This is a genomic window from Kitasatospora sp. NBC_00374, assembly GCF_041434935.1.
Taxonomy (GTDB): Bacteria; Actinomycetota; Actinomycetes; order Streptomycetales; family Streptomycetaceae; genus Kitasatospora.
In genome coordinates this window covers 3,781,409-3,839,079 of sequence record NZ_CP107964.1, presented here as the reverse complement: position 1 = coordinate 3,839,079, position 57,671 = coordinate 3,781,409, and the positions used below count along the sequence as shown (strand labels likewise).

The 57,671-nt window shown below is 71.8% G+C and carries 47 protein-coding genes, 2 tRNA genes and 2 pseudogenes (2 of these 51 running past the window's edge); 24 read left to right on the top strand and 27 right to left on the bottom strand.

Translation table 11 applies throughout. From position 1 onward, the window contains the following. The 20 genes from OG871_RS17125 to OG871_RS17030 all read right to left on the bottom strand — a co-directional run. Nucleotides 1–35: the beginning of a tyrosine-type recombinase/integrase gene (locus OG871_RS17125; protein ID WP_371497659.1), read on the bottom strand. It extends 1,333 nt beyond the left edge of the window; the window shows 35 of its 1,368 coding nt (coding positions 1–35); its start codon is at nt 33–35; its stop codon lies beyond the left edge, outside the window. Nucleotides 36–93: 58 nt separating this feature from the next. Next, on the bottom strand, nt 94–276 hold the full coding sequence (locus OG871_RS17120) for a helix-turn-helix transcriptional regulator (RefSeq protein WP_371497658.1): 183 nt from the start codon (nt 274–276) through the stop codon (nt 94–96). A gap of 127 nt (nt 277–403) precedes the next feature. Then, nucleotides 404–1,528, bottom strand: coding sequence for an AAA family ATPase (locus tag OG871_RS17115; RefSeq protein WP_371497657.1), 1,125 nt, complete (start codon nt 1,526–1,528; stop codon nt 404–406). Then, nucleotides 1,525–2,415 carry a bifunctional DNA primase/polymerase gene (locus OG871_RS17110; protein ID WP_371497656.1) on the bottom strand — a complete coding sequence of 297 codons (891 nt, stop codon included), beginning with the start codon at nt 2,413–2,415 and terminating at the stop codon, nt 1,525–1,527. The genes OG871_RS17115 and OG871_RS17110 overlap by 4 nt, the downstream gene beginning before the upstream one ends. A gap of 59 nt (nt 2,416–2,474) precedes the next feature. Beyond that, a complete protein-coding gene (locus OG871_RS17105) occupies nt 2,475–2,741 on the bottom strand; it encodes a hypothetical protein (protein ID WP_371497655.1) in 267 nt (88 codons plus the stop codon). Between the two features lie 9 nt (nt 2,742–2,750). Beyond that, the gene (locus OG871_RS17100; RefSeq protein ID WP_371497654.1) at nt 2,751–3,452 is read right to left on the bottom strand and encodes a hypothetical protein; all 702 of its coding nucleotides are present in this window, start codon (nt 3,450–3,452) and stop codon (nt 2,751–2,753) included. Between the two features lie 16 nt (nt 3,453–3,468). Continuing rightward, a complete protein-coding gene (locus OG871_RS17095) occupies nt 3,469–3,828 on the bottom strand; it encodes a hypothetical protein (RefSeq protein ID WP_371497653.1) in 360 nt (119 codons plus the stop codon). Further along, nucleotides 3,825–4,409, bottom strand: a complete 585-nt coding sequence (locus OG871_RS17090) for a hypothetical protein (RefSeq protein ID WP_371497652.1) — start codon at nt 4,407–4,409, stop codon at nt 3,825–3,827. Before OG871_RS17090 ends, OG871_RS17095 begins: the two co-directional genes overlap by 4 nt. Nucleotides 4,410–4,518: 109 nt before the next feature. Then, nucleotides 4,519–4,995 carry a single-stranded DNA-binding protein gene (locus OG871_RS17085; protein WP_371497651.1) on the bottom strand — a complete coding sequence of 159 codons (477 nt, stop codon included), beginning with the start codon at nt 4,993–4,995 and terminating at the stop codon, nt 4,519–4,521. A gap of 122 nt (nt 4,996–5,117) precedes the next feature. Continuing rightward, the gene (locus tag OG871_RS17080) at nt 5,118–5,642 is read right to left on the bottom strand and encodes a hypothetical protein (RefSeq protein ID WP_371497650.1); all 525 of its coding nucleotides are present in this window, start codon (nt 5,640–5,642) and stop codon (nt 5,118–5,120) included. A 20-nt stretch (nt 5,643–5,662) separates the two neighbouring features. Further along, entirely contained in the window at nt 5,663–6,202 is a 540-nt protein-coding gene (locus tag OG871_RS17075) for a hypothetical protein (RefSeq protein WP_371497649.1), read from the bottom strand. Between the two features lie 40 nt (nt 6,203–6,242). Next, on the bottom strand, nt 6,243–6,455 hold the full coding sequence (locus tag OG871_RS17070) for a hypothetical protein (protein WP_371497648.1): 213 nt from the start codon (nt 6,453–6,455) through the stop codon (nt 6,243–6,245). A 14-nt stretch (nt 6,456–6,469) separates the two neighbouring features. Then, nucleotides 6,470–6,661, bottom strand: a complete 192-nt coding sequence (locus OG871_RS17065) for a hypothetical protein (RefSeq protein WP_371497647.1) — start codon at nt 6,659–6,661, stop codon at nt 6,470–6,472. A 257-nt stretch (nt 6,662–6,918) separates the two neighbouring features. Next, nucleotides 6,919–9,249 (bottom strand): FtsK/SpoIIIE domain-containing protein, encoded by a 2,331-nt coding sequence (locus tag OG871_RS17060; RefSeq protein WP_371497645.1) that lies wholly within the window; start codon nt 9,247–9,249, stop codon nt 6,919–6,921. 108 nt (nt 9,250–9,357) lie between these two features. After that, nucleotides 9,358–9,648 carry a hypothetical protein gene (locus tag OG871_RS17055; protein WP_371497644.1) on the bottom strand — a complete coding sequence of 97 codons (291 nt, stop codon included), beginning with the start codon at nt 9,646–9,648 and terminating at the stop codon, nt 9,358–9,360. A 71-nt stretch (nt 9,649–9,719) separates the two neighbouring features. Then, on the bottom strand, nt 9,720–9,962 hold the full coding sequence (locus OG871_RS17050) for a hypothetical protein (protein ID WP_371497643.1): 243 nt from the start codon (nt 9,960–9,962) through the stop codon (nt 9,720–9,722). Nucleotides 9,963–10,056: 94 nt separating this feature from the next. Continuing rightward, nucleotides 10,057–11,217 (bottom strand): hypothetical protein, encoded by a 1,161-nt coding sequence (locus OG871_RS17045; protein ID WP_371497642.1) that lies wholly within the window; start codon nt 11,215–11,217, stop codon nt 10,057–10,059. Then, complete coding sequence (locus OG871_RS17040) at nt 11,214–11,489, bottom strand: hypothetical protein (protein ID WP_371497641.1); 276 nt, start codon at nt 11,487–11,489, stop codon at nt 11,214–11,216. The genes OG871_RS17045 and OG871_RS17040 overlap by 4 nt, the downstream gene beginning before the upstream one ends. Next, a complete protein-coding gene (locus OG871_RS17035) occupies nt 11,489–11,866 on the bottom strand; it encodes a WhiB family transcriptional regulator (protein WP_371497640.1) in 378 nt (125 codons plus the stop codon). The genes OG871_RS17040 and OG871_RS17035 overlap by 1 nt, the downstream gene beginning before the upstream one ends. After that, entirely contained in the window at nt 11,866–12,198 is a 333-nt protein-coding gene (locus tag OG871_RS17030) for a hypothetical protein (RefSeq protein WP_371497639.1), read from the bottom strand. The genes OG871_RS17035 and OG871_RS17030 overlap by 1 nt, the downstream gene beginning before the upstream one ends. A gap of 408 nt (nt 12,199–12,606) precedes the next feature. On the opposite strand from OG871_RS17030, the gene OG871_RS17025 reads away from it, so the two are divergent. Further along, on the top strand, nt 12,607–13,377 hold the full coding sequence (locus OG871_RS17025; protein WP_371497637.1) for a helix-turn-helix domain-containing protein: 771 nt from the start codon (nt 12,607–12,609) through the stop codon (nt 13,375–13,377). After that, nucleotides 13,374–13,847, top strand: coding sequence for an NUDIX domain-containing protein (locus OG871_RS17020; protein WP_371497636.1), 474 nt, complete (start codon nt 13,374–13,376; stop codon nt 13,845–13,847). The genes OG871_RS17025 and OG871_RS17020 overlap by 4 nt, the downstream gene beginning before the upstream one ends. Here OG871_RS17020 and OG871_RS17015 read toward each other — a convergent pair. Further along, the gene (locus OG871_RS17015) at nt 13,844–14,404 is read right to left on the bottom strand and encodes an HD domain-containing protein (RefSeq protein WP_371497635.1); all 561 of its coding nucleotides are present in this window, start codon (nt 14,402–14,404) and stop codon (nt 13,844–13,846) included. The two genes, OG871_RS17020 and OG871_RS17015, sit on opposite strands and share 4 nt — an antisense overlap. Before the next feature lie 2 nt (nt 14,405–14,406). Continuing rightward, a complete protein-coding gene (locus OG871_RS17010; protein ID WP_371497634.1) occupies nt 14,407–14,859 on the bottom strand; it encodes a GntR family transcriptional regulator in 453 nt (150 codons plus the stop codon). Between the two features lie 1,357 nt (nt 14,860–16,216). On the opposite strand from OG871_RS17010, the gene OG871_RS17005 reads away from it, so the two are divergent. After that, entirely contained in the window at nt 16,217–17,590 is a 1,374-nt protein-coding gene (locus tag OG871_RS17005) for a pentapeptide repeat-containing protein (RefSeq protein ID WP_371503335.1), read from the top strand. 361 nt (nt 17,591–17,951) lie between these two features. Here the strand turns inward: OG871_RS17005 and OG871_RS17000 are convergent, their stop codons facing one another. Continuing rightward, nucleotides 17,952–18,413, bottom strand: coding sequence for a hypothetical protein (locus tag OG871_RS17000; RefSeq protein ID WP_371497633.1), 462 nt, complete (start codon nt 18,411–18,413; stop codon nt 17,952–17,954). 334 nt (nt 18,414–18,747) lie between these two features. Between OG871_RS17000 and OG871_RS16995 the strand changes: the two are divergent. The 3 genes and pseudogenes from OG871_RS16995 to OG871_RS16985 all read left to right on the top strand — a co-directional run. After that, nucleotides 18,748–19,083, top strand: a pseudogene (locus tag OG871_RS16995) (DUF6009 family protein); the annotation flags it as partial. Nucleotides 19,084–19,203: 120 nt separating this feature from the next. Beyond that, a complete protein-coding gene (locus OG871_RS16990) occupies nt 19,204–19,428 on the top strand; it encodes a hypothetical protein (protein WP_371503533.1) in 225 nt (74 codons plus the stop codon). A 389-nt stretch (nt 19,429–19,817) separates the two neighbouring features. Continuing rightward, nucleotides 19,818–19,904 (top strand): annotated as a pseudogene (locus OG871_RS16985) (glutamine synthetase); the annotation flags it as partial. A gap of 405 nt (nt 19,905–20,309) precedes the next feature. Here OG871_RS16985 and OG871_RS16980 read toward each other — a convergent pair. From OG871_RS16980 to fxsT, 3 genes are all read right to left on the bottom strand, one after another. After that, a complete protein-coding gene (locus OG871_RS16980; RefSeq protein WP_371497632.1) occupies nt 20,310–23,291 on the bottom strand; it encodes a tetratricopeptide repeat protein in 2,982 nt (993 codons plus the stop codon). Nucleotides 23,292–23,539: 248 nt separating this feature from the next. Continuing rightward, nucleotides 23,540–23,965, bottom strand: coding sequence for a hypothetical protein (locus OG871_RS16975; protein ID WP_371497631.1), 426 nt, complete (start codon nt 23,963–23,965; stop codon nt 23,540–23,542). 222 nt (nt 23,966–24,187) lie between these two features. After that, nucleotides 24,188–26,776: an FxSxx-COOH system tetratricopeptide repeat protein gene (fxsT, locus tag OG871_RS16970; protein ID WP_371497630.1), complete on the bottom strand. Its 2,589-nt coding sequence runs from the start codon at nt 26,774–26,776 to the stop codon at nt 24,188–24,190. A gap of 1,111 nt (nt 26,777–27,887) precedes the next feature. Between fxsT and OG871_RS16965 the strand changes: the two genes are divergently transcribed. Both OG871_RS16965 and OG871_RS16960 read left to right on the top strand, forming a co-directional pair. Further along, the gene (locus OG871_RS16965) at nt 27,888–28,406 is read left to right on the top strand and encodes a hypothetical protein (protein WP_371497629.1); all 519 of its coding nucleotides are present in this window, start codon (nt 27,888–27,890) and stop codon (nt 28,404–28,406) included. Between the two features lie 282 nt (nt 28,407–28,688). Beyond that, on the top strand, nt 28,689–30,677 hold the full coding sequence (locus OG871_RS16960) for an APC family permease (protein ID WP_371503334.1): 1,989 nt from the start codon (nt 28,689–28,691) through the stop codon (nt 30,675–30,677). A 1-nt stretch (nt 30,678) separates the two neighbouring features. Here the strand turns inward: OG871_RS16960 and OG871_RS16955 are convergent, their stop codons facing one another. Beyond that, entirely contained in the window at nt 30,679–31,941 is a 1,263-nt protein-coding gene (locus OG871_RS16955) for a hydrolase (protein WP_371497628.1), read from the bottom strand. Between the two features lie 295 nt (nt 31,942–32,236). Here OG871_RS16955 and OG871_RS16950 point away from each other — a divergent pair. From OG871_RS16950 to OG871_RS16875, 16 genes are all read left to right on the top strand, one after another. Then, a tRNA-Thr gene (locus OG871_RS16950) sits at nt 32,237–32,309 on the top strand. Between the two features lie 44 nt (nt 32,310–32,353). Then, nucleotides 32,354–32,426: transfer RNA gene (locus tag OG871_RS16945), tRNA-Met, on the top strand. Nucleotides 32,427–32,508: 82 nt separating this feature from the next. After that, entirely contained in the window at nt 32,509–32,673 is a 165-nt protein-coding gene (rpmG, locus tag OG871_RS16940; RefSeq protein ID WP_004571794.1) for a 50S ribosomal protein L33, read from the top strand. A gap of 84 nt (nt 32,674–32,757) precedes the next feature. Next, nucleotides 32,758–33,216, top strand: a complete 459-nt coding sequence (locus OG871_RS16935; protein ID WP_371497627.1) for a MaoC family dehydratase N-terminal domain-containing protein — start codon at nt 32,758–32,760, stop codon at nt 33,214–33,216. 4 nt (nt 33,217–33,220) lie between these two features. Then, on the top strand, nt 33,221–33,643 hold the full coding sequence (locus tag OG871_RS16930) for a MaoC family dehydratase (protein ID WP_371497626.1): 423 nt from the start codon (nt 33,221–33,223) through the stop codon (nt 33,641–33,643). An 818-nt stretch (nt 33,644–34,461) separates the two neighbouring features. Further along, the gene (locus OG871_RS16925; RefSeq protein WP_371497624.1) at nt 34,462–34,743 is read left to right on the top strand and encodes an acyl carrier protein; all 282 of its coding nucleotides are present in this window, start codon (nt 34,462–34,464) and stop codon (nt 34,741–34,743) included. 25 nt (nt 34,744–34,768) lie between these two features. Further along, nucleotides 34,769–35,623, top strand: a complete 855-nt coding sequence (locus tag OG871_RS16920; protein ID WP_371497623.1) for an alpha/beta fold hydrolase — start codon at nt 34,769–34,771, stop codon at nt 35,621–35,623. Nucleotides 35,624–35,714: 91 nt separating this feature from the next. Further along, the gene (locus OG871_RS16915; protein ID WP_371497621.1) at nt 35,715–42,596 is read left to right on the top strand and encodes an SDR family NAD(P)-dependent oxidoreductase; all 6,882 of its coding nucleotides are present in this window, start codon (nt 35,715–35,717) and stop codon (nt 42,594–42,596) included. 79 nt (nt 42,597–42,675) lie between these two features. Further along, nucleotides 42,676–50,073 carry a beta-ketoacyl synthase N-terminal-like domain-containing protein gene (locus OG871_RS16910; RefSeq protein WP_371497620.1) on the top strand — a complete coding sequence of 2,466 codons (7,398 nt, stop codon included), beginning with the start codon at nt 42,676–42,678 and terminating at the stop codon, nt 50,071–50,073. Nucleotides 50,074–50,102: 29 nt separating this feature from the next. Next, nucleotides 50,103–51,731, top strand: coding sequence for a PfaD family polyunsaturated fatty acid/polyketide biosynthesis protein (locus OG871_RS16905; RefSeq protein ID WP_371497619.1), 1,629 nt, complete (start codon nt 50,103–50,105; stop codon nt 51,729–51,731). Then, the gene (locus tag OG871_RS16900; RefSeq protein ID WP_371497618.1) at nt 51,728–53,443 is read left to right on the top strand and encodes an acyl-CoA dehydrogenase family protein; all 1,716 of its coding nucleotides are present in this window, start codon (nt 51,728–51,730) and stop codon (nt 53,441–53,443) included. The genes OG871_RS16905 and OG871_RS16900 overlap by 4 nt, the downstream gene beginning before the upstream one ends. A 30-nt stretch (nt 53,444–53,473) precedes the next feature. Beyond that, complete coding sequence (locus tag OG871_RS16895; protein WP_371497617.1) at nt 53,474–55,267, top strand: acyl-CoA dehydrogenase family protein; 1,794 nt, start codon at nt 53,474–53,476, stop codon at nt 55,265–55,267. 25 nt (nt 55,268–55,292) lie between these two features. Continuing rightward, complete coding sequence (locus OG871_RS16890) at nt 55,293–55,529, top strand: hypothetical protein (RefSeq protein WP_371497616.1); 237 nt, start codon at nt 55,293–55,295, stop codon at nt 55,527–55,529. A gap of 9 nt (nt 55,530–55,538) precedes the next feature. Continuing rightward, entirely contained in the window at nt 55,539–56,846 is a 1,308-nt protein-coding gene (locus OG871_RS16885; protein WP_371497615.1) for an NAD(P)/FAD-dependent oxidoreductase, read from the top strand. A 179-nt stretch (nt 56,847–57,025) separates the two neighbouring features. After that, complete coding sequence (locus OG871_RS16880; protein WP_371497614.1) at nt 57,026–57,463, top strand: DUF3291 domain-containing protein; 438 nt, start codon at nt 57,026–57,028, stop codon at nt 57,461–57,463. Nucleotides 57,464–57,515: 52 nt separating this feature from the next. Next, on the top strand, nt 57,516–57,671 hold the beginning of the coding sequence (locus OG871_RS16875) for an MFS transporter (protein WP_371497613.1). Its footprint extends 1,317 nt past the window's final position; only the first 156 of its 1,473 coding nucleotides appear in the window; it begins with the start codon at nt 57,516–57,518; the stop codon falls past the right edge of the window.

Here is a 57,671-nt window from a genome sequence, read left to right as displayed (position 1 = left end):
GCCCAAACACGGGCCTTGAACGTGGGCTTGGGCATCTCTGGCTTCCTTTGGATGGGCGTCCCCGGACTAGTGCCCGGGGCCGGGCGAGCGTGGTCAGGCGGCGTCCTGGCTGTCCCACCAGGCGTCAAGGGCGGCGCGTGTGACGCGGATTTGCCCGTTGGGCAGCTTCTTCATCGCGGGTGCCTCGCCACGGGCCCGCATGCGGTAGAAGGCGGCGCGGGACATCCGGACCTCGGTGAGGACCTCGGCGAGCTTGAGCGTCTGGAGCCTTGCCATGGTGGGGTTCTCCTCAACTGCGTTGAGACGGATGGACAGGACAGTTGTGCGCACGTGTCCGGGACGCTGTCCGGCCTGACTGTGCTGGTCAGCGGATGTGACCGGACAGCCGGACAGGCCGGACAGTTCAGGGGATGGGGAGCGTGTCCGGCGGGGCAGGGGCGGTGTAGGCGCCCGTGGTGTCCCGGTTGAGTTGGCCGGCTTCGGCCATGCGGGAGCAGGTGCGGCGGGTCAGGTCGACGTCGAGTCCGGTGGCGGCGGCGATGTCCATGGGGCGGGCGCCGGGGTGGGTGCGGACGTGAGTGAGGATGGTGGCGCGGGTGTCGCCGATGGTGTGGTCACTGGCGGGGCCGTTGAGGAGGAGCCAGCTTCCGGTGTCGGGTTGGAAGCTGAGGGCATGTTCGTTCTCGTCGACGTCGCGGCCTGTGATGTGAAGGACTCCGTCTGCCTTGCCACGGGAGCGTTTGAGGACGAGGGTGGCGTCGGCGGCCCCGGCGAGGCCGTTGGTGCCGGAGACCTCGGCAAGGAAGTCGTCGGAGCCCATCTTGCGGACGTGGTGGACGAGGATGACGGCGACGGCGAAGTGGTCGGCGATGGCCTTGATATGGCCGATCGCGGCGTAGTCGGCGTCGTAGGCGGAGGCGCCCGGGGCGGAGATGCCGCGGACTTTGGCGAAGACGTCGATGACAACCAGGCGGGCGGTGGGATTGGCGCCGAGCCAGTTCGCCAGGAGCTGCGCGCCCTGGGGCATGGGCGGGCACTCGGTCATGAGGGTGAGGCCGTCGGGGGCGGGGCGGTGGGCGAGGAGCTTGCTCATGCGGTTTTGGAGGCGGCGGCCGGTGTCCTCCAGAGCGAGGTAGAGGACGGGGCCGGCGGTGACAGGGACCGTGCCGAAGACGGGCCGTCCGGCGGCGACGTCCAAGCCGAGGCCGAGAGACAGCCAAGACTTGCCGACCTTCGGCGGCCCGGCGAGGAGGCTGACGCCCTCGGCGAAGAACCCGGGGACGGCCCACTTCGGCTCGGGAAAGCGCGTGGCCATCAGCTCGGTGGCGGTCCACACGGTCTTCGGCCGGGCTGCCTGGTCAGCCGCCGGGAGAGCGGGCGCCACCGGTGTCAGGGGCGGGCCGGGGGTGGGCCAGGGGTCCGGCCATGGGTCGGGTTCGTCGGGCCAGGGGGCGGCAGGGTCGTCGTCGGTGACGATCCGCAGCCGGGGCGCCGGGGGCGTGGTGTCGGGGTCGGCGGGGCGGGTCATGCGGCGAGGGTTCGGGGTCGGCGGGCTCCGGCTTTGAGGCCGGAGGCGATGGTGCGGGCGATCTCGCCGGGCTTCTGGCCGACCTGGTGGGCGGCGGTGGTGAGGTGGGTGGTGACCTCGGCTTCGGTGAGTCCGCCGCCGGCGACGATCTGGCCGAGGGCGACGGCGGCCAGGTAGAGGGCTTTGTTGTGTCCGTCGGCGGGGGACGTGAGAACGCGCTGGATCTCGGCGTTGATGGCGACGTGCAGCCACTTGGAGCGGCGGTCGTCGCTGCGCAGCGGGACAGTGACGGGCTTCTGCGGGGGCAGCGGTGCGGGGGTGAGCAGGGTGGCGAGCCAGTCGGGGAGCGGGGCCACAGGGGCGTCTCGGACGGTGGTGTAGGGGCCCTTGGGGGTGAGGCTGCCCGCGGCGACGACCAGGCCGCCGCCCGCGCGGGTGTCGATCTTCCAGCCGAGTCCGCCTCGGTCGCGGCCCTGGGTGTTGCGCAGGCCGGCCCCGGGCAGGGCGGCGAAGTAGAGATGGGTGCTGCCGCCGGGGCTGCGGACGGTGTAGGTGTCGTCGGGCAGCGGCTGGCGGTGGCGTTCGCAGATCGCGGCGAAGACGTCATGGCCGTCGTGGATGCCGGGCAGCGCCCACGCCTCGGGTGGGGTGTCGTCGCTGTCCTTGGGGGTGTCAAGGTCGACCACCAGCAGGCCGGAGGGTCCGCAGGCGATGCCGACGTTGTACTGCCTGGTGCTCCAGCATCGGCGGATCCGGCTGGGGTCGAGGGTGGCGCGGCTTTCCCAGTTTTTGACGGCGGGGCGCTTGCCGTAGGGGATGAGCGGGAAGACGTGCCGGCCGCTCGCGGCGGCGGCGAGGGCGGCGGTCAGCAGCAGGTTTGCGGTCATGGGTCTCCTTCCGGCGGGGCCCCGGGGCGGGCCGGGTGGGTCACCCCGGGGCCGGCTGGTCAGGTGGTCGGGTCGGGGTTGAACGGCAGCTGGCCGTCGATCTCAATGTGGGGCTCGGGCGGCATGAGCTGGTCGAGGGCGGCGCGGTGCTGGTGGTCGTTGTCGGGGCAGATGGCGCGCCGGTCGGCGGTGAGGAGCCAGCCGCACCGGCGGGCGTTGTGGGCGGCGATCTCGGGGGTGTCGAAGAGGGGGAGGACTTCGTCGGCGTCCTCGTCGCCGCAGACGTCGCAGGTGACGATGTGAAAGGTGATGGCGCGGATCGGCACGGCGGCCTCCTACGCGGCCTGGAGGCGGCCGGTGGCCGGTGCGCTGAGGGTGTCGGTCCAGGTGGTGCGCAGGGCGGTGCGGTCGTGGCGCTCGCGGGCGGGGGCGTCGGGCTTGTGGTCGAGGCGTACGGGCATCTGGAGGCCGAGGAAGTCGTGGCCGACGGCGACGAGCAGGGGCTTGTCGGGTCCGGCGGACCAGGTGGTGATCGGCTGCCAGCGTTCGGCGGCGGTGGCCCAGCGGGCGAGGAACGCCGCGCTGTAGAGGGCCTCGGTGTTCTGGTGGGGCTCGGCGGCCAGGGCGGCGGAGAACAGCGGGCGCCACTTCGGGAAGCGGCGGGCGAGGGAGGCGCTGGCGGACAGCCGCAGGGTCCGGGTGCCGTCGCTGACGGTCAGGAAGCCGTCGGGGTGTCGGGTGCAGCCCCGGTCGTGGGTGAGGGTGAGGTCGGCGGGGCGGCGGCGGGTGGGGAACAGGGCGCGCAGGGCGGTGAGGTCGTGGCGGGTGATGAGCGCCCGCCACGGCTCGGACCGGTCGTTCTCGGCGGCCTCGCGGCGGGCGAGGGCGAAGGTGTAGCGGTCGGTGGCGGCGGCGAACAGGTGGGTGCCGGTGGCTTCCAGGTAGATGCCGTTGAGGATCGGCAGGGTGTCGTCGGTGCTGATGTGCGGGGTGAGCTGGCGGACGATGGCGGGCAGGTCGGTCAGGGTGAGGGACACGGCTTTCTCCCGGGTGTCAGAGGTCGAACAGGGAGTCCGGCGCGGTGGCCGGGGCGGTGGCGCGCTGGGTCTTGCGGGCGGTGGTTCGGGCGCCGTCGTGGCAGGTGGGGCACCAGGCGGCGAGGGCCTGTTTGGGCAGGGTCGCGGCGCGGTGCGGGGGTAGCAGCAGGGCTGCGGAGTCGGCGGGGGCGGCGATGAGGTGGACGGTGCCGCCGCCGTGGTGCTGCTGGTGGCCGCCGTGTTCGCGGGGGCAGCGTCCGCCGTCCTTGGTGTGGTTCTTGCCGCAGGTGCCGCGGCACTGGCAGCGGCCGGAGGCGGCGGCCATGACGGCCTGCCACAGGCCGGTGTCGGCCAGCGGCGGTACCCGGGGCGTCACCGCGTACCGCCGGTGAGGTCGGCGACCAGGTGGGCGTGCGCGTTGGCGTACCCGGCCAGTGCCCGGACGGCGGCCTTAGCTTCGCGCGTCATGACTGGGCCCGGCCGGGCCGCGGTGGGCGTGACGAGGATCCGCTCGGGCACCGGGAGGTGCAGGGTGGCGGTGGTCAGCAGTGCGGGCCGGTCGCCCTGTTCGGGTGCCTCCAGCGCCGTCCACCGCGCGTCGGACCAGGGGTCGTGCTGGGTCTGCCAGTCCAGGACGCGGGCGGGCCGGTGGGTGAGGGCGTGGTGGCGGAGCGGGATCGTGATCCGCAGGGCGAGCCGGTAGTCGTCCGTGATGACGGTGGTCAGGTCGGCGAGGTCGGGGCGGGTGCGGACGTAGCCGGGGTACATGATCGGGCTGGTGGCGGTCGTCCAGGCGGCGGACGCGAACTCGACCGGGGTCAGGGGCCGGTCGCCGTCGCGGAGCAGGTGGGCGCGCTGGGCGAGGTAGGCGCCGTAGCGGGAGTGGCCGTCGGAGGCGCGGGAGCGGTCGTAGTCGTCGTCGGTGACGGCGAGCGTGTTGGTGCCGAAGTCGGGCATGCTGGTCCTCTGGTCTCGTGAGAACGGGGCTGGATTGGCCCCGCAGCGGCCGGTGTTGCCCGGCAAGGTCGTCCGGCCGCTGCGGGGTTTCGTGCTGTCCGGGGGCCTTCTAGAACGGCGGTTCCTCGCTGTTCTGCGGCGCCGCCCCGACGGGTGCCGGCCCGGCGGGCGCGGCGGTGGACCACTGGTCAGCGGCGGGGGTCGTGGCGGCGCCGGGGCGCTGGGTCTTGGTGACCTTGGCGGTGGCGAACCTGAGGGACGGACCGATGTCGTCGAGGTCGAGGCCGAGCATGGAGCGGTTCTCGCCCTCGGGCGTCTGCCAGTTGTGCTGGACGAGTCGGCCGGTGGCGACCACGCGCATGCCCTTGGTCAGGGACTCGGTGGCGTGTTCGGCGATCTCGCGCCAGGCGGTGGCACGCAGGAACAGCGCGGTGCCGTCCTTCCACTGGCCGGTGGTCTTGTCGTAGGTGCGCGGGGTGGAGGCGATGGTGAAGCGGGCCATGGCCACGCCGTTGGGGGTGAAGCGCAGTTCGGGGTCGTCGGTCAGGTTGCCGACGACGGTGATCGGGGTTTCTCCGACGGACACGGGGTTTCCTCCTGGTGAGGTGCGCGGTGGCTTCGGGAGCGGGTCTGTCCGGTCCCCCGCACCGCCTACCAACCGCCTTCTGAGCGGGTGTTGGGCGGCACGGCCGGTCGGGCAGGCCGGCGTCAGGCGGCCGTGAGCAGGTGCTCGATGCGGTAGGCCTCTTCCTCATCGCGGGTGATTGCGGTGTCGTGGTCGGCGAGCCAGCGGCGGGAGCGGTGTTCGAGACCGAGATGGTGGCGGTTGCGGGCAAGGGCGTCGGCGGCGGTCGCGGGGCGACCCATCTGGACGACGTGGACCAACTCGTGCACGAGGGTGGGGAGGATCTCGTCCCGGTCGCGCATCGCGGCGGTGTGGAGCAGGACCAGCGCGCCGCCGTCCGCGGTGGGCACGGTCAGGCCCTGGGCGTCGCGGGCGGCCCGGCGGTGGTGCTCACGCTCGCGGGTGGCACGCCACCAGGTGGGGGCACCGCCGGTGGCTTCGGCGACGGCGGGGCCGAACGCGGACGGGTGGGCGAGGCGTACGAGGGTGGTCGGCATGGTCTCGCGCATGTGCCGTTGGACCAGGTGGACGGCGTCGGGCAGCAGGCGGGCGACGGTCCGGCGCAGGAAGTACGGGCCGTCGGGGTGCAGGGTGACGTTGCCGGTCAAGGGATGTGTCCTTTCGGGTGTCAGCCGTGGGCGCGGGCGGCGGCGATGTCGAGCTGGCGGTGGACCTGGGCGGCGGTGCGGCCCTCGGTGTCGTTCCACTGGTCGACGGAGTGGATGGTGGGGTCCTGGGTGGTGAATTGCTCCATGAGGAAGCGGCGGGCGCGCATGGCGGTGGCCTCGGTGCCGTATCCGGCGGCGAGGACGGCGAGTTGGGCGCCGAGCAGGCAGCGGCGGCCCTGCTCGTCCCACAGCCGGCCCTGGCACCAGCCGTGGACGGTCAGGTAGCGGGACAGGAGCCGCAGGTGGGTGGCGGTGTCGATCGGCGTCGGGGCCGGCGGGCGGCGCCGCAGCCGGTCCAGGCGGGTCGGCTGCGGGCGGGTCAGGCCCAGATCCCAGGCCACCGGGGCCCGGCCGTGGACGCAGACGGCCGGGGCGGCGGGGTGCAGGGGTGCGGGCCGGGTGGCGAGGTAGGCCTCGATCTCGCGGACCAGGGCGCCGCCGTCGGCGACGAACGCGAGGTCCGGCAGGCCGAGTACGGCGGCGGTGCGGGTGGCGGGCATGGGTGGTTCCTCCGTTCGTATGGCCGTGGGCGGCGTGTGGTCAGCGGGTCTGGTGGATGAGTGCGCCGAGGAGTTCGGGGCGGTTGGCGGAGCCGAGGTAGCGGCCGTCGCGGGTCCACAGGTGCCACCACTGGCCCGGGTGGGTGGTGCTGGCGGTGTGGGCGCCGGTGAGGTCGGCGTGCGCGAAGACGTCGAGGACGATGTCCTGCCCGGGCTCGGGCTGGGGCTCGATGGTCTGGCGGGTGGTGGTCATGGCGGGTTCTCCGTTCAGTGGAGGTTGGCGAGGGCGTGGATGAGGCCGGTGATGGCGTGGTTGACGGCCGGGGCGATGCCGGTGGAGGCGAGGTAGAAGCCGAACAGTGCGGCGACGACGGCGCCGCTGACGGTGACGGCCTTGGAGCGGAGCATCAGGGCGAGCGCGACGCCGAACAGCAGCGCGGCGGACACGGTGAACAGCACGAGCGGGCTCCCTTCCCGGGAGGCTGGTTTGGGTGGATTTGGGTGCGGCATGGTGCCCTGACGGGCCCCTGCCGGGCCGGGATCGCCGCAGGTCGGCGGGGTGACGGATCGGGCCGAACCCCTGACGCACCCTGCCGCAGCACGCTTCCGGAGGCAGGGCGCGTCAGGGCAGCCGACATGGGCTGCAGGGCTGTGACCTGCGGCGTTGCGGAAGGGTCAGGCGTCCGTCAGGGTGGCGAATCGGGGCAATCCGGTCACTAGGCGGCGTTGCCGAGCGCGGCGGCTGCGTCCTGGAGGGCCTGGAGGGTGTAGCCGTTGGGGCGGCTGCCGTTCGGCTCGGTGAGGCGGCCCTGCGCGAGGTCGGTGCCGAGGCCGGCCAGCTCGGTGCGCAGGGTCTTGCCGGTGCGCGAGAGCCACACCGACTCGCTCTCGTGGTCCTGGCGGCCGAACCGGGCGGGGTCGATCCCGGCCAGGTGGGTGATGGCTTCGGCGTTAGTGATCTGCCCGCGGCCGGTGCGCTCGGCGGCGGTCAGCAGGTGGTCCAGGACGGTGCGGCGCACGACGGAGCCGAGGCCGTCAGCGCCGCCGGCGGCGGCGCTGACCCCGGTCTCCCGGGCCATGGCGGCCTCGATCGGGTCGGTGTAGTGGCCGGGCAGGCACCCGGCCTCGGTCCGCAGCTCCACGCCCCGCTCGATCAGCGGCAGGATCTCGCCGGCGTTCTCGTCGATGAACAGGGAGCGGACCTCGATGACGCCGGTGTCGGGGGTGGTCAGCCAGGCCCGGCCGCGGCTGGTCTTCTCGATCGGGATCTTGGAGGCGTCGTAGCCCTGGCCGACCATGCCGTCGCCGAGGACGACGTTGGAGGCGCCGGGGGACTCGACGCGCATGGCCATGCGGGCGGAGAGGTTGCCGCGCAGCCGGGGGGTGACGATCTCGGCCTCGGGGTACTGGGTGGCGAGCGCGAGGACGATGCCGACGGCGGCGCCGACGGCGGCGATCTGGGCGAGGAGTTCGGTGATCTCCTCCGCGTACTTGCCGGACGGGCCGTTCTTGGCGGTGTAGGTGGCGAGTTCGTCGATGATGACCAGCTCGATGCCGCCGAGCTTGTCGATCAGCTTCTCGTTCGCCTTGGACAGCCCGGCCTCGACCAGGATCTCGGTGCGGCGGTTCATCTCCTCCACCATGAGGCGCAGGAACTTGACCAGCCGGGCGGGGTTGCGGCGCACGAAGGTGGCCAGGGCGCGGGCGTGGGGGACGTACTCGCCGGCGCCCTTGCCGTCGAACAGCCGGATCCGCACCCGCGGGTCGAGCATGGCGGCGGCCAGGAGGTTGGCCAGCCCCATGCCCTTGCCGGAGCGGGTGGCGCCGGCGAACAGGAACGAGTAGTCCGACAGGGTCGGGCGCAGGACGTTGCCGCGCTTGTCGAAGGCGAGGGGGAAGCCGTCGCGCCAGGTGTTGACGGTCTTGGCGCGTGCGGCGACGAGCGGGTTGCGGCGGGTGGCGAGGAACGGGTCCTGGCCGCAGGCCCAGATCGCCATCCGGCGGCCGTTGGAGCCGACCTGGCGGATGTCGAGGTTGGTGCGGTCGATGCCCATCGCGGCGGCGATCTCGTCCGCCTTGTCGCGGGCCTTCTTCACGGTGATGTCGGGCAGGTCGATGACGGCGTGCCAGGCGTTCGGCACGGCCGGATCGATCGCGCAGGGCGTGACCATGGTCAGGCGCTGGGACTCGCCGATCACGCGGGCGGCCTTGAACGACCGGTCGAGCATGGACTCGGTCAGCGGGTCGCCGTCGGACAGGGCCCGCGTGTCCGCGTCCCACACGGTCTCCCGGTCGGGGCGGCGGCCGAGGAACGCCTCGAAGGCGAGCACGGCGGCGGATCCGAGCAGCAGGCCGGCGGTGCCGAGCGCGATGTAGGCGGCGAGGACGGCGCCGGCCGGGATGCCGTAGGCGATGAGGGCGCGGGCGAAGCGCACCCGGCGCCGGTTCGACTTGGCCTTCTTGTGGGCGGCGACCGCGGCGACCGCGACGGCGAGGGCGGCCTCGGACTGCTTCTGCGCGAGCACCCGGTCCCCTGGGAGGAGGGTGAAGCGGGCGCGGCGGGCGAGGTCGCGGGCCTCGCGGGTGGCGATGTGGGCCTGGTGGCCGGCGGCCTGGACGTGGGCGCCCTCGAACCCGGCCGTCCACTGGTGCGAGCGCCGTATCCCGCGCCAGGCCTGCGCCGCGTGGCCGCGGGTGGTGCTCTGGCGGGCCAGCCACCGCCGCGCGGCGCGGCGCAGCTGCTTGGCGCGGGCGCGGGTCATCGTCCGCCGTCCCTCGCGGGTGCGGATCCACCGGGGGATAAGCGGCCGGTCCCCGGCCGGGTCCTCCCGCTCGCTCGCCGCCACCACGGGCGGCAGGGGCTGCGGGTCGGTGTCCTGCGGCAGGTACACCGACTCATCGGCCGGGCCCGCCAGCGGGGCGGGTGCGGGCTGCGGGGAGGTTTTGGCGAAGCGGCCGGGGAATGGCAGCACCTCGCCGCCGTCCGCGATCGGGGTGCTGGTCAGGGGGTCGGGCAGGCCGTTCGAGCTGTGCTCCTCGTGATTCACTGAGGGTCCTTCCTCACTGCTCAGTGGTGCGGGAAAGGGGCCCGGGGCGGCCGTCGTGCCGGCAAGCTGAGCGGCCGTCCCGGGGCTTGCGACGGGGCTGCCTCGCGGTCAGAGCGCGAGCAGGGACTCGGTGGGGATCTCGTAGATGTCGACCGTGGTCTCGCCACGCGACCAGTAGCCGGGTGCGGAGCGGGCGTAGGCCACGTGCAGGTCGAGGCCGTCGCGGTCGGTGGTGCGGTAGACGTGCACGGTCGCGCCGTCGCGGCGCCAGGAGCGGATGGCCGTGCGGGCCTCGTGGGCGGACATGCGGCCGTCAGACACCCAGTGGCGGTCGTCGACCAGCCGGGCGAAGACGATGTCGCGGACGACGGGCAGACGCTTGGGGGCGGTGGTCTTCACTGTGGTCTCCAGTGGTCAGGCGGAGGCGATGAGGGCGGTTCGGGTGCTGGTCACGGGGCTTCTGTTCGAGGTCAGTCGATGTAGCCGAGTTCGGAGGGGTTGACGCCGTCCCGGATGGCAGCGGCGTCGGCCCGCATGTCGCGGGCCTGGCCGCGCAGGATGCGGGCGGCGGCCGCCGTCTGTCGGCGGGTCAGGGCGTCGTTGCTCGGGTCGCTGGCGCGGCTGTCGCCGTCGGCGGCGCCGACGAGCTTGTCGGCGGCACCCCGGTCGAGGGCGGCGGCGAGGTCGGTGGCCTTGGAGCGGGTCCAGCGCATGGCGGTCTCCTTCGGAACGGCTTTGGTGGCAGGCGGGTTGAGGCGTTCGGCACGGCTCCGGCCGACGAGCGGGGCATCTGCCAGCGCGGTCGTCTCAGCTCGCAGCGGGCTGGCGGTTGCGGGCGGCGTGGGACATGGCGCGGCGGGCGACGGGTGAGTAGCCGATGGTGTCGCCGGTGCGGCGCACGGGCGGGGTTCCGCCGTTGCTGCGACGCCCGTCCGGGCGCTTCGCGGCGGCGGTCTTCGCGGGCCGGGCCAGCTGGGATTCGACCTGCGGCTTTTCCACCCTTTCGACCGTGTTTGTGCGGTCGTTGGCGGCATCCTTGACCGCGGCCTTGGCGGCCACACGGGCGGCGATGGACTCGGCGGTGTCGCCGAGCGCGGCGCCCTGGGTGTCGTCCCACGCGCGCTTCCACGTGGGCTCGCTCGGGTGCAGCTCCCCGACCGCCGCAGCGAGGGCCACGGCGCGCTCCCACACCTGCGGCCACTGCACCGAGCGAAGCTGCTCGACGGCGGCGCGCTCCTCCGCCTCACGCTCTGCGGCGGCCTTCTTCTCGGCGGCCTCGGCCGCTACCTGCTTGGCTTCGGCGCGGCGCTGGCGGCGGCTGACCTTGCCGTCGCGCTTGCGGATCCGGCCGTGCTCGTGGAGGTCCCACACCAGCGGTCCGGCCAGCGAGCAGAACGCTCCGCCCAGGCCGGTGCCGAGGCCGAACGTCGCAGAGCCGTGGAGGTAGTTGACGGTGGCGGCGAACAGCGCGACCGCGCCGGCGAGCGCCCGGTAGTGCCAGGACGGCCGGTGGTCGTCGATCGCGGCTTCAGCGCCCTTGAGCAGTGCCCACGCCAGGCCCTCCAGCACCAGCGGCGCTGCGAGCAGGAACGGGGCGTGCGGGGACCAGAACGCCATCAACTGGAGCGGCAGCGACACCACCACGCAGATGACTGCGATCGTCTTGGCGTAGGTGCGCCACTGGGCGGCGGACCGCTCGGCCTTGTCCCGGGCCGCTTGGGCCTCGGCGCGGAGGCGGGCGGCCTCGCGCTGCTGGTCGGCGGCCTCGGCGCGGATCTCCTGGGCCTTGGCCTCGCCGGCGGCGATCTCGGCGGCGGCCTTGGCCGCCTTCAGCTGGTTGGCGATGTCCGCCGCGGCCTTGGTGGCCTCGGTCTTGGCGCGCAGGGCCTCGGCCTCGGCGGCCTCCTTGCTCGCGGCCTTCGCCGGTGGGCGGGTGCGGCCGGTGGGCCGCAGTTCGGTGATGCTCATCGGTCCCCCGCGAGGTCGAGTCGGTGCAGGATCGGCAGGCCGGGCCGACGGCCCAGCTGGCCACTGCCGCGGCGGAACAGGCGCGTGGCCCGGCGCAGGGCGGGCAGCGTGCTCACCAGGAGTGCCGCCGCAGCGACGGTGCACGTGGCGGTCGGGTGCGCCAGCAGGGCCACCAGCACGGCGGCCAGCGCAGTGAGAACCGCCCCCGCCGCGGCGGGAAAGGCCAGGGCGAGCAGCAGCAGCGCCCACCCGAAGCGCTTGGAGAGGGCCATCACGCCGCCCCTGCCTTCCGGGTGGCCTTGGCCGTGCTCCGCTTGAGTTTGCGACGCTCGTCCGCGTCCAGGCCGCCGAAGGTGCCGTAGGGCTCGTTGCGGCGCAGCGCGAGTGCCAGGCACATGTCCGTGACCGGGCAGTCGGCGCAGATCTGCCGGGCGCGGCGGGTCGCGAACTCGGCCACCGCCGGGTCGGCCTCGGTGTCGTCGGGGTCCGGCTCGGCGAAGAACAGGTCCGGATCCACGCCCTGGCAGGCGGCGCCGGGCAGGTCCCCGTCCGGGGACGGCAGGATCTCCACGGCCGACGTGCCGGTGGGGCGGGCGGTCAGGTGCGGGCGGGCGGTGCCGCGCAGACCGCGGCGAACGAAGCGGGCCATCACGCCGCCACCTGCCCGAACAGCGCAACTCCCGCGCTGTGCTTGCCGAAGCGCGGCATCCCGCCGGTCAGCAGGGCCAGGTGGCTGAGCTCCCTGTGGGTGGCGGGCTTCGGCTCGGCCTGCTTGATCAGCTGCTCGGCGTAGGCGGCCAGCTCCGGGTCCTCCCGGCGCAGCACCGCGAGGATGTCGGCCGCGGCGGCCAGCCGGGCCGCGCGGTCGGTGATGGACTCCGGGCCGGCGGGCCCGGAGAACAGCTCGGTGTCGACACCGAGCGCCAGCTCCGCGAACTCCTCCTTGGAGGCCGCGTGCTGGCCTGCGACGATAGTGCGCATGGGTCGTCTTTCCTCTCGCTGGGAACGGCCCTTGGCGGCCCCGGTGTTGCACCACCGGGGCCGCAGCCGTGTGGGGAATCGGCGCTCGACGAGTCCCTGACCGACCCCGGGCAGGGGCCGACTTCCGGATGCATTTGCGCAGCTCGGAGCAGCCCAAAGAAGGGCTGCCGGTTCGCCAGTCCCGCCATGCGAGACATGTTGAACATGTCTCTTACGATGCCGCTGAACCGACGCTCCGTCAAGTCCTTCGTTGATTGCGTCGGAGAGTCACCCCGACCGCGCATCACTAGATTCGCGCCTCAGGGCATGTCGAGATACGGCGTCAGTGGACGGCCGCGAACCGACTTCGCTACGGTCGAGTCGTCCCGCATCGTCCAAGTGCCACCGCATCGTCCAGGGGAGGGCGACATGGCCAATGAGCGGCTTCGAGGAGCGATCCTGGCAAGCGGACTGACGGTCGAACAGATCGCAGAACGCATTGGCGTCAGCGCGCGCACGGTGGAGCGGTGGGTGGAGGCCAAGGATCAGCGCCGACCGTACCGGCGCTTCCAGTACGCCTTGGCGAACCTCCTGCAGCGCGACCTGTCCGATCTCTGGTCCGACGAGCAGAGCACCAGCGATACAGCTGAGGCTGGCCGTGCCGAGCTGCTCAGGCTCTACCCACACCGTGCCGTGGTGCCAAAGGAGTTGTGGACCACGATGTACTCGGGTGCCGCCCGGCACTTCGACCTGGTCGTCTACGCGGGCTTCTGGCTCTCCGAGGACCCGCTCTTCTTCCGCCTGATCAGGGAGAAGGCGAACGCAGGCGTGCCCGTTCGGATGATGCTGGGCGACCCGGACTCACCCCAGGTCGCCCAGCGCGGCGAGGACGAAGGGATCGGTCCGGCGATGGCCGGCAAGGTCCGCAACGCGCTGGCCAACTACGCGCCGCTCTTCAAAGTGCCGGGAGTTGAGTTCCGTCTGCACTCGACCACGCTCTACAACTCGCTCTATCGAGCCGATGACGAGATGCTCGTGAACGGCCACGTCCACGGCGTTGGTGCCTACCTCGCGCCCGTACTGCACCTTGCGCAAGTGCCAGGCGGCGAGCTGTTCAGTACGTACGCGGCGAGCATTGAGCGGATCTGGGAGAGTTCCCGAAGGATCACTTCCCCGAGGCTGGAAGGCGAGGCGGCATGAGCCGGATCGACTACATCAACGACCCCCACGCACCGGCGGCGAACTCGGTGGTGCCGTCGGTCGTCGCGGTCGTACAGGACGACGTCGGGCGGGTCCTGCTGATCCACAAGACGGACAACGGGCTGTGGGCGCTCCCCGGCGGTGGCCACGATATCGGCGAATACGTCGCCGACACGGTGGTGCGCGAGGTGCGCGAGGAAACCGGTATCAACGTCGAGGTCGTGACGGTCACCGGGCTGTACACCGATCCGGGGCACGTCATGGCGTACGACGACGGCGAAGTCCGGCAGCAGTTCTCCATCTGCTTCCGGGCAAGGTCGATCGGTGGAGATCTTCGGACGAGCGAGGAATCGAAAGAGGTCCGCTGGGTGGACCCGGCGGACCTCGGTGACCTCGACATCCATCCGTCCATGCGGCTCCGGATCCAGCATGCGCTAGACCCAGACCGCAGTCAGCCGTATATCGGTTAGGCCGCAGGGCCGACCAGCGTCACCCTGTGTTCCACGCGCTGAGCCGCCGCGTGGATCTCCGGCTCTGCCCGGCGAATGAACCGCCCGACGATGCTGTCCGGCCCGTACCGGCCCACGATCTCGGCGATCCTCGCTGGCGTCGTGGTCGGCGTACCGTCTGGGGTGGTGGTCATGTCGCAGTAGATCATCGCATCGACCAACCCGGCTTCCTCAAGCGGGAACTCGGCCTCCAGCTCCTCGCGAAGTCCCCGCTCCTCCGCCTCCAGCAACGCACAGGAGTGGTGGGCGACGAGCCGCACGATCCGCTCGTCCACCCGCTCTACGTTGCGGAGGAACCGCGCGCCGTCGAGGGGATGGAAGCCGGTGTCAGTGATGCGGGGTGAGTAGCCGACGTCGTGCAGTACGGCGGCGGATTCGAGCAGTTCGGCATCCGGCCCGAGGATCGGCGCCAGCATGCGAGCCCGACCAGCCACTCCCTGAGAGTGGGCCCAGCGGCGGGGAAGGTCGTCGGCGAGAAGTGCTTCAGCGAGGTCGTATGCCCACACGGTGGCGTCCATTCCTAGGAGGTGGGGGCGATGCTCGGGCCGGGCAGCGCGCGGACAAAGCGACCCCTGCCCTGCCGGACTTCCAGCACGCCGGCGCCTTCGAGTTGCGCCAACACACGGCGTACGGTTCCCCGAGACGCGTCGGTCAGCTTGCAGAGTTCGCTCTCCGACGGGAACTCGTCGCCCGGGGCCAGCCCTTCCTCGGCGATCACACCAGCGATCCGGTCGTAGACCGTGGGCCCCGCCGCCGCAGCCGCTACGGTGCGGCGGGTGCCCTGCCGGGAGCGGATCAGGCCTTCGTCCGTCAGAACCTTGAGCGCGCGCCCGACGGTGCTCCGAGCCACGCCGTACCGCGCCATCAGCTCGGCCTCGGAAGGCAGGGCTGCTGGCCCGGAACCGTCGCCGATCTCGGCACGCAGCGCCTCGGCGATCTGTAGGTACGTGCCGCGCGGACTCCGCTCGCTCACTGGCCGCCCCTTCCTCGTCCTTTGGTCTCCAGCCACAGTGAAGGATGCCGCAGTGCGAGAGCCATCATCGTGGGCGTGGCCAGTATGGCTGAGGTTGTGCGGTGACCTCGCGAGCATCGCCTGGTAGCCCAGATCGCCGAAGGTCCAGAGAGCTACGGGGACGGGCATGCCCAGCGAGCCGGACAGCCAGTGCCCAGGGGTCTACTGTCCGGGCTGTCCGGCTGTCCGGTCAGTGGTGCTGACCTGCGAAAATAGACCGGACAGGGCCCGGACAGGTCCCTCGTCCTGTCCGGGCTGGTGTCCTCGCTGAAACACCCGGGTGTTTCAGCCGAAGCCGTAACTTACGGGCCGTGGAGTCGGCGTCGGGGGCACGCGAATTGCTGCGAATGCCCAGACGACCTCTGACCTTGCGAGACAAGGCTGTTACAAGTTTCGCTACTTCATCAAGGCGCCGCGTGCCGCGGCGCGGGCGAGGGGCGGAGCCGGAGGGGGAAGGCGCATCACGGCGGCATCGGAGATACCGGCGAAGATTCCCAGCCTCCTGAACTGACTGGTAAGCAGCCTCACACAAGGTTCGGGGTGCCGCGCGATGCGCGGCGGCGCCGGCCGTCCTCCGGCGCGCGCCCCGCCTCCTGTCTTCGCCCCGGCTGGGGCTTCGCCGTCGTCGGCCGCGCCCGAGGGGCGGAAAGCTAAGGCCGGGGCAGAGACGGACAAGGTCCAGACTTCACACCCGCGCGGCGGAGAAGGGTGCCGAAGGTAGAGCTCAAAACCAACCCCGCCGTGGCTGGGGCGGGCGGCTCCGCGGTTTTACCCACCTGCCAGGCCCGGGACCCGCACCGAGCAAGACCGGGGGGCCACTCGGCCACATTGCGGTCAGGCCCAAAAGCCCTGACCGAGTCGCAACAGCTTACGGCCCCCCGATCATGCTCGGACCCAGACCAGACAGGACACCGGCCAAGACCGCTCCACCACCCTTAGCGCATGAGGGTGAAACGCCTCCGTAAGGATCTTTCCTAACTGGTTGGGGCGGCGCCGTCAGCCCCTGACTGATCCTGGGCGGCCGGCCAAGCCGAGAGGCGCTCAGTGACCGTCCCGCAGAACTCTAGGGCGGTCGAGCAGCTTCGTAGGTTGTTGGGGGAGCCGACCGGCCCGCTTCGTGGCCCTTGCATGCCCGTTCGGCCAGGAGAGGGCGGGAACCCACAGGGAATGGTGGCTAGGTGCCCCGCCCCCCCGGAGTCAGCACGGGTCCGGTGCCGCCGTCATCCCTACTGCGACACTTGAGCCCACCGATAGGGGTAGGCCCAGTTGGACGCATTGATGTGCCGTATTGCTTCGAACCCGGTGTCCTGGGCAGGTGATGGGTCGCAGTTGGCGTCGCAAGCTCGTATCTGGGTTGCTGGCGGGCGTGGTCGGGTTGGCCGTGCTAGCGGGCTTCAGTTGGTTGCTGGTCCGCGGCCCTTGGTATTTCGAACGCGCTCATCTGGCCGGATTGGAACCGGCACAGGCAACAGCAGTTACAGGTTTCCGCCAGGCAGTGGTGGCAATCAGCGCTGCTCTAGTGGCACTGGTCGGCTTGATCTTCACTGCCCGAACGCTACATCTGAGCAGAGAAGGGCACGTCACCGATCGTTTCACCAAGGCAGTTGAGCAGCTTGGCTCCGCTGTGATCGAGGTTCGCTTGGGAGGGATCTACGCCCTGGAACGGATCATGCGCGACTCGGCCAAGGACCATTCGACCGTGCTGGAGGTGCTAGCGGCTTTCGTCCGGGAACGTGCGTCCGCGCAGAATTCGATCACGCCCACCGCCGACGTCCAGGCCGCGCTGACCGTGCTCGGCCGGCGTCCTAAGCGTCACGAGCCATTCGCGCTTGACCTGTCCAAGGCCCACCTGAGGGGGGCCAATCTCTCCGGAGCGCGGCTGGAGCGCGCCAACCTCCTCGGCGCCCACTTGGAGCGCGCCAATTTGCGGGATGCCCATCTGGAGCATGTAGATCTGCGGAATGCCCATCTGGAGCGCGCTGACCTTCGCGGCGCCCACCTACAGGATGCGAACCTACTTGCTGCCCGTCTCGAGGGCGCCAACCTGCGGGATGCCCATCTGGAGCGCGCTGACCTGCGGGGCGTTCACCTGGCGGACGCCGCACTGCCGGGCACCCATCTCGAGGGCGCCACGCTGCGGGGCGCGCATATGGCGCGCGCATTCCTGCGCCAGGCCCATCTAGAGCGCGCCGATCTGGTTGGTTCCAATCTGGAGGGCGTAAAGCTGCACGAGGCCCACCTTGAGGGCGCGATCCTGGACGGTGCCCATGCGGAGGACGCACACCTAGTTGGGGCCTATCTGAAGAACGCATCACTGCATGGCGCCCATCTGGAGCGCGTGAACCTACGCAATGCCCATCTCGAGGACGCGAAACTGTATGAAGCCCGTCTGGAGGGCGCAAGGCTGAGCAATGCGCATCTGGAGGGCGCGAGGCTGGACGAGGCGCACCTAGAGGGCGCGATCCTGAACGGTGCTTGTCTGGAGCGCACGCGGCTGGACGAGGCGTTCCTAGACAACGCCGACCTACGTACAGCCGACTTGAGCCATGCCATAGGCCTGGCAGTCAAACAGGTCCTTGTGGCTCAGATTTCGGACAGAACAGTGCTGCCTGCATCACTGGCCTCGAATCAGCAGGTGCAAGAGCGGATCAGACAAGCATCGTCAGTGCGTCCCCAAGACGAGGGTCCTTAGGGCGCCGACGCATGCGGGTTGAGCAGGGGTACGAGCACCGCACACCCCTAGCGGCCACGTGCGTTCGAAGCGTCTCCGGCGCCAATTCTTCAGGCGACGATTCGGGAGCTGGCCCTCGTCGCTGGTCGGGGCGCTCCGACTGAGCTGCTAGACCCAGCGGACCTAGCCAACGCGCTGGAGTAGAGCAGGGCATCAGCCGTACAGGGGCTATGGCCGAGGTGAGAAAGACACTCTCCACAGGTCTCAAGGCGCGTAGAGGTTACTGCAGTCGATCAGTCGGCAGGGCGAGATGGCGCTAAGTCCCAATTCTCCACACCTCCAGAGGGCGGCGAGGCTGCACCATGAATCAATCATCGTCAGCCTATGACTGGGCTTTCTCCAAAGCCCGGTCCATCTCCGCTCGTACCGCCTCGCCATACCAGTCCCTATGCTTGCGCCAGAAATCCTGAAGAGCGCCGCTGTGTCGCATTAGATCATCAAAATAATTCTTCCAGTATACGCTCAGTCCGTCCGACATGTGCCCCTCTTCATTGATTAGACAGTCAATGAAGTCCATCATCAATTCTGCCGCAGCTTGAGGCTCTTGGCGATCCACATCGCCATCCCTCCCCCCGTAAAACTCTGCGCGCAACTGAGGTCTCTCGAGGAAAATTCGGTCTATCTCTATCATCATCTGCGACACGTTCATATATACCGAAGCGCGCATTGCTTCAGTGTTGGACGCTGTCTGTTTCGCCAGTTCTTTAGCTTGTTGCGTCAAGGCCCAGAGTTGCCAGATGCCAGCTAGCAGGCCCACTGTGGCTATCCACGCGGTCACATTCATGTAGATCTCCCGGCGGTAGGCATGTGGATAATTGTGCTATGAGGATCGGACTGGTGCGCTGTGAGCGCGTCCGTCGGAGTCGCCCGGCATCCGACCGCTCCCAGGTAGGCCCCTGGGGCAACCCTGGGAGAAGATCTTGGGACAAGACCACTTCGGCACGACCGAGACCAACGCAGAGCAACGCTCTGACCAGGGAGGCCGTCGATCAAAGCACGTCGACTACCGGCCCGGACCTCATTCGGGACAAAGGAGTTGAAAGTTCCGCGCCCCCGCGTGGTTGCGAGCTGAACCCAGTGGGCAGTCCGGCAAGGCTGCTTGTCTGGGAGGGGAGCGTATGAACAGAGATCCAGGTGCCATCGAACATGCGGACGGCATCGTCTGGACGGAGGGGGCGGAGGCGTTCGACTACGTCCGCGAGCGACTAGTGCTGACTGCCGGCACACGGCGTCGCCCCGTGCCATGGCAGGGGCCAGGGCGCCGCGTCGGCTATGCGATGCTCGGAGCGACCGCACCGAGCGGTGACGTGCCTGGTTCCTTTGCGAGGCGCGTTTTCTGGGTCAAGGCGCATGACCGATCCGAAGACCCAGATGGTGTCTACAAGGTCGGAACGCCCAGCGAGGGCGTTGACCCGAGGACCATCGCGCCTAAGGTCTGGAAGGAACTTCACACTGACCGAGCGTGGGGCGCGCTGTTGCCCGCAGAAGGCGCCGCAGAGCCCCTGGAACAGTCGCAAGTAGGTCGCAGGCCCCTGCGCACTGAGAGCCCTCACATCGCATCGTCTGGAGACCATGTGAGCAAGCAGCGTGAGGCAACCGCAGAGGGAGTGGGCAAGGCCTTCAGCGACTGGCTGTACCACCATGAGGTCAGCGTCCCGGACACGATGGGGATCGCCCTGGGGGAAGCCTTCTCGCGGTGGCTTGTGGCGAACTCGGATGGACTGATCGCCGCGATCGCCGAAGCGGTCACCCCAAAAGCCGTGCTGATTGTGCCGCCTGTCTCGGGCCCGGAGGCATAGGCCGCCGGTACCACTCGGCGACCCTGGACCGCCGCTCTGGTTCACGATCCGGACCACGTCCTGTGTCGAGTGTCGGGCGGCCTGTAAGGCTGCTGGCGCCGCTGCCGCGCGGGCCATGGCCGCGGGCCGTGCGTGCTGTACAGCGGCGAGGTACAGCAACCGTGGCGATCGCGGGTGGCCTCCGGCGGCCGCAGCAGGCGCGCGGACCACGGCGGGACACCTCAGCGGCCGCCTCGCCGGTAGTTCGCATCGAGGGGCCGAGCCCGGGCCGTCTGTGGGCCGTGCGGGGGGAGTCGAGGGCAACCGCCGATGACAGGCACTGACGGCTCAACCGCAGGTCAGAGATCCAGGATGGAGGGAAGCTATAGGTCGGCCAGAGGCTTCGTCAGTTCCTGCGCAACAAGTGGCAGGAGTGGGAGGAGTACCGCTCCGAGGTGACGCCGTTCGAGCTGCGGAAGAACCTGCAGGTGCTGTAACGCCAGGTCGGACACGCGAACGAAGGCGCCGGGTCAGCGGATCAGCATCACACCTGCCACTGTGTCGCTGCATGCCCTTGCGCATCTGGATCACTTGAGTGCCCTGAGCGGGGTCGGCCAGTAGGCCGGACCACCAATGCCCAGGGGGCTACTGTCCGGCTGTCCGGCTGTCCGGTCACCGGCTCTGAGCTGGGAGAATGGACCGGACAGTGCCCGGACAGGTGCCACCGGCCCCGTCCGGCCTGGCGGGGACAGCTGGAACACCCATGGGTGTTCCAGCTCTACCTCCGGTTCGGTTGACCATGGGGCACCTGTGGGATGGCGTGCCCCGGGCGGGATGAATGTCCAGGTCAGAGCGATTCGTTACGCGGTCTGTAAAGCCGGCAGTCAAGCGGAAGCCCAGGTTCACCCTCCAGCGCTGGCTGCTGCTTTCCTGGCCGAGGCAAGGCTTTTGCGCGTGGTTAGCGTGTGAGGGTGGGTCTTTCCGAGAACCTGCTCGCACTGTGTGATGACGGTTTCGTAGAGGGAGATGGCGCGGTCCAGGTCCCCAGCTGCCTGGTAAGCGCGGGCGAGGTTGTTGCGGCTAGCCAGAGTGTGAGGGTTGGTGTCGCCGAGGACCCGCTCGCGCTGGGCGAGGGTGGTTTCAAGTAGAGGGATGGCGCGGTCCAGATCCCCGGCTGCTTGATAGGCGGTGGCGAGGTTGTTGCGGCTGGTCAGTACTTGGGGGTGGGTGTCGCCGAGAACCTGTTCGCGCTGGGCAAGGACGGTTTCGTAGAGGGGGATGGCGCGGTCGAGGTCCCCGGCCGCTTGGTAGGCGCGGGCGAGGTTGTTGCGGCTGGTCAGGGTGGCGGGGTGGGTGTCGCCGAGGACCTGCTCGCACTTGGCAAGAGCGGTTTCGTAGAGGGGGATGGCGCGGTCCAGGTCGCCCGCAGACTGGTAGGCGTAGGCGAGGTTGTTGCGGCTGGTCAGGGTGTCGGGGTGGGTGTCGCCGAGGACCTGCTCGCGCTGGGTGAGGGTGGTCTCGTGGAGGGGGATGGCGCGGTCCAGGTCCCCGGCCGCTTGGTAGGCGTAGGCGAGGTTGTTGCGGCTGGTCAGGGTGGCGGGGTGGGTGTCGCCGAGGACCTGCTCGTACTGGGTGAGGGTGGTCTCGTGGAGGGGGATGGCGCGGTCCAGGTCCCCGGCCGACTGGTAGGCGTAGGCGAGGTTGCCCCGGCTGGTCAGGGTGTGGGGGTGGGTGTCGCCGAGGACCTGCTCGCGCTGGGTGAGGGCGGTTTCGTAGAGCGGGATGGCGCGGTCCAGGTCGCCCGCCGATTCGTAGGCGCGGGCGAGGTTGTTGCGGCTGCTCAGGGTGTCGGGGTGGGTGTCGCCGAGGACCTGCTCGCGCTGGGTGAGGGTGGTCTCGTGGAGGGGGATGGCGCGGTCCAGGTCCCCGGCCGACTGGTAGGCGTAGGCGAGGTTGCCCCGGCTGGTCAGGGTGTCGGGGTGGGTGTCGCCGAGGACCTGCTCGTACTGGGTGAGGGTGGTCTCGTGGAGGGGGATGGCGCGGTCCAGGTCCCCGGCCGACTGGTAGGCGTAGGCGAGGTTGTTGCGGCTGCTCAGGGTGTCGGGGTGGGTGTCGCCGAGGACCTGCTCGTACTGGGTGAGGGTGGTCTCGTGGAGGGGGATGGCGCGGTCCAGGTCCCCGGCCGACTGGTAGGCGTAGGCGAGGTTGCCCCGGCTGGTCAGGGTGTGGGGGTGGGTGTCGCCGAGGACCTGCTCGTACTGGGTGAGGGTGGTCTCGTAGAGCGGGATGGCACGGTCCAGGTCGCCAGCTGATTCGTAGGCGCCGGCGAGGTTGTTGCGGCTGCTCAGGGTGTCGGGGTGGGTGTCGCCGAGAACCTGCTCGTACTGGGTGAGGGTGGTCTCGTAGAGGGGGATGGCGCGGTCCAGGTCCCCGGCCGACTGGTAGGCGTAGGCGAGGTTGTTGCGGCTGCTCAGGGTGTCGGGGTGGGTGTCGCCGAGGACCTGCTCGTACTGGGTGAGGGTGGTCTCGTAGAGCGGGATGGCACGGTCCAGGTCGCCAGCTGATTCGTAGGCGCCGGCGAGGTTGTTGCGGCTGCTCAGGGTGTGGGGGTGGGTGTCGCCGAGAACCTGCTCGCACTGGGTGAGGGTGGTCTCGTAGAGCGGGATGGCACGGTCCAGGTCGCCAGCTGACTCGTAGGCGCCGGCGAGGTTGCCCCGGCTGGCCAGGGTGTCGGGGTGGGTGTCGCCGAGGACCTGCTCGCACTGGGCGAGAGTGGCCTGTCGGAGCGGGATGGTGCGGGCATCATGGCCCTGGCCGCGCAGGTGTTGGGCTGCGGTGTGGTAGAAGTCGGCCGCGCGGTCGCTGTGATGTTCCGCCGGCCTGGTGGAGGCGAGTGCGATCAGTTGCGGCATCAGGCGGTCCCACGCCGTGGCTAAGCCGGTCTCGGGAGCATCGAACGGTGCGAGGGCCCGGGCGATCGCTTCTTCGGCTGTGTGGCGGCCCTCGGGCGATCCGTCGGGCTCGGCCGGTGCGGTTGAGCGGAGGACAGCCTGAAGAAGTCGGTGAACGCTGACCGTGTGCTGGGTCACCGTGGCCATGCTGTAGGAGGACAGAAGGCCAAGGGCTTCGTCGAGCTCCTCGGTGGCCACACCCGAGGTTTCGAGAAGGCTGATCGGGAGGTCATCGGGAGCGAGCCACGCCAGTGTGCGCAGGACGGCGACGGAGAGTGGGTCGCGGGCGGTGAGGGATCGGAGGGTCTGGGTCCAGATGCGGGCGATGGTGCGCTCGGCGTCGGTGCCCTCGGCGGCCTTGTCCAGGTTCGCAGGCAGGCGTCGCCGGTAGGCGTCGATGCCGATGGTGGGGTGTTGGTGGAGATAGGCGCCAGCCTGTTCCAGGGCGAAGGGGAGGTTGCCCAGTTCGGCGACCAGTGTTTTTGCTTCCTGGAGTTGGCGTGTGGTGGGTGGAGTGCCTGCCAGGGCGTATGTGCAGAGCACCTCGGCTGCCTCGTCGGGGCCGAGGGTGCTGAGTGGGTAGGTGCGGATGGTGTGGGGCCAGCCGGTTGCGCGGCGGCTGCTGATCAGCTCGTGGCCCCCGCTGAGCGCGCCGAGATAACTGTTCACGTCCGCAGGGCTCGCGACATTGTCGAAGATCAGTAGCCAGCCGGGGTGCCATTGCAGCCAGGTCATCGCCCAGGCGGCCCGCTCGGCCTGTGAGGCATGACCGGCCCAGGCCGTGAAGAGCCGTAGCGCGAGGTCTGCGAGGGACTGTTCGATGCGGGTAGGCGAGTCTGCGTTGATCCACCAGATGACGGTGTAGTCCTGGCGGTGCCGGTGGGCGTAGGCGAGGGCCAGGGTGGTCTTGCCGACGCCGCCCAGGCCGTGCACGGTCGATGCCTGCGTGATCGCGCTCCCACTCGCTTCGGTAAGGGCGGCACGAAGCCAGGCCAGGGCATCCTCACGGCCCAGGCACAGCGGATATGGCGCAAGGTTGGAGAGTCCGGGGGGCGCCGGAACGTCGCGGGCCGCGCTGAGGATATCCGCTGGCAGCGTGAGCACGTCGCCGGTGATGGCGGTGCCGATGTCCCGGCCGGCAGCGATTGCCCGCGGCCCGGAGGCGTCGGGGTGCGGGCTGTTCATGGGGCGGGGCGGTTGATGCCGCCGGTGATGGCGGTGCGGATGTCCCGGCCGGCAGCGATTGCCCCCAGCCCGGAGGCAGTAGCCGTCACCGTGCCAGGAGACTGTGGGGGCAGGAGTTGGGCGAGTTCGCTGCGCAGGTCGGTGTCGTCGCGCAGGGCCCGTTTGATCTGCTGGCGCAGGGCTGCGGCGGCGTCCTCGTCGTTGATTTCTTCGGCGGCTTCTTGGACTGCTGCTTCGAGCTCGGCCTGCTCGGGTTCGGAGCGTCGGTGCCAGACGGTTTGGAGGATACGTCGGCCGAGGTTGGCGGTGGCGTCGGCGGCGGCGTCCTCTGCTTTGGTGAGCACTGCGCTGCCGTATGCGGTTAGGGCTGCGGTCAGGTAGGGGCCGGCCTGGTTCACCAGGTCGGCGATCTCTGCACTCATCATGTGCCCCGTTCGTGCGTTCGTGGCTGCGAAGCAGCGACGGCAGGGCGTGGGGCCGGCAGCCGTGGCTGTTTCGTGTCCCTCCTTCAAGTCGACTGCGGTGCGTGGCCCATCGCAAACGCGGGAGATACGCGGGAACACGCTTCGTAGAGAGTGCTGCGACGCAGGTCAGCGCGGTTCGGCGCGCGGTCTGTAAAGCCGCGGGTCAACCGAGGCTCAGGTTCATTCAATGGTGTCGCTGGCTGCTTTCGCCGCCGTGGCGAGGTTCTTGGCGGTGTTGAGGGTGTCGGGGTGGTCGTCGCCGAGGACGCGTCGGCGGCGGTCGTAGGTGTCCTGGGCGAGGTTGCGGGCGGCTTCGGTCTCGCCGAGGGTGGCGAGGTCCGCGGCGAGGTTGTGGGCGGCGCTGAGGGTGTGGCGGTGGTCGTCGCCGAGGACGCGCCGGTAGCGGTCGTAGGTGTCCTGGGCGAGGTTGCGGGCGGCTTCGGTTTCGCCGAGGGTGGCGAGGCGGATGGCGAGGTTGTTGGCGGTGGCGAGGGTGGAGGGGTGGTCGTCGCCGAGGACGCGTCGGCGGCGGTCGTAGGTGTCCTGGGCGAGGTTGCGGGCGGCTTCGGTCTCGCCGAGGGTGGCGAGGTCCGCGGCGAGGTTGTGGGCGGCGTTGAGGGTGTCGGGGTGGTCGTCGCCGACGAGCCGCCGTCGGCGGTCGTAGGTGTCCTGGTCGAGGTTGCGGGCGGCTTCGGTTTCGCCGAGGGTGGCGAGGTGGATGGCGAGGTTGTTGGCGGTGGCGAGGGTGGAGGGGTGGTCGTTGCCGAGGACGCGCCGGCGGCGGTCGAGGGTGTCCTGGCTCAGGTTGCGGGCGGCTTCGGTCTCGCCGAGGGCGGCGAGGCGGGCGGCTAGGTAGTGGGCGGCGCTGAGGGTGTCGGGGTGGTCGTTGCCAACGAGCCGCCGTCGGCGGTCGTAGGTGTCCTGATCGAGGTCGCGGGCGCGCGGGGCGTCGCCGGTGCTGCCGTAGGCCATGGCGAGGTAGTTGGCGGTCCAGAGGGTGCCCTCGTGGTCGGGGCCGAGTTGCGCCCCCCACACATGGTGCAGCTCCTCAAGGCGTGGCAGGGCGCTGCGGGCGTCGCCGAGGTCGATGAGGTACCAGCAGGCGTCGCGGACCACGTCGCGTGCCGTCTCGGTGGTGATGGCGCGGGGGTCGATGGCCAGGAGGTGGGGGGTGATGTCGCGCCACCTCGGCCACGTGGCCGGTTCCGTGGCGTTGCCGGGGTTGGCTGCGGTCAGGAGTGCCTGTGCGCCGCGGGCGGCCTGGGCGTGTTGGCCGTCGTCGAGTTGGTCGCGGACGAGGGATTGGGTGAGGCGGTGGAGTTGGAGGGTGCCGTCCTGGATGCGGGCGAGGGCGTGGCGTGCCAGGGCGCCCATGGCGCGGGTGGCGGCGAGCGGGTCGCGCAGGAGGGCGGCGATCGGCTCGGGGGTGTCTTCCGCCGGTGTGGTGGTGCAGGTGTGGAGGGGGAAGGGTTCGGCGGCGAGGAGGGCGCAGGCGTTGAGGAGTGCGGCGGCCTGGGGGCTTTCCTGGGCGAGGCGCTGGCTGCTGAGGCGGGTCTGGGCGGCGAGAGAGAAGGGGTAGTCGTCGGGGCGGTTCTCCTCCAGCAGCGCACTGATGTGTTCGGCGAGGAGCCGGCGGTACTGGGCCAAGGGAAGGCCGTCGGTGAGGGTGGCGGCGGCCTGCACCAGGGCGAGGGGCAGGTCATCGAGGTCATCGGCTAACTGGTCCGCCTCGGCCCTGGTCAGGGTGGGGACGCGGTCTTGGAGCAGGGTGATGGATTCGTCGCGGGTGAAAACGCCGATGTCGAGGGGGACCGCGTAGGTCTGCCAGCGGGGGTCGCGTGAGGTGATGAGGATGTGGCCGGTGCCGCCGGGCAGGTAGGGGCGCAGGGCTGCGGGGCCTTCGGCGTTGTCGAAGATCAGGAGCCAGCGGGCGCGGGTGCGCAGTTCGGTTGCGAGGGCGTCCCAGGCCTCGGCGGGGGTGGCGTCGGCGGGTGCGGCTCCGATGCGGGTGGCGAGGTCGGCGAGCTGCTCGCCGATGAGGGCGGGTTCCTCGGCGCGGATCCACCAGGCGAGTTCGTATTCGTTGGCAAATCGGTGGGCGTATTCGATGGCGAGCTGTGTCTTGCCGACGCCGCCGCGGCCGTGCAGGGCCTGAACCGCCACCGTGCTTCCGGTGGTGAGGTCGGCGCGGAGCTGGACGAGTAGCTTGTCGCGGCCGGTGAAGGAGGCGTTGCGGTTGGGGATGTTCCACACGCCGGGGAGGGTGCCGGGCAGGCGGGGTCCGGTTGCGCCAAGACGCCGCAGGTGGCCGGAGCCTCCCGGACCCGGGAATCCGGGTTCCTGGTGGGGGCGGCCCCGTTCGCCGAGGGCTTTCCGGACCGCCTCCAGGAGGGCGGTGTGAGCCGCATCGGCGTCCATGTTTTGGATGCTGGCGGTGATGATCGGGCCCAGGATGGACGGAGCTTTGGCGGTGTCGAGGCGGATCGGGACCATCTTGTCCTTGGCGGCGACGATGGCGGTCCACTCATCGGTGGTGAACCGCTCCGGCTCGAAGTAGGCAGCGGAGAACAGGGCGACCATGCGGCCCCCGCCGTCCAGGGCCTGGTTCATCTTGAGGACGAAGTTCTCGCCGGGTGCCCAGTCCCAGTGGTCGAGTTCGGTGGTGTAGCCGGCGTCCTCCAACTGCCAGGCCACCCACTCCGCCCACGCCCGGTCCGCCCCGGCGTGGCTGATGAAAAAGTCCACCCGCTGACCGTTGTCGCTGACCATGCCGTCTCGCGTCCTAACGTCCCTCGGTGTGTAGGTTTGGCGTCGTCGTGCAGGACCCGTTTGATCGGCTAGCGCAGGACGGCTGCGGAGTCCTCGTCGTTGATCAGCAGAGAAGCAACCGTGCTGGGGCGCGTAGCGGGCAGCCGCCGCTGATTCCTGCCCTACTTCAAGTCGACTGCGATGCCAAGCCCACCGCAACGTGGGAGATGCGTGGGAACATGCTTTGCAGAGATTGCTGCGATGCAGGTCAGCCGGGTTCGCTGCGCGGTCTGTAAATCTGTCGCGCAAGCTACGCAGGTTCGAACCCTGCACCAGCCACCGGATAACGGAACGGCCCTGAACTGCGGAAACGCGGTTCAGGGCCGTTCTTGTTGTGTTCGAATGTTGACGGTCGCCAGTGGGCCGTCTGTGTGACCTGTCTCGCTCCGTTCCTCCCGGCCCCCGGCTCCGACCAGGGCATTCGGACCAGCTCCGGACCAGGACTCGCGGGGTGTCCGCCGAGGGCGCCCTGCCCCGGCTGAGCGCTGCTCGGAGTTCCGCGCAACGAGGCGCCGCCCAGGCATCCCTTGATCGACTTAAGCCTCGCGGCATTGAGTCCTGGCTACCCATCGTCACCGCCGAGCCTTATCGCTGACCGGGTGTTTACAGCACGGTCCCCGTCGGAGTGGCTGTTGACACAGCGTTAGCTATCGGTCGAAACGAGAGGTCGACTTTCACTCTTTGTGGTCGATTTGACCGGGTCGGGGGCGTATTGTGAGAAACAATCAATCTACGACTTTCGGGCACTGGCACCATCCGGCGCCTGTGGCCTCCCGTTCGGACGACGTCGGGTGCAGTGACTTGGTTTCGCGTGGAACCGGGCTGCTGCTGGACTGTGAGAATTCTTGCGGCCCGATCGAAATGGCCGATCATCAAGTAACACAACCTTGGAGACCGCACGGTTGCGCAGGAAGCGGCCTCCGGGGGCCTTCATGGGGTGGTGCAAATGTCACGTACCAGCGAAGAAACGAGAGGCAAGAGCGCAGCACCTGAGAGAGTTCCGGCTGGAACGCTCGAGGATACGTCAGGGCGCCGGGAGCCCGGCGGGCGCATACGAGAGATCAGGCCCTCGGTGCCTCTTGTTCTCGATGGTGAGGTCGTCGAAGATCTTGAGCGCATGAACAGCGAATTGAAGGAACCTCTATCCCTGACCCGCCTGGAGTACGGTTCGTCCATAGCCCTCGGCGCCTTCACCGAGCGTACGGCGATGCTCTCGGAAGTGCGCCGGATATACGCCGATGGCGAGCGCACGGCCTCGCTGAGCTGGGAGCATGTCTGCACGACCAATCCTGATTCCCTGTCACCCGTTGCGGTCTTCTGGGAGGACGCCGGAGAGCAGGGCGACAGCCTCAGCCTTGACCCAGGGTTTGGCTACACTGACTTGAGTCAGGTTCACCGAGGGTTTCTGGGGACGCAGAACTGGAACGATGTCATATCCTCGCTCAGCTGGTGCCGATTCGACGTCTCGCTCTTCGATGCCATCAACTGGACCGGGAACGAGTTCTTCGCCGTCAAGGGCTGCAACACTCCGGATCTGGCCCCGTTCGGCTGGAGCGATGAGGCGGCTTCGATAGCCAACTGGGGAACCTGACCCCTTCCTCCCGGATGAGCCCGCCGGTCACCGCACGACGAGCTTTAACGGAAAGGCCCCTGATCTGTGGAAACGCAGGTCGGGGGCCTTTTCTGTCGGGTGCGGCCAGGTGGTCCGCCCGAGTCACGGCGGGGGTGGGGGCGGGGCCGTTCAGGGGAATCGGGGGAATCGGGGACACGCCGTACGCCGGAGAGGCTCGCGGTGGGAGCGGTCGGCCGACCTAGTCTCGCGGGTGTGTTCAATCTGCCCCAGGTGCTGAAGCGTCTCGTGATCGGCAAGGCCATGCGCAGCGAGGAGCTGGGCGAGACGCTGCTGCCCAAGCGGCTGGCGTTGCCGATCTTCGCCTCGGACCCGCTCTCCTCGGTGGCGTACGCGACGCAGGAGATCCTGCTGGTGCTCACCGTCGGCGGTACCGCCTTCCTGTACCTGACGCCGTGGATCGCGGCGGCCGTGGTCGCGCTGATGGCGGTGGTGGTGATGTCCTACCGCCAGGTGGTGCACGCCTACCCGAGTGGCGGCGGCTCGTACGAGGTGGTGTCGACCAACCTGGGGGCGCGGTCCGGGCTGGTGGTGGCGGCCTCGTTGATGGTCGACTACGTGATGACGGTCGCGGTGTCGGTGGCCTCCGGCGTGGACAACATCATCTCGGCGCTGCCCGGCCTCGCGGGCTACCAGGTCGTCCTCGCGGTGGGCTTCGTCGCCCTGCTGACGGCGATGAACCTGCGCGGGGTACGCGAGTCCGGCAACGCCTTCGCGGTGCCGACCTACCTGTTCATCGGCGGGATCCTGCTGATGGTGGGCACCGGGCTGATCCGGGTACTGCTCGGGGACGGCCCGGTCGCCGAGAGCGCGGCCTTCGGGATCGTGCCGGAGGACGGCAAGGACACGCTGGCCGGCTTCGCGCTGCTGATGCTGGGGCTGCGGGCGTTCGCCTCCGGCTGTACGGCGCTGACCGGTGTCGAGGCGATCTCCAACGGCGTACCGGCCTTTCGGGCGCCCAAGTCGCGCAACGCCGCGACCACGATGGCCGTCATGGGCCTCACGGCCGTGGTGATGTTCGCGGGCATCACCACCCTGGCGCTGACCTCGGACGTGCACTATGTGGACAACGCCTGCCAGCTCACCGGTCTCGGTACCGACTGCGCGACCTACACCCAGCCGACCGTGATCGCACAGCTGGCGGCCGCGGTCTTCGGCGGCGACCACAGCTTCCTCTTCTACTTCATCCAGACCGTCACGGCGCTGGTGCTGATCCTGGCCGCGAACACCGCGTTCAACGGTTTTCCGCTGCTGGCCTCGATCCTGGCCGAGCACCGCTACCTGCCCCGGCAGCTGCACACACGCGGCGACCGCCTGGCGTTCTCCAACGGCATCATCGCCCTCGCGCTGGTGGCCGGCGGCCTGCTGTGGCTGTACGACGCCAACGTGACCAGCCTGATCCACCTCTACATCCTCGGTGTCTTCACCTCCTTCACGCTGTCCCAGATCGGCATGGTCCGGCACTGGAACCGGCTGCTCGGCGAGGAGTCCGATCCGGGGGTGCGGCACGCCGCGCACCGGTCCCGGGTGATCAACGCGTTCGGCGCGGTGGTGACCGCACTGGTACTGGTGATCGTGCTGCTGACCAAGTTCACCGAGGGTGCCTGGCTGGCGGTGGTCGCGGCGGTGGTGCTGTGGGTGATGATGCGCGGCATCCGCCGGCACTACGACGCGGTCGCCGAGGAGCTCGCGGCGGACGATCCGCGGGCCGCGTCGGTGCGCCCGTCCAAGGTGCACGGCATCGTGCTGGTCTCCAGACTGCACAAGCCCACGCTGCGGGCGCTCGGCTACGCGCAGGCCTTCCGGCCGGACGAGCTGGAGGCGCTCACGGTCGCGGTGGAGGCGGACGCGCTGCGCGAACTGCGGGCGAAGTGGGAGGAGTTCGCCGTCCCGGTGCCGCTGAAGGTGCTGGACTCGCCGTACCGCGAGATCACCAAGCCGGTGGTGCACTACGTCCGGGAGTACCGGCGCTCGCATCCCCGGGAGGTGGTGGCGGTGTTCATTCCCGAGTACGTGGTGGGCCGCTGGTGGGAGCAGGTGCTGCACAACCAGTCGGCGCTGTGGCTGAAGAGCCGCCTGCTGTTCACGCCCGGCGTGATGGTGATCAGCGTGCCCTGGCAGCTGAGCTCGTCCCGTCGGGCCGACCGCCCGGGCCGCCGGGCGCCGGGTGCGGTCCGCCGCGGTGAGCCGGCCCCGCGTTCCGGGCGGGAGCGGGTGGAGCCCCGGCCGTAGCTCAGCCGGGGTTGGTCTGCCGGGGCAGGGCGAGCGCGACGGTGTCCGCGAACTCCCGTACGGCGCTGGTCCGGCTGACCACCCGGCCGCTGTGCACCACGAGGCGACTGTGGCCGCCGGCCAGCGCTCCGGGGAGGCTGTCGCCACGGACCGCGAGCAGTTCGGCGGGGAACCCCGCGTCCACCCGGACGGCCGGCAGCCCGAGGGCGACCCGGGCCTGGCCGCTGACCGCGTCGTACGCGGCCTCGGGGCTGAGCAGCCCGGTGGCCGCCAGCAGGTAGGCGGCCTCCAGCGGGTCGGCCCGGCCGACCGGGTTGGCGAGGTCGCGCAGTCCGCCGCTGCCGGCCGCCAGCGGCACCCGGGCCTCGATCAACTCCATTGCCAGGGACGGGCGCAGGCCGGTCGGCGGGCCCTCCAGGCCGAGGCAGCCGCCGCTCTGCGGCAGGCAGACCGCACGGATGCCGGCACCGGCCAGCACGGCCACGCCGCCGGAGGGCAGGGCGCTGCACGGGCCGAGCACGACCCGGGGGCGCAGTGGTGCCAGCACCCCGGCGATACGGGCGAGTTGGGTGAGGTCCCGGCCGGTGGTGTGCAGGTCGACCGGGCAGTCCGCCTCCCGGGCGGCCTCCAGCAGGGCCTGCGCGTATCCGACCGGGTCGGGGTCGAGCTCCGGGCAGCCGCCGGCGGCGGTGGCGCCGAGTTTCAGCGCCTCGCGGAGCTGGGCCCGGCCGTCGGCGCCGGCCCGCCCGGTGAGCAGGCGTGGCATGGCGACGGCCTGCAGGTCGGCCAGGCCGCGCAGGGCCTGGCGGGCGGTGAGCACCGCCTCCAGCCGGCCGAGGCCGTGCAGGTCGCCGATCCGGACGTGGGTGCGCTGGGCGGTGGCCCCGTAGCCGAGTGAGGTGAGCGCGGCCTCGGTGACCCGGCGGGCGAGGTCGGCGGGTTCCTCCGGGGGCGGGCCGGGCAGGGCCGCGGTGAAGGCGGCGTCGTAGTGGCCGTGCGGTTCGGCCGGGGCGGGGAGCAGCAGGTAGCCGCTGAGGTCGATCCGGGCGCCGGTGGTCACGGCGGGCCGGCCGGGGGCCGCGGGCAGGGGCCCGAGGCTGCCCGCGGCGCCGACGGCCTGGATCCGGTCGCCGCTGATCCGGACGTCCACCACCCGCCGGTCGGCCAGCCGGGCGTTGGTGAGCAGCAGGACGGGGCCGTGGCCGAGCGGGTTGGCGGACGGGCCGGGGTGCGGCCCCTCGGCTGGTGCGCTGTCCGCGCTCATCGGCCGGCTCCTCACTCTCCGGGGCCGTTCGGCCCCAGGCGCTCGACCCGGGGTGCTCTCGGGCGTTCGGGGCGCCCCGGGAACCGCATGATCACTGCCGGTCGAGCCTAGGCCGCCGGGGGGCGGGAGGCTCGGAGGCGGGCATAAGTCGTATCGGGTCAAGCCGCCGGTGGCGTGACCTCCTCGAACGCGCGTGTCCCGAGAGAGCGTCAGTACGCCCGCGCCGACCTGCGGTCTTCCGCCCCGGATACGGATTTCACCTCTGGCCGCGAACCGTGTAATCTCTTCCTCGTTCGCCCCTATAGCTCAGTCGGTAGAGCGTCTCCATGGTAAGGAGAAGGTCTGCGGTTCGATTCCGCATGGGGGCTCTGGTGAAAGGCCTCTCCACCCCGGTGGGGAGTCTGATCATCAAAGCGGTGTAGCTCAGTTGGTAGAGCAAGCGGCTCATAATCGCTGTGTCACCGGTTCAAGTCCGGTCACCGCTACTCCGCGTAGTCGATCGGGGGTACTGCTCCCGATCGGCTACTCTTGTCGTGTTCTTATTCGTTGTCCCAGGAAGGCACTCCCGTGGCTGCCACTGACGTCCGCCCGAAGATCACGCTGGCCTGCGTGGAGTGCAAGGAGCGGAACTACATCACCAAGAAGAACCGGCGTAACGACCCGGACCGTCTTGAGATGAAGAAGCACTGCCCGCGTTGCAACGCGCACACCGCGCACCGCGAGACCCGCTGACTTTGCACTGACTCCAGGCCGCACCCCGTACGGGGCGCGGCCTGGAGTCGTTTCTGTGTAACGACACATTCAGAGGAGTAGCTCATGCCGCTCGATCCCTCCTTCATCGGGCGGACGTATCCGCCCACCGAGCCCTACGAGGTCGGCCGGGAGAAGATCCGTGAGTTCGCCGAGGCGATCGGGGACGCCAACCCCGCGTACACCGACCCGGAGGCGGCCAAGGCGTTCGGCCACCCGGATGTGATCGCGCCCCCGACCTTCCCGTTCGTCCTCACCTACAGCGCGGCCGCGCAGGTGGTGAACGACCCGGAGCTGGGTCTGGACTACAGCCGGGTGGTGCACGGCGACCAGAAGTTCAGCTACACCCGCCCGGTGCGGGCCGGTGACCGGCTGGCGGTGACGGTGTCCATCGAGGCGATCAAGTCGCTGGCCGGCAACGACGTGCTGACGGTCCGTGGCGAGGTGCACGACGCGTCCGGCGAGCACGTGGTGACGTCGGTCATGTCGCTGGTGTCCCGGGCCGCCGACGAGGAGGGGAAGTAGCGCGATGGGGATCAACTTCGACCAGGTCGAGGTCGGCACCGAGCTGCCGGCGCAGTCGTTCAAGGTGACGCGCGCCACGCTGGTGCGGTACGCCGGCGCCTCGGGCGACTTCAACCCGATCCACTGGAACGAGAAGTTCGCGAAGGAGGTCGGGCTTCCCGACGTCATCGCGCACGGCATGTTCACCATGGCGGAGGCCGTCCGGGTGGTCACCGACTGGGTCGGTGACCCGGGTGCGGTGGTCGACTACGGCGTGCGGTTCACCAGGCCGGTGCCCGTGCCGAACGACGAGGACGGCTCGGTGATCGAGGTCTCGGGCAAGGTCGCCGCACTGCTGGACGACCGCAGGGTGCGGGTGGATCTGCTGGCGACGTTCGCGGGCCAGAAGGTGCTCGGTATGTCGCGCGCTGTGGTCCAACTGGGCTGATCCGGGCGGTCGGGCGGACCCGGTGTGCGGGTCCGCCCGGCCACCGGGGGGACGCCGGTGGGCCGCGGACATGGCAGTCCTCGTTCCGTGTTCATGGGCCGGCGGTGCAGGGAGGGTGTTGCCGGGCAGGTCAACGGATAGCTGGGGTGACCATATCCACCGCCCGAGCGAGGCGGCAAGCAGCCGTCCGAGCTTTAACTCCGAGTTCACATCGGCCTGTTCACGCGCGTAGAACAGCCCCGCGTACGCCCCGGCGCACTCTGTCGCCGAAAGTGCGCCCGGTGTGCACCAGACGTTCGAACGTCATCCTCCGTTTGGGGTCGGACGGGCCGGTGCGCTCTGATCGTCGCAGGTCGACGTTGCTTTCCGTGACCATCGCCGGGGCAACGGGCCAAAGATACGGCTACCGTGCGTTCGTGCCACGCCCCCGGTGATTCACTATCGGTTGGTTGCAGGCTCAACCGGAACTCGCGTACGGTCCTGCCCCGTAACGAGGTGCATCCGGTGCCCCGTGTCGAACGCCATCACTCACACACTCCGCCGGCCGGGCAGGTCGAGGCGGTCCGTCGTTCCGTCGGCAGTGCCGCGGGGTGACGGGCGTGCGGTGCCGCAACCACCGCGCCAAGAGCAGATGTTGATTGTTGACCAACGAATCCTGAGGCCCTGGCCGAGCCATGCCCCGATGCGCCCGCATCCGGGGCCGCGGCGCCGTGACGGCTCCCCGGGGACCTTAGCAGCGCACGGTCGCTGCTGACAGGAGTTCTCAGAGGCATCCCGACCGGCCCGGCTCGGGCCGACTCATCCCTGGAGGACCAACTGTGGCTCTGATCAAAGCAGTTGACGCTCAGAACTGGCTGATCGAGAAGATCGCGCACCGGCTCGGGGCGGAACCGTCCGAGGTGTCGCCGGAACAGTACTTCGACGAACTCGACCTGGACTCGACCGAGGCGCTGATCCTGGCCGGCGAGATGGAGAGCTGGCTCGGCTTCGAGCTCGGCACCACCGCGCTCTGGTACCACCCCAGCATCAAGGACCTGGCCGCCCACATCGCGGAGGAGTCCGCCATCCGAGCCGAGGCGCAGCATGCGACCTCGGCGTAGCCAACTCCCGCTCCCCGTCAACCGGTTGAGACAGCCGGCGGCCGGGAGCGGCACGGTCTACCTGGTCCATCCGGGGGCGCTCGCCGCCGGGGTGCACGCCACCCTGGCCGAGGCCCTGCCGGACGGCGCCGGGCTGACCGTGCTCGACCTGTCCGCCCTGCCGGAGTACTGGGAGGCGGCCCTCACCGGCGGCCGGGCCGAGACCACGGTCGAGGCACTGGCCGACCGGCTGCGGGACGAGTTCGACAGCGCGTACGACGGCGGGCCGTACGCGCTGGCGGGCTGGTCCTTCGGCGGCGTGGTCGCGCAGGCCATGGTGCAGCGGCAGGCGCCCCGGCGGCGCCCGGCCCGGCTGGTGCTGCTGGACAGCATCGCTCCGACCGGGGAGTACCAGCAGCCCGACGAGGCACTCGAACCGTCCCTGCTCATCGGGTGGTTCGCGATGTACCTCGGGGCCAAGCGCGGCCGCCCGGTGCGGCCGGACCCGGACCGGCTCGCCACCTGCGGGGTCGAGGACGGCCTCCTGCTGGTGCTCGACGCGGCCGCGGCGAGCGGCGCCCTGGCCGCCGACACCCCGCTGCCCGGGCTGCGCAAGCTGTACGACACCTACGTCGACGGCCTGCTGCGCAACAACCGGCTGACCGCTCCCTACCGGCCGGTGCCGGCCGAGGTGCCGCTGGTGCTGGTGACCGCCGAGCGGAGCCTGATCCCCGGCGACCCGACGCTCGGCTGGACACCGCTCGCGACCCGCGGCCTGGAGGTCCACCGGAGCCCGGGCGACCACTACACGATGCTCACCCGGCCGGACGCCGCCGCGCTGATCGCGCGCCTGGTCCGTCCCGTTCCGGTCCCCACGGGGACCGTCGCAGAGAAGGTCTGACGCAGGCCCCGTCCTCCGCACGGACCCCGGGTCGCCGGCCGCACGGCGGCGGCCCAGGGGGCCGGCCCTCCGAGACCAAGAGAGCCCTGCCGTGAACACCTCGCAGCCCCAGTCCCAGCCCGAACCGACCAGCTCCGACGCCGACTTCGGCCGCCGGCTCGCCGACGAGCCGGTGGCCATCGTCGGCCTCTCCGCGCTCTACCCCAACTCCCGTGACCTCAGAGAGTTCTGGGGCAACGTGGTGGAGGCCGCCGACTGCATCCAGGACGTGCCGAGCACCCACTGGGACGTCGCCGAGCACTACGACCCGGACCCGTCCGCGCCGGACAAGACCTACTCCCGGCGCGGCGGCTTCATCCCGTCCGTCGCGTTCAACCCGATGGAGTTCGGCCTGCCGCCCACCACCCTGGAGGTCACCGACGTCCTCCAGCTGCTCAGCCTGGTGGTCGCGCGCGACGTGCTCAGGAACGCCGGGGCCGAGCAGCCCTGGTACCGGCCCGAGCGCACCGGCGTGATCCTCGGCATCACCGGCGCCAACCAGCTCACCCAGCCGCTCTCGGCGCGCCTGCAGACGCCGGTGCTCAAGGAGGTGGTGCGCAGCTGCGGGCTGACCGAGCGGGACGCCGAGGAGATCGCGGAGAAGTTCAAGCTCGCCTTCGCGCCCTGGGAGGAGAACTCCTTCCCCGGCATGCTCGGCAACGTGGTGGCCGGGCGGATCGCCAACCGGCTGGACCTCGGCGGGACCAACATGACGATCGACGCGGCCTGCGCCAGCTCGCTCGCCGCGACCAAGGCGGCGGTCAGCGAGCTGCTGGAGGGCCGGGCCGACACCATGCTGGCCGGCGGCTGCGACGCCGAGAACACCATCTTCATGTACCTCTGCTTCAGCAAGACGCCCGCCTTCTCCAAGGTGGGCCGGATCCGTCCGTTCGACAAGGACGCGGACGGCACGCTGATCGGCGAGGGCATCGGCATGCTGGCGCTGCGCCGACTGGCCGACGCCGAGCGGGACGGCAACGAGATCTACGCCGTCATCCGCGGCATCGGCTCCTCCAGCGACGGGCGGTTCAAGTCCATCTACGCCCCGCGCAAGGAGGGCCAGATGGTCGCTCTGCGGCGCGCGTACGAGGACGCGCGCTGCACGCCGGACACGGTCGAGCTGTTCGAGGCGCACGGGACCGGGACGGCGGTCGGCGACGCCACCGAGCTGTCCGCGCTGGCGGCGGTGGTCTCCGAGACCACCGACCAGCGGCAGTACGCGGCCGTCGGCAGCGTGAAGTCGCAGATCGGGCACACCAAGGCGGCCGCCGGCGCGGCCGGCATGATCAAGCTGGCGCTGGCCCTGCACCACAAGGTGCTGCCGCCCACCATCAACGTCGACGAGCCCAACCCGGCGATCGACTTCGAGGCCGGCCCGTTCTACGTGAACACCGAGAGCCGCCCGTGGATCAAGGATCCGCAGCGGTCCGAGCGCCGCGCCGCGATCTCCTCCTTCGGCTTCGGCGGCACCAACTTCCACTTCGTGCTCCAGGAGCACGGCGAGGGCGAGGACCTCAAGGTGATGTTCCCGGTCGCCCGGGTGCACCTGTGGCACGCCCCCGACACAGCCGCGCTGACGGTGCTGGTCGCCGAGGGCGCCGAGCCGGTCGAGGGCCCGGTACCGGCCGGGCACGCGCGGCTTGCGCTGGTCGCCGCCGGCGCCGCCGACCTGGCCGAGCTGCGCGCGCTGGCCGTCCAGGAGCTGCGGGCCAAGCCGTCGGCGCAGGACTGGGCGCACCCGAAGGGGGTGTGGTTCCGCCGCGCGGAGGCCGAGACCGGCCGGGTGGGTGCGCTGTTCGCCGGGCAGGGCAGTCAGTACGTCAACCCCGGCCACCGCGCCGTGCTCGCACTGCCGCCGCTGCGGGCCGCGTTCGACCAGGCCAACCGGCAGTTCGAGGGCGTCGAGCCGCTCTCCCGGATCGCCTTCCCCGCGCCGGCCTTCGACGACGCCGGCTGCCGGGAGCAGGAGGAGTCGCTGCGCCGCACCGCGTACGCGCAGCCCGCGATCGGCGCCCTGTCGGTGGGCCAGTACCGGTACCTGGCCGGGCTCGGCTTCGCCGCCGACGGCCATCTCGGCCACAGCTTCGGCGAGTTGACCGCGCTGTGGGCGTCCGGCGCGCTGGCCGACCAGGACTACTTCGCGCTGGCCCGGGCCCGCGGCGCAGCGATGGCCCCGCCGGCCGACCCGTCCTTCGACGCCGGGGCGATGGCGGCGGTCGGCGCGAGCGACCAGCAGCTCGCCGAACTGCTCTCGGCACACCCGGAGTTGGTGGTCTGCAACCGCAACGCGGCCGACCAGGTCGTGCTCGGCGGCGCGACCGCGGCGGTCGAGCGCCTGGTCGCCTCGGCGGCGTCGCACGGCCTGCGGATCAGCCGGCTGCCGGTGTCGGCGGCCTTCCACACGCCGTTCGTGGCGCACGCGGTCGAGGCCTTCCGGGCGGCGGTCGCCCGGGTCGAGGTCCGGGAGCCGCGGCGGCCGGTCTACGCCAACACCCCCGGCGGCGCGTACGGCGCCGACCCGGCCGCCAACGCCTCGCTGCTGGCCGAGCAGCTGATCAACCCGGTGCACTTCGCCGACCGGGTCGAGGAGATGTACGCGGCGGGTTTCCGCACCTTCGTCGAGTTCGGCCCCAAGGGCGTGCTCACCCAGCTCGTCGGCCGCATCCTCGGCGACCGGCCGCACCACGCCGTCCGGCTGGACGGCGGTCCGGGCGCCGACGCCGACCTCGCCCTGAAGCGGGCGGTGGCGCAGCTGGCCGTCCTGGGGCTGCCGCTGTCGGTGGCCGACCGGTACGTGGCGCCGGTGGCCGAGGCCGCGCCGAGCAAGGGGATGACGGTGCTGCTCAACGGCATCAACTACGTCTCCGACGCGCGGAAGGCGGCCTACCGCGACGCTTTGGAGCACGGCTACCGGATCGCCGAGCCGAGGCTGCCGGGGGCGGGGGCGGGGGCGGCCGTACCGGTCGCCGAGGCGCCCACCACCGACGTGGCCGTTTCCCCGGTGCCCGTTTCCCCGGCGCCCGTCGCCGAGGTGCGGCCGACCGTCGTGGCGCCGCCCGCGGTGGTGCTGCCCGCGCCGGTGGCGGCCGAGGCCGTGGCGCCGGCCCCCGCTCACGTACCTGCCCTGCCCGTCGTCCTGGAGAGCGAGACCGTGGACCACGAACACCTTCCCGCACCGGCGTCCGACCGGTTGCCCGAGCTGATCGCCGATCACCTCGCCCTGCACGACGACTACCTCAACGGTCAGCTCCAGAGCGCGGAGCGGCTGACCGGGCTGCTGGAGGACGCCGCAGGCCAGGGCCGGGTCGACGACGTGCTGGCCGGTGTGACGGCGGTCAAGGAGCACGGCCTGGCGATCGGCCGCACGCACCTGCGGGCCAACGAGATCCTGCGTGACCTGGCGGCCCTGGAGCTCGGCTCCGGCGCCGCTGCGCCGGCGGCTCCCGCGCCGGCGGCCCCCGCCGGGCCGGTGGCTCCGCTGCAGGTGGCCCCCGCGGTGGTGGCTCCCGCGCCGGTGGCGGCGGTCGCCCCTGCCGTTCCCGCACCGGTCGCCCCGGCGCCGGCGGCCCTTCCCGCCGCTCCTGTCGCGACTGCCGCTCCCGCGCTTCCCGGTCTGCCTGCGCCGGGGGCTGCGGTGGTGGTGGATGCGGGGGAGGTGTCCGCTGCGCTGTTGGAGGTGGTGGCGCAGAAGACCGGTTATCCGGTGGAGATGCTGGAGTTGGGGATGGATGTCGAGGCGGATCTCGGCATCGATTCGATCAAGCGGGTCGAGATCCTGGGTGTGTTGTCGGAGCGGTTCCCGAGTGACACGCCGGTGGGGCCCGAGCAGTTGGGCGAGCTGCGGACGTTGGGGCAGATCGTCGACTTCATGAGCAGTGTGGCCGTTCCCGGTACGCCTGCCACGCCTGCGCCGGTGGTGGTGGATGCGGGGGAGGTCTCCGCTGCGCTGTTGGAGGTGGTGGCGCAGAAGACCGGTTATCCGGTGGAGATGCTGGAGTTGGGGATGGATGTCGAGGCGGATCTCGGCATCGATTCGATCAAGCGGGTCGAGATTCTGGGTGTGTTGTCGGAGCGGTTCCCGAGTGACACGCCGGTGGGGCCCGAGCAGTTGGGCGAGCTGCGGACGTTGGGGCAGATCGTCGACTTCATGAGCAGTGTGGCCGTTCCCGGTACGCCTGCCACGCCTGCGCCGGTGGTGGTGGATGCGGGGGCGGTGTCCGCTGCGCTGTTGGAGGTGGTGGCGCAGAAGACCGGTTATCCGGTGGAGATGCTGGAGTTGGGGATGGATGTCGAGGCGGATCTCGGCATCGATTCGATCAAGCGGGTCGAGATTCTGGGTGTGTTGTCGGAGCGGTTCCCGAGTGACACGCCGGTGGGGCCCGAGCAGTTGGGCGAGCTGCGGACGTTGGGGCAGATCGTCGACTTCATGGCCGGGGTCTCGGGCGCGACCGCCGCGGCGAGAGCGGAGCCGGAGCCCGAGCGGCCCGCGCCCCCGGCCGCCGCGTCCGCCGCGCCGGCGCACCTTCCGGCGATCGGCCGGGCGCAGGCCGCGTTGGTCGAACTGCCTTCCCCGGACGCCCTGGTGGGCGCGTACCCGGCCGGCGCCGGTGCGCTGCTGGTCGACGACGGCGGGGAGCTGACCCCGTTGCTGGCCGACCGGTTGCGGACGGGCGGCTGGGACGTCCGGGTGCTGCGGCTGCCGTCGGTGGCCCGGACGATCGACGGCGTGGCGGGCTTCGCGCTCTCCGGCTGGGGTGTCACCGAGCTGACCGAACGGATCGAGCAGGCCCTGGAGCGGCCGGTCCGCCTGGTGGTGAACCTCGCGACCCGGCAGGACACCGACTGGGCGGACGGCGTGCGCAGGCTGTCGCACGCCCTGCTGGTGGCCAAGCACGTGGTGGAGCCGCTGACCAAGGAGGCCGACGGCGGGCGGGCCGGATTCCTGACGGTCACCCGGCTGGACGGGGCCTTCGGCCTGACCGGGGTGGCCGAGGAGCTCGTCCCGGCCGGTGGGTTCGGCGGGCTGGTGAAGACGCTGGCCGTCGAGGCGCCGGAGCTGTTCTGCCGCGCGGTGGACCTGGCCCCCGGCCTGGAGCCGCGGGCGGCCGCGGAACTGCTGCTGGCGGAGATCAACGACGCCTCGGCCGAACCGGTCCAGGTGGGCCGTGACGGCCGCCGCCGCGTTGCGCTGACGCTGGCGCAGTCGCCCACCGCGCTCGCCGCGGACCCGGCCGTCCCGGTGGCCGAACTCGGCCCGGAGGACCTGCTGGTGGTCACCGGCGGCGGGCGTGGCATCACCGCCCGCTGCGTGGTCGACCTCGCCGGCGCGTACCGCCCCGGTCTGCTGCTGCTCGGCCGCACGGCCCTCGGCGAGGAGCCCGCCTGGGCCGCGGGTGTCACCGGTGGACCGGAGCTCAAGGCGGCTGCCGCGGCGCACCTGAAGGCGGCGGGGGAGAAGCCCACCCCGAAGCGGGTGGAGCAGCTGTACCAGGCGGTGGTCGGTGAGCGGGAGATCCGGCAGACCCTGGCCGAGCTGCGGGCGGCCGGTTCCACCGCCGAGTACCTGGCGGTGGACATCACCGACGCCGCGGCGACGGCCCGGGCGCTGGCGCCGTACGCGGAGCGGGTCACCGGTCTGGTGCACGGCGCCGGGGTGCTCGCCGACCAGCTGATCGCCAACAAGCGGGCCTCCGAGATCGAGCGGGTGTTCGCGCCCAAGCTGGGCGGGCTGCGGGCGGTGGTGGAGGCGCTGCCGGCCGACCGGCTGCGGCACGTGCTGCTGTTCTCCTCGGTGGCCGGGTTCTTCGGCAACCAGGGGCAGTCGGACTACGCGATGGCCAACGAGGTGCTGAACGCCTGGGCGAGCTCGTTCAAGCGGCGGCACCCGCAGGCCCGGGTCTCCTCGCTCAACTGGGGTGCCTGGGACAGCGGGATGGTCTCGCCGCAGATCAAGGCGGTCTTCCAGGAGCGCGGCATCACGCTGATCCCGGAGCAGACCGGAACCGCCCTGTTCACCGGGCAGTTCGCCGCGCAGCACGGCCACGACACGGTGACCGTGCTCGGCCCGACCACCCCGCTGTCGGTGCGCAGGGCCGCGCCGCCCGCCGCGGTGGTGCTGGAGCGGCCGACGGCCGGGCTGTCCGCCGAGCCGATCGTGACGGACCACCTGATCGGCGGGGTCCCGGTGCTGCCGGCGGCGGTCGCCCTCGGCTGGGCGATCGGCGCGGTCGAGCGGCTCAGCGGCGGCACGGTCCGCCAGGTGCGCGACTTCGCCGTGCACAAGGGCCTGCTGCTGGACGGCAGCGAGCCGGCCCGGCTGCAACTGGCGGCGACGCCGGCGGGCGACCAGGCGACCACCGAGGTGGTGATCCGCTCGGTGGCCGCGGACGGCGCCGTCCGGCCGCACTACGCCGCCGGTGTGGTGCTCGGCGCGGACCCGGCGTCCGAGCTCAACCACCCGACGATGGCGGGCCTGCCGGCGCCCGGGCGGGGCCGGGACGCCACCGGGCTCTACACCGACGGCACGCTCTTCCACGGCCCGGCCCTGCAGGGGGTGCGCCGGGTGCTGGCCGAGGAGGAGGGCCGGCTGGTGCTGGAGTGCTCGCTGACCGAGCCGCGCCCGGCCGGCGGCGCGTACGCGGGACGGCTCTACCGCCCCGGCGCGGCGGACCTGCTGCTCCAGGCCGGCCTGGTCTGGATGCGGCTGTTCCGGTCCACCGCGAGCCTGCCGCTCTCGGTCGCCCGGGCGGAGTTCCACCAGGCGCTGCCGGACCGCGGGACGTTCCTGGCGGTCGTCGAGCCCGGAGCCGTGAACGGGACCTCCGCGAGCCTGACGGTCACCGCGGTCGCCCCGGACGGCCGGGTGCTGGCCCGCCTGACCGGGGTCAGCCTGGTCTCCACCCCGCAGCTGGCCGCCAAGTTCGTCAGCAGCTGACGTACCCGACCCGGTTGGTCCGGCCGGCCGCCCAGCGCGGCCGGCCGGACCGCCCACAGCCCGGAGGGACCCGGCTTCCATGAGCAAGTACGCCATCGTCGGACTTTCCTGCCTCTTCCCGGGTGCGGCCACCCCCGAGGAGTTCTGGCAGAACCTCAGCGCGGGTGCGGACAGCCGCACCGAGGGCGGCCCGGAGGTCTTCGGACCGCCCGCCGACCCCCGCGACCTCGACCCGCAGCACCCGATCACCTGCACCAGGGGCGGTTTCGTCCGCGACTTCACCTTCGACCCCACCGGCTACCGGCTGGCGCCGGACCGACTGGCCCGGCTCGACCGGGTGTTCCACTGGTCGCTGTACGTCGCCCGCGAGGCGCTGCGCGACAGCGGCCACCTGGACCGGACCGAGCTCCTCGGCCGGACCGGCCTGGTGCTGGGCAACTACTCCTTCCCGACGCCCGGTTCGGCCCGGATCAGCCTGCCGCTGGTGCAGCAGGCGGTCCGCGACGGGCTGGTCGCCGGTGGACTGACCGGGTTCGACGACCCGTCCGGCACGGCCGCGGCCGACCCGGCCGACGCCCGGGTCAGCGGCGCCCCGGCGCGGATCGTCGGTGCGGCGCTCGGCCTCGGCGGTCCCCGGTACGCGCTGGACGCGGCCTGCTCCTCGGCGCTCTACGCGCTGAAGCTGGCCTGCGACCACCTGGCCGCCGGACAGGCGGACCTGGTGCTCGCGGGCGGCGTCTGCGCCCCGGACCCGACCCTGATCCACCTCAGCTTCTCCGACCTGCACGCCTACCCGGCGAACGGTTTCAGCCAGCCCTTCGACAGCCGCTCGGCGGGCATCCTCACCGGCCAGGGCGCCGGCATGTTCGCGGTCCGGCGGCTCGCCGACGCGCAGCGCGACGGCGACCGGATCCACGCCGTGATCGACGGCATCGGCCTGTCCAACGACGGCGCCGGCCGGCACCTGCTGGTCCCGAGCGAGGCCGGCCAGCACCGGGCGTACCAACTCGCCTACGCCGACGCGGGTGTGGCGCCGGACGGGATCGACTACCTGGAGTGCCACGCCACCGGCACCCCGATCGGGGACTCCACCGAGGCGGCCTCGGTCGCCGGGTTCTTCGGCCCGGCCGGCAAGGTGCCGCTGCTCGGCTCGGTGAAGGGCAACATCGGCCACCTGCTGACGGTGGCCGGCCTCAGCAGCATGCTCAAGGTGGTGCTGGCCATGCGGCACGGCCACCTCCCGCCGACCATCGGCGTCACCGAGCCGGTGACCGGACCGGACGGCCCGGTCGCCGGCGCCCTGGTCCGCACCGGACAGGACTGGCCGGCCCGGCCGGGGGAGCGCCGCGGCGCCGTCTCCGCGTTCGGGTTCGGCGGAACCAACGCGCACGTGGTGCTCTCCGACGCGGGCACCGCCCCGGCGGACCACCCGGCCCCCACCGCCCCGCCCGCACTGGACGTGGTCGGTGTCGGCGCGCACTTCGGCTCGCTCACCTCCGCCGCCGCCCTCGAACGCGCCGTCCACGACGGGCTCGACGCCTTCGGCCCGCTGCCCGAGCGCCGCTGGCGCGGCCTGGAGCAGAGCGGCGGCGCCCTCGCCGCCGCCGGTTTGACCCGCGAGACGCTGCCCGAGGGCGCGTTCGTGGACACCGTCGGTCTCGACCCGGTCGACCACCGGATCCCGCCCGCCGACCTGCGCAACTACAACCTCCAGCACGCGCTGATGTCCAAGGTCGCCGACGAGGCGCTCGCCGACGCCGGCTTCAGCCGCTCGGCCGCACCCGGACCGGACGGACCAGGACCGGACGGACCGGGGCGGGGCGGCCCGGCACCCCGGCGGGTCGCCGTGGTGGTCGCGATGGAGATCGAGCCCAGCGCCCACCTCCACCTGGCCCGCCACCGGCTCGGCGGCCACCTGCGCGAGCTGTTCGACTCCGCCGGGCTGGAGCTGACCGACGCGCAGCGGCAGCGGCTCACCGCACTGGCCCGCGAGGGCGTGCACGAGCCGATCGTCGCCAACGAGGTGCTCAGCTACATCGGCAACATCATGGCCAGCCGGATCTCCTCGCTGTGGAACCTCACCGGCCCCTCGTTCACCATCTCCGCCGAGGCCGCCGGCACCGCCCAGGCCCTGGAGCTGGCCCGGCTGCTGCTGCTGGACGACACCGTCGAAGCCGTCCTGGTCGGGGCGGTCGACCTCGCCGGCTCGCCCGAGAGCCTGCTGCTGCGGGTCGAGGGCGGTGACGGCCCGCCGGTCTCCGGGCCCGGGCTGACCTACGGCGAGGGCAGCCAGGGCTGGCGGATCGGGGAGGGCGCCGGTGCGGTGGTGCTCACCCGGCCCGGTGAGGGCGCGCGCCCGGCGTACGCCCGGTTGGACGCGGTCGCCGTCCGGCACGCCGTCCCGGTCGACGGCGAGCTGCCCGAGGCCGACGCGGACGCGCTGGCCGGGGCCGCCGCGCAGGCGCTCGCCGAGGCGGGCATCCAGGCCACCGAACTCGGCTACCTGGAACTGCACGCGGGCGGCACCGAGGCACAGGACGAGGCCGAACTGGCCGCGCTGGCCCGGATCCACCCGGCCGGCACCCCCGGCCCCGCACTCGGCAGCGCCAAGGCCCAACTCGGCGACGCCCAGGGCGCGGCGGCCATGGCCGGTCTGCTGCGCGCGGTCTTCGGCCTGCACCACGGCTACCTGCCCGGCGTGCCCGGCTGGCAGCGTCCGGCCGGGTCCCGGGCCGCCCGACTGGCCGCCACCGGCTGCTACCTGCCGGACTCCTCCCGCCCCTGGCTGCGCGCCGAACGCGACGGGCGGCGGTACGCGGCCGTCTCCTTCATCGGCGGCGGCGGGGCGCACGGGCAGCTGGTGCTCTCCGCCGACCGCACCCGGGGCCGGATCGAGGAACGCGACTGGCAGCGGGCCGGCGGCCCCGTCCTGCTGGCCCTCGGCGCACCCGACCCGGCCGCACTGGTGGCCGAGGTCACCCGGCACCGCACGCTGCTGGCCGACGGAGCCGACCCGTACCGGCTGGCCCGGGAGGCCGCCGAACGGCTGACCGCCGGCACCCCCAGGGTCGTCCTGGTCGGCCGGGACACGGACGAGCTGGCCCGCCAACTGGAGCTCGCCGCCCGGGACCTGCCCGCCGCCCAGGAGCGCGGCGAGGACTGGGCGACCCCGGCGGGCAGCTGCTTCACCCCGCATCCGATCGGCCCCGAGGGCAAGGTCGCCCTGGTCTACCCGGGCGCCGTCAACTCCTACCCGGGCCTGGGCCGGGACCTGTTCCGGGCCTTCCCCGGTCTGCTGGAACGGTTCGAGGCGGAGGTGGCCGAACCGGACCGGACCTTCCGGACGGCGCGGCTCCACCCGCGCACCCAGGTCGCGCCCGGCCGGCGGGAGTTGATGGCCCTGGAGGCCGAACTCGCCGACGACCTGCCGTTCATGCTCGCCACCGGCACGACCTTCGCCATCCTCAACACCGACCTGGTGCGCGACCTGCTGGGCGTGCCGGTGCACGGCGCGTTCGGCTACAGCCTGGGCGAGAGCAGCATGCTCTTCGCCACCGGCGGCTGGCAGCGGTCCGCCCGCCGGGACGACCGGATCAGCGCCACCCCGCTGTTCAAGCACCGGCTCAACGGCCCGCGCGACACCGTCCGCGAGCTGTGGGGCCTGCCGGCGGGCACACCCGACGCCGAGGTGTGGGCCGGCCATGTGCTGCTCTGCGACCCCGAGACGGTCCGGGCCGCCCTCGCGGCCTACGACCGGGTGTTCCTCACCCACGTCAACACCCCCGGCGAGGTGGTGGTGGCCGGCGACCCGGCCCAGTGCCGCCGACTGATCGCGGAGCTCGGCTGCCCGGCGGCGCGCTCCCCGGTCACCGGCGTCATGCACTGCCCGGTGGTGGATGGCGAGGTGGCCGCCCTGGCCGAGCTGAACAGCCACCCCACCGGCTCCACCGGCGGCCTCGACCTGCTCACCGCCTACGACTACGGGCCGGTCGAGGACTTCGACCAGCAGCGGATCGCCGACCGGATCGCCCACACGCTGCGCTCCACGATCGACTTCCCGCGGCTGGTCCGCACGGCGTACGACCGCGGGTTCCGCTACTTCGTCGAGGTCGGCCCGGGCGCCACCTGCACCCGCTGGGTGCGCGAGACGCTCGGCGAGGCGCCGCACGTCGCGGCCTCGGTCGACCGCCGGGGCGTCCCGGCCGCCCGGTCGGTCGCCCAGCTGGCCGCCCGGCTGATCGCGCACGGGGTGCCGCTGGACCTGGTCGGGCTGCTCGGGCCGGTGCCGGCCGCGGCGGCCCGGCCCGGCCGGGCCGCCTTCCCGGTCGGCGGCGGTCCGTCCGTCCCGGCGCGGATCGCCGCCGGAACGGCCGCGCTGCTGGCCGAGGCCGCCGAGGCGCGGGCCACCCCGCAGGCCGCCCCGCCGACCGCTCCGCCGGCCGCCTCGCAGGCCGCCGAGCTGCCCGCGAGCGCGCCGCCCGCGTTCGCGGCGCCGGTGCTGGCCGCCCTCGGGGCCGGGCCCGCCGGCCCCGGCACTCCCCGCCCGCTCCCGGTCGGCCCCGTCGCGGCCGGCCCTTCCGGACCAGCCGGTCCCGTTCCGCCGGAGGACCAGATGCCAGCCGACCCGAGCCTTGCCGACCCCGAGGTCATCACCTTCGACGGTGAGCCGATCGCCTTCCTGCCCTGGGCCGACGACCCGGCCCCCGTACCGGCCCCCGGGCCGGCCCCCGGGCCGTCCGCGCAGCCGTCCGGGCCCCGGGCCGCGGCGCGCACCGCCCAGTCCGACCGGGCCGCCCCGCCGGCCCCGCCGTCCGCCGACGGCGACCCCGCCCGGGACCTGGTGCGGGAGCTGCGCCGGCAGATGGTGGCCACCCACTCGGTGGTGATGGAGACCCAGCGCGTGCTGCAGGAGTCCACCCTGGCCAGGACGGAGGCCCTGCTGGCCGCCGGGCCGGCCGCGCCGTCGGCCCTGCCGCCCGCCCCGGCTCCCGAGCCGATCGCCTTCACCCCGAGAGCGGAGCTGCCCCCGGCCCCCGTCCCGGCGGTCGCCCCCGCTCCCGTGCCGGTGCCCGAGCCGGCCAGGCCCCCCGGCGTGATCTGGGACGAGGCCGACCTGCTGGAGTTCGCCACCGGCTCGCTGGCCGCCGTCTTCGGTCCGGCCTTCGCCGAGATCGACGGCTACGGCAAGCGGGTGCGGCTGCCCGCGCCGCCGTACCACTTCGTCACCCGGGTGACGGAGCTGAAGGCGGAGACCGGTGTCTACCGGCCCTCCTTCATCCGCACCGAGTACGACGTGCCGGCGGACGCCTGGTACACCGTCGACGACGGGGTGCCGCCGGCGGTCGCGATCGAGGCGGGGCAGTGCGATCTGCTGCTGATCAGCTACCTCGGCATCGACTTCCGCAACAAGGGCGAGCGGGTCTACCGGCTGCTGGACTCCACCCTGGTCTTCCACGGCGACCTGCCCAGGGCCGGGCAGACCCTGCGGTACGACATCTCGATCAACCGGTTCGTCACCCAGGGCGACACCACGCTCTTCTTCTTCAGCTATCTCTGCTACGCCGACGGCGAGTTGATCCTCGAGCTGAAGGACGCCTCGGCCGGCTTCTTCACCCAGGCCGAGCTGGACACCCCGCTCGGCGTGGTGATCACCGAGAAGGAGCGGGCCGCCCGGGCCGCGCTGACCAAGGGCTGGTTCAAGCCGCTCGCCCGGACGGACCGGAACCACCTCACCGCCGCCGACCTGGAACTGCTCGCCCAGGGCCGCCCCGGTGAGGTCTTCGGCCCCGAGCACGCCCAGGACGCCGGCCTCAACCCCGCCCTGCGGCTGCCGGACGCCCGGCTGCGGATGATCGACGAGCTGCGGATCGACCGCACCGGCGGCCCGCGCGGCCTCGGCGCCCTCACCGCGCACAAACGGCTCCAGCCCGACGCCTGGTACTTCGAGTGCCACTTCCCGGACGACCCGGTGCTGGCCGGCTCGATGGTCGCCGAGGGCGCGGTCCAGGCGCTGCAGGCGTACCTGCTGCACCAGGGCATGCACCTGGTGCTGCCGGACGCCCGCTTCCAGACCATCGTCGGCCTGCAGACCGAGGTCCAGGTGCGCGGCCAGATCACCCCGGCGCACCGGGAGATCCGGTACGAGATCGAGGTGATGGAGCTGACCATGCTCCCGCGCCCGTCGGTGGTCGCCGACATCCTGGTGTACCTGGGCGACAAGCCGGTGATCCGGATGCGCAACTTCGGGATCCAGATCCGCGAGAAGGAGGGCACCCCCTACCGGCCCGAACTCGGCGGCGTACCGGCCTTCCTGGGCCGCCGCAACCGCTCCGGCGAGCCGGCGATGATCAACGAGCTGCACCTGGCGCACGCCGCCAAGGGCGACCTGGGCACCGCCATGGGCCCGGAGTTCGACGTCTACCGCGACAGCCGCGCGCCCTACATCCCCAACGGTGACTTCCAGTTCGTCGACCGGATCATGTCCCTCACCGGCACCCGCGGCGAGCTCGGCCCGGGCTCGGAGATGGTCACCGAGTACGACTCCCCGGCCGACGCCTGGTACTACGCGCAGAACTCCCACCCGCACATGCCGAACTGCGTCCACATGGAGACCTCGCTGCAGGCCGCCATCCTGCTCGGCTACTACCTCGGCGCGACCCTGAAGCAGCCGCAGACCGAGTACTCGATCCGCAACCTGGACGGCCGGGCCACCCTGGTCAAGGACGTCGACCTGCGCGGGAAGACCGTCCGCCACCACTCCAAACTGCTGATGACCAGCGCCGTGCAGGGCGCCGTGCTGCAGAACTTCAGCTACGAACTCTCCGCCGACGGCGAGGTGTTCTACACCGGCGAGTCGCTCTTCGGGTACTTCAGCGAGGCCGCGCTGGCCAACCAGGCCGGCCTGGACGCCGGGAAGTACGTGGCGCCCTGGATCGAGCGGGAACAGCCGGCCGCGGCGCGGGTCCGGCGGATCGAGCTCACCGACGACGCACCCGCCTTCACCGACCCGTCCGGCGGCCTGCTGCACCTGCCCGGCGACCACTTCCACCTGGTCGACCGGGTGGACCTGATCGCCGACGGCGGCCGGCACGGGCTCGGCTATCTGCACGGCCACCGCGAGGTCAGCCCCGACGAGTGGTACTTCGACTGCCACTTCCACCGCGACCCGGTGATGCCCGGATCGCTCGGCGTCGAGGCGGTGCTGCAGGCGCTGCGGCTGTTCGTGCTGGAGCAGGGCCTGGCCGAGGGCATCGAACGGCCGCGCTTCGGGCTCGCCACCGGCGTCGAGATGGGCTGGAAGTACCGCGGCCAGATCCTGCGCCACGACCGGGAGCTGCGCTTCGACGTGCACGTCCGGGAGATCCGCCGCGAGGGCGGCCGGGTGGTGGTGATCGCGGACGCCGACCTGTGGAAGCCGGGCCTGCGCATCTACGAGCTCACCGGTGTCGCGATCGAGGTCCTCCCGGCCACCGCCTGACCACCCCTGCCTGAGGAGACCGAACCGACATGAACCACCCGCAGACACCGCTGCTCTGGCAGGGGGAGCAGTACCCGAGTACCGACCCGGCCGGGGTCTACCACGTCCTGGCCGACCTCGAACGGCCCTGTTTCGTGGTCCGCACCCCGCGCGGCATCGGCGCCGCCGCCACCGGCCGGCCCGCTCCCGCCGGGGCGCCCGGCGGCCTGCCGCTGCTGGCCGCGGTGGCCCCGCTGCCCCCGCACCGGCTCGGCTCGGCGGCCTTCCTCGCCGCGCACGGGGTGCGCCAGCCGTACCTGGCCGGGGCGATGGCCGGCGGGATCGCCTCCGCCGACCTGGTCGTCGCCCTCGCCCGGGAGGGCTTCCTGGCCTCCTTCGGCGCGGCCGGCCTGCTGCCCGAGAGCATCGAGAAGGCGCTGGCCCGGTTCGCCGCCGAGATCCCCGGCCTGCCGTACGCGGTGAACCTGATCCACAGCCCCAGCGAGGAGCGGCTGGAGCGGGAGGCCGTCGAGCTGTTCCTGCGGCACGGCGTGCGCTGTGTGGAGGCCTCCGCCTTCATGGCGCTCAGCCCGCACATCGTCCGCTACCGGCTGGCCGGTCTGCGGCAGGGCCCGGACGGTCAGGTGGTCGCCGAGCACCGGGTGATCGCCAAGATCTCCCGGACCGAGACCGCCGAGCGCTTCATGCGCCCGGCCCCCGCGGCCACCGTCAGCGCGCTGCTGACCCAGGGGCTGATCAGCCCGCTGCAGGCCGACCTGGCCAAGTACGTGCCGATGGCCGACGACATCACCGTGGAGGCGGACTCGGGCGGCCACACCGACCGCCGCCCGCTGCCCGCGCTGCTGCCCAGCATCCTGCGGCTGCGCGACAGCGTGCAGCGCGAGCACCGCTACCCCGCGCCGATCCGGGTCGGCGCGGCCGGCGGCCTGGGCACCCCGATCGCGGTGGCCGCGGCCTTCGCGATGGGTGCGGCCTACGTGGTGACCGGCTCGGTCAACCAGTCCTGCGTCGAGTCCGGCGCTTCGAAGGCGACCAAGGCGCTGCTGGCCGAGGCGGGCATCGCCGACTGCGAGATGGCCCCGGCGGCCGACATGTTCGAGCTGGGCGTGGAGCTCCAGGTGCTCAAGAAGGGCACGCTGTTCCCGATGCGGGCCAAGAAGCTCTACGAGCTCTACCAGGCCCACGACGGCCTGGAGGCACTGCCCGAGGGCGAGCGGGCCCGGCTGGAGGCGCAGGTCTTCCGGCGGCCGCTGGAGGACGTCTGGCAGGAGTGCGTCGGCTACTTCCGCCGCCGCGACCCCGAGCAGCTGGCCCGCGCGCAGGACAGCCCGAAGCGGCGGATGGCGCTGGTCTTCCGCTGGTACCTGGGGATGTCCTCGCGCTGGGCCACGGTCGGCGACCCCGACCGCACCCTGGACTACCAGATCTGGTGCGGCCCGGCGATGGGCAGCTTCAACGACTGGGTCACGGCCAGCTATCTCAAGGCCCCGGGCAACCGCAGGGTCGCCGACGTCGCCCACCACCTGATGCGCGGCGCCGCCTTCCACACCCGGGTGGCCGCGCTGCGGACGGCCGGTGTGCAGCTGCCGGCCGCCGTCGCCGACTACCGTCCGGTGCCGCTGGAGTCGCCGGTGGCCGCCCTCGGCGGTGCCCTGTGATCGGGCGGCTCGGCCGGAAGGCGGCGGAACTGGAACTCCTGCTGGGCGACCCCGGCGACCCGCTCGGCCCGTACGGCTTCGCGGCGGCGGTCCGCCGGGACGAGCGGGACGAGTTCCCCGACGAACTCGCCGGGGTCCTGCGGGAGGCCGGGTTCCACCTGGACCACCTGCCGGCCGAGTGGGGTGGCGGCTTCGAGTCCTTCGACCGCAGCCTGCTGCTGGTCCGCGCGGCGGCCCGCCGGGACCTCAACGTCATGCCCGCCACCATGTTCTCGATCACCGCCGCCACCTGCGTACGGCTGCACGGCTCGCCCGAGCAGCAGCGGTGGGTCGCCGAACTCCTGCGCCGCGGCGGGTCGGTGGGCTTCGCACTGTCCGAGCAGGAGCACGGCAGCGACCTGCTCGCCAACACCGCCGGGCTGGAGCCGGAGGGCGAGGGCTGGCGGCTCAGCGGTGAGAAGTGGATGGTCGGCCTCGGGCAGCGCTGCGAGGCGCTGTACCTGGTCGCCCGCACCGGTGAGCGCGGGCCGGGGGCGTTCACCGCCGTCCTGCTCGACCTCGCCCCGGCGGCCGGCCGGCTGGACCGCGGCGAGGCCGTGCCCACCTCGGGTATGCGGGGCATCGACTTCGCGCACCCGCGGTTCGACCGGTTGCCGGTCGCCCGCGAGCACCTGGTCGGCCGGCCGGGGGAGGCCCTGGAGGTCGCGGTCAAGGCCCAGCAGGTGGTGCGGCTGATGAGCACCGCCGGCAGTCTGGGCTGCGCCGACACCGCCCTGCGGCTCACCCTCGACTTCGCCGCCGAGCGCCGGGTCGGCCGCTCGACGCTGCTGGAAACGCCTTACCAGCGCAGGGAGTTGGCGATCGCCTCGGCCGCCCTGCTGGTCGCCGACGCGGTCGCGCTGGCCGCCGCCCGGGGTATCCACGTGGTGCCCGAGCAGTTCAGCGTCTGGGGCTGCGCGGCCAAGCACGTGGTCGCCGAGGCGGTCGAGGACGCGATCGCCCGCTGCGGCGCCACCCTCGCCACCCGGTCCGTGCTGCGCACCGAGGGCCCGGGCGGCGGGGTGTTCCAGAAGCTCCAGCGGGACGCCGCCCTCGTCCGGGTGGTCGACACCAGCACCCTGGCCAATCTGCGCTCCTTCTCCGGACAACTGCCCGCGCTCGCCGCGGCCGCCGCCCGCGGCGCCGGGGACGGACCGGCGGCCAGGACCGTCTTCGCCCTGGACGAGCCGCTCCCGCCGTACGACCCCACCCGGCTCGACCTCAACGCCCGCGGGCGCGACCTGCCCACCGGCACCCTGGCCGCGGTCGCGGGGCCGGCCGCCCGTGCCCTCGCCGAGGCCGGCGCCCCGGCGGTCGCGGAGCTGGCGGAGCGGCTGCTCGCCGCCGTCCGGGCGCTGCCCGGGGAGGCCGCGGCGGCCGGTACCGGCACCGGCCCGGTCGACCTGGCGGAACGATTCGCCTGGCTGCACGCGGCGGCCTGCTGCCTTCAGCTGTGGTGGGCCGGCCGGCACCTCGCGCTGTACGGGCAGAAGCCCGGCTCCACCGCCTGGCTCGGCGGCTGCCTCGGCTACCTGCTGGCCCGCGCCGACCAGCGGCCCACCCGCGCTGCCGCCGAACACCTGCTGCCCGCCCTCGACGTCCTGCTCGACCTGCGGACCGAACACCGCCTGTTCTCCGCAGCACCCGTACCCCTCGCCCGGCCGGTGGTGTGACCGATGGAGCTTTCCGCGACTGGAGGACCGGTGAACAGCTCAGACCTGCCCAGACTCGCCGCCGAGTTGGAGGAGTACCTGGGTGACCCGCACGACCCGGCGAGCCGGATGCCGTACGAGCGGATCCTCGACCACGACGAACGCGAGGAGTACCCGTACGCCTTCGTCAACCTGCTGCAGCGCTGGGGCGTGCACGAGTACAACATCCCCGAGGCGCAGGGCGGCCTGGCCGGCAACGTGGAGACCGGCTTCAACCTGCTCCGGCTGATCGCCCGCCGTGACCCGACCACCGCCACCGCGCTCATCATCACCAGCCTGGCCTTCCTGCCCGCCTGGATCGCCGGCACGGACGAGCAGAAGCAGTACCTGAGCGACGCCATGAAGCAGGGCAGCCGGTACGCCTGGGGGCTGTCCGAGCGCAGCCACGGCAGCGACGTGCTCAGCAACGAGCTCGCTGCCGAGAAGGTCCCCGGCGGCTACCTGCTCACCGGCGAGAAGTGGCTGATCGGCAACGCCCGGGTCGCCGACGGTCTGGCCGTGTTCGCCCGGACCAGGGCGAGCGGCGGCCCGGCGGGCTACTCCATCTTCCTGCTGGAGAAGCGCCGTACCCCGGCCGGCGCGGTCGAGGAGCTCCCGAACGAACGGCTGCACGGCCTGCGGGCCCTGGACATGAGCGGGATCCGGCTGGACGGGGTCTTCGTCCCCGACGCGGCCCGGCTCGGCGCGGAGGGGGCCGGCCTGGAGATCGCCCTGCAGACCTCCCAGGTGGCCCGCACCCTGATCGGCTCGATCGCGCTCTCCGCCGTGGACACCGCGCTGCGGATCACGCTGGACTTCACCGAGCGCCGGGTGATCTTCGGCCGCGCCGTCAGCGACATCCCGTACTCCCGGCGGCAGCTGGCCGAGTGCTTCGCCGACCTGATGATCGCCGACGCGGTCAGCCTGGGGGCCGTCCGCAGCCTCCAACTGGTGCCCGAACAGGCCAGCGTCTGGTCGTCGGTGGTGAAGTACTTCGTGCCGACGCTGCTGGAGACCACCATGTCCCGGCTCAACATCGTGCTCGGCGCCCGCTTCTACCTGCGGGCCGAGCCGCACTACGGCATCCACCAGAAGATGCTCCGCGACATGCTGGTCGCCAACTTCGCCGACGGCAACACCGTGGTCAACCTCAAGAACCTGGCCCTCCAGCTGGACGGCCTGCTGGCCGCCGCCACCGGCCCGGCCGGTGAGGCGCAGGCCACCGCCGAGCAGCGGGTCGCCACGCTGTACGGCCTCGACCGCGAACTGCCGCTCTACCGGCCCTGGGACCAGGAGCTGTTCAGCCGCGGCCGGGACGACGCCCTGCTCGCCGCCCCCGCCGCCCTGCGCGCGCTGGGCGAACACGCCGAGGCCGCCAAAGGCGACGACCGGGAGTGGCTGACCCGGGCCGCCGCCGTGGCCGCCGAACTGCTCGGCGCGGCCACCGCCCTGCGCGACCGCTCGACCGCCCTGCGGGCCGAACTCGGCCGGGAGTACGGCCAGTCCGCCGAACTCTTCGACCTGGCCAAGCAGTACTGCCTGCTGCACGCCGTCGCCGCCTGCCTGCACACCTACCTGCGGGCGGTTGCCGGGGACCTGGCCGACCCGCTGCCCAGCGCCGCCCTGCTGCTGCTCCAACTGGAGCGGCTGCGCAAGCAGGTGCACCCGCACGAGACGGTCACCGACAGCCGGGTGGTGGACGAGGTGATGGCGGTGCTGCGCCGCCTCCACCAGGAGAACCGCCTCTTCTCGCACTGGCAGTTCCAGCTCGCCGAACGCGGGGACCTCAGCCTCGCCGAGATCTGAGCCCGGCCAAGGAAGGACACGCGAGATGCCGAGACGCACCGCCGCCGATCCGTCCGCCGTCCGCCGGGTGCCCTGCCCGGGCTGCCGGGCCGAGACCCCCGAGAGCCGGCTCGACCGGGATCTCAAGGTCTGCCCCGCCTGCCGGCAGGAACTCCGCCGGGAGACCTGCGCCTGGCTCCAGCAGCTGGCCGGCCTCGCCGTCCTCGGCCCGGTCCTGGAGGCCGGCGCCCGCACCGACACCCCCATCGCCCCAGCCAGCTAAGGACGTCCCATGTCTGCACCGCTGTCAGCACCGGCCAAGCCCCGGGTCGCGATCATCGGCGCCGGAGTCTCCGGCCTGTCCGCCGCGTACCGGCTGCGCCACCACGCCGAGCTCACCGTCTTCGAACAGGACGACCGCCCGGGCGGCCATGCCAACACCATCGAGGTCCAGGACGCCGGCCGGACCCTGGGCATCGACACCGCGTTCGTCATCTTCAACCGGCCCAGCTACCCCAACCTCACCCGGTTCTTCGACGAGCTGGAGGTGCCGTTCCGGGAGCACCGGGGCGGCTTCAACTTCTTCGACCTGGACACCGGCCTCCAGTTCGGCACCGAGGAGATGGCGCTGCCGGAGGAGGAGGTGGCCGGCCGCTACCCGGAGGAGTTCCGTACCATCCGGCGCGAGGCCCGCCGCTTCCACGAGGAGGGCCGCAAGGACTTCCTGCGCAAGCGCACCGACCTGCCGCTCGGCGAGTACCTCGACCGCGGCGGCTACAGCCAGGAGTTCAGGCACGGCTACGTCATCCTGCTCTGCACCGCCGTGTGGTCGGTGCCGGCCGAGCTGATCTGGGAGATGCCGGCCACCACCGTGATCGCCTTCTTCATGGCCCACGACGAGGGCGGCCTCGGCGGTGCGCGGGTGGACTGGCGGACCGTCGGCGGCGGGTCCATCAGCTACGTCCGGCGGGCGCTGGCCGCGATCGACCCCAAGCTGCGGCTCGGCGAGCGGGTCGCCGGGGTCCGGGAGGCCGCGGACGGTGTCGAGGTGACGACCGCCGCCGGCACCGAGCGCTTCGACCACGCCGTGCTCGCCGTCCACGGCGACCAGGCCAGGGCGCTGCTCACCGACCCGACCGAGCTGCAGCGGCAGACGCTGGCGAAGATCCGCTACAACCCCTCCAGCGTCGTCCTGCACACCGACGCCTCGGTGATGCCCGAGGACCGCTCCCGCTGGGAGAACTGGAACTACGGCAAGGTCGTGGTGGACGGCGCGGTCCGCCCCTACGTCGTCTACTACATGAACCGGCTGCACGGCTTCGAGTCCGAGCACGACTACTTCGTGACCCTGGACTACCCGCGTCCGATCCGCGCGGACCTGGTGATCAAGGAGCTGTACTACGAGCACCCGGTCATCGACATGGACCTGCGCACCCTGCAGAGGACCATCTACCGGGTGAACGACGGGACCCGGGTGAAGCTGGCGGGCTCCTACTTCCACTCCAAGCAGCTGCACCACGACCAGATCGGGTCGCACGAGGCGGCGTTCTCCTCCGGGCTGGAGGCGGCGGAGCAGCTGCTCCGGGAGCTCGGGGCCTGAGGCGGTCCCGGCGGGGCGCGGGCGGGGTCGGCCGAGCGGGCCGGCCCCGCCGGATTCAGCACTGGCCATTGGGCAGTGCCACTCCCTATAATGGATAGCGCTAGGTTCCACTATCGACTCGGGCGAGCGCGTCCTCCGCTGCGCGCCGGGCCGGCGACCGACGAGGAAGGCCGATCTCGATGCCCACTCTCCCCTGGACCACCCCGAACCCGGCCCGGCCGCAGACCCAGGCCCTGGTGATGGCCTCGCGCCTGCAGGTGCGCTCCTTCAAGGACGTGCCGCGCTTCTTCCTCAAGTCCCTCGCGGTCTGGCAGCAGGTCCGCAAGGCCCCCGGCGCCCTGGGCGCCTCGCTCATCGCCCAGCCGCTGCGCCGGACCTTCTGGACGCTCTCCGCCTGGGAGTCCCGCGAGGCGCTGAACACCTACGTGAGGACCGAGCCGCACTACTCCACGATGACCTCGCTCCGGTCGACCATGAACGGCTCCACCTTCGTCTTCTGGGACGTTCCGACCGAGCAGCTCCCGATCACCTGGGCCGACGCCAAGCAGCGGCTGGCCGAGCAGCGGCGCGCCGACGAGGCCGCCGGCGGCGGAGCCGCCGAGCGTCCGAGCGCCTGAGCACCCCGAGCACCCCGAGTCCGCCCACCTCGCTTCCCGAAGGAGAAGAGTCATGGCTTCGCCCGATCTCACGGCGGCCGGCTCGCCGAGCCCCGCCGCCCAGGGGCCGAAGGTCCCGCTCTGGCTGTCGATCGTCGCGTGCAGCGTGCCGATGTTCATGGTGGCGCTGGACAACCTGGTCGTCTCCACCGCCCTGCGCACCCTGGCC

Excerpts from the sequence above, each read along its gene's own strand:
- OG871_RS17120 (WP_371497658.1), bottom strand. The coding sequence starts at position 276 with ATGGCAAGGCTCCAGACGCTCAAGCTCGCCGAGGTCCTCACCGAGGTC.
- OG871_RS17115 (WP_371497657.1), bottom strand. The coding sequence starts at position 1,528 with ATGACCCGCCCCGCCGACCCCGACACCACGCCCCCGGCGCCCCGGCTG.
- OG871_RS17110 (WP_371497656.1), bottom strand. The coding sequence starts at position 2,415 with ATGACCGCAAACCTGCTGCTGACCGCCGCCCTCGCCGCCGCCGCGAGC.
- OG871_RS17090 (WP_371497652.1), bottom strand. The coding sequence starts at position 4,409 with ATGCCCGACTTCGGCACCAACACGCTCGCCGTCACCGACGACGACTAC.
- OG871_RS17075 (WP_371497649.1), bottom strand. The coding sequence starts at position 6,202 with ATGCCCGCCACCCGCACCGCCGCCGTACTCGGCCTGCCGGACCTCGCG.
- OG871_RS17070 (WP_371497648.1), bottom strand. The coding sequence starts at position 6,455 with ATGACCACCACCCGCCAGACCATCGAGCCCCAGCCCGAGCCCGGGCAG.
- OG871_RS17050 (WP_371497643.1), bottom strand. The coding sequence starts at position 9,962 with ATGCGCTGGACCCGCTCCAAGGCCACCGACCTCGCCGCCGCCCTCGAC.
- OG871_RS17045 (WP_371497642.1), bottom strand. The coding sequence starts at position 11,217 with ATGAGCATCACCGAACTGCGGCCCACCGGCCGCACCCGCCCACCGGCG.
- OG871_RS17040 (WP_371497641.1), bottom strand. The coding sequence starts at position 11,489 with ATGGCCCTCTCCAAGCGCTTCGGGTGGGCGCTGCTGCTGCTCGCCCTG.
- OG871_RS17035 (WP_371497640.1), bottom strand. The coding sequence starts at position 11,866 with ATGGCCCGCTTCGTTCGCCGCGGTCTGCGCGGCACCGCCCGCCCGCAC.
- OG871_RS17030 (WP_371497639.1), bottom strand. The coding sequence starts at position 12,198 with ATGCGCACTATCGTCGCAGGCCAGCACGCGGCCTCCAAGGAGGAGTTC.
- OG871_RS17025 (WP_371497637.1), top strand. The coding sequence starts at position 12,607 with ATGGCCAATGAGCGGCTTCGAGGAGCGATCCTGGCAAGCGGACTGACG.
- OG871_RS17020 (WP_371497636.1), top strand. The coding sequence starts at position 13,374 with ATGAGCCGGATCGACTACATCAACGACCCCCACGCACCGGCGGCGAAC.
- OG871_RS17015 (WP_371497635.1), bottom strand. The coding sequence starts at position 14,404 with ATGGACGCCACCGTGTGGGCATACGACCTCGCTGAAGCACTTCTCGCC.
- OG871_RS17005 (WP_371503335.1), top strand. The coding sequence starts at position 16,217 with ATGGGTCGCAGTTGGCGTCGCAAGCTCGTATCTGGGTTGCTGGCGGGC.
- OG871_RS17000 (WP_371497633.1), bottom strand. The coding sequence starts at position 18,413 with ATGAATGTGACCGCGTGGATAGCCACAGTGGGCCTGCTAGCTGGCATC.
- OG871_RS16975 (WP_371497631.1), bottom strand. The coding sequence starts at position 23,965 with ATGAGTGCAGAGATCGCCGACCTGGTGAACCAGGCCGGCCCCTACCTG.
- fxsT (WP_371497630.1), bottom strand. The coding sequence starts at position 26,776 with ATGGTCAGCGACAACGGTCAGCGGGTGGACTTTTTCATCAGCCACGCC.
- OG871_RS16960 (WP_371503334.1), top strand. The coding sequence starts at position 28,689 with ATGCGCAGCGAGGAGCTGGGCGAGACGCTGCTGCCCAAGCGGCTGGCG.
- OG871_RS16955 (WP_371497628.1), bottom strand. The coding sequence starts at position 31,941 with ATGAGCGCGGACAGCGCACCAGCCGAGGGGCCGCACCCCGGCCCGTCC.
- OG871_RS16935 (WP_371497627.1), top strand. The coding sequence starts at position 32,758 with ATGCCGCTCGATCCCTCCTTCATCGGGCGGACGTATCCGCCCACCGAG.
- OG871_RS16930 (WP_371497626.1), top strand. The coding sequence starts at position 33,221 with ATGGGGATCAACTTCGACCAGGTCGAGGTCGGCACCGAGCTGCCGGCG.
- OG871_RS16910 (WP_371497620.1), top strand. The coding sequence starts at position 42,676 with ATGAGCAAGTACGCCATCGTCGGACTTTCCTGCCTCTTCCCGGGTGCG.
- OG871_RS16905 (WP_371497619.1), top strand. The coding sequence starts at position 50,103 with ATGAACCACCCGCAGACACCGCTGCTCTGGCAGGGGGAGCAGTACCCG.
- OG871_RS16890 (WP_371497616.1), top strand. The coding sequence starts at position 55,293 with ATGCCGAGACGCACCGCCGCCGATCCGTCCGCCGTCCGCCGGGTGCCC.
- OG871_RS16885 (WP_371497615.1), top strand. The coding sequence starts at position 55,539 with ATGTCTGCACCGCTGTCAGCACCGGCCAAGCCCCGGGTCGCGATCATC.
- OG871_RS16880 (WP_371497614.1), top strand. The coding sequence starts at position 57,026 with ATGCCCACTCTCCCCTGGACCACCCCGAACCCGGCCCGGCCGCAGACC.